Annotated in this window: 45 protein-coding genes and 1 riboswitch (2 of these 46 only partly in view); of the genes, 19 read left to right on the top strand and 26 right to left on the bottom strand. The window is 65.8% G+C overall.

All coding sequences use genetic code 11. The features are described from left to right. On the top strand, positions 1 to 646 hold the 3' end of the coding sequence (locus tag NOM55_RS10530; protein WP_255908534.1) for an ABC transporter transmembrane domain-containing protein. It extends 1118 nt beyond the left edge of the window; 646 of the gene's 1764 nt are visible here — the last part of the coding sequence; its start codon lies beyond the left edge, outside the window; it ends in the stop codon at positions 644 to 646. Positions 647 to 720: 74 nt separating this feature from the next. Then, positions 721 to 1728: a nucleoid-associated protein gene (locus NOM55_RS10535; protein ID WP_120811296.1), complete on the top strand. Its 1008-nt coding sequence runs from the start codon at positions 721 to 723 to the stop codon at positions 1726 to 1728. Between the two features lie 232 nt (positions 1729 to 1960). On the opposite strand, the gene NOM55_RS10540 is transcribed toward NOM55_RS10535, so the two are convergent. Then, a complete protein-coding gene (locus tag NOM55_RS10540; RefSeq protein WP_255908535.1) occupies positions 1961 to 2593 on the bottom strand; it encodes a transcriptional regulator in 633 nt (210 codons plus the stop codon). Positions 2594 to 2706: 113 nt separating this feature from the next. Beyond that, positions 2707 to 3675, bottom strand: coding sequence for an ornithine cyclodeaminase family protein (locus tag NOM55_RS10545; RefSeq protein ID WP_255908536.1), 969 nt, complete (start codon positions 3673 to 3675; stop codon positions 2707 to 2709). A gap of 423 nt (positions 3676 to 4098) precedes the next feature. On the opposite strand from NOM55_RS10545, the gene NOM55_RS10550 reads away from it, so the two are divergent. Together NOM55_RS10550 and NOM55_RS10555 are read left to right on the top strand one after the other, a co-directional pair. Next, positions 4099 to 4878 (top strand): ABC transporter substrate-binding protein, encoded by a 780-nt coding sequence (locus NOM55_RS10550; protein WP_255908537.1) that lies wholly within the window; start codon positions 4099 to 4101, stop codon positions 4876 to 4878. A 104-nt stretch (positions 4879 to 4982) separates the two neighbouring features. Next, the gene (locus tag NOM55_RS10555; RefSeq protein ID WP_255908538.1) at positions 4983 to 6224 is read left to right on the top strand and encodes an FAD-binding oxidoreductase; all 1242 of its coding nucleotides are present in this window, start codon (positions 4983 to 4985) and stop codon (positions 6222 to 6224) included. Positions 6225 to 6321: 97 nt separating this feature from the next. On the opposite strand, the gene NOM55_RS10560 is transcribed toward NOM55_RS10555, so the two are convergent. The 3 genes from NOM55_RS10560 to NOM55_RS10570 form a co-directional block, all read right to left on the bottom strand. Beyond that, complete coding sequence (locus NOM55_RS10560; RefSeq protein ID WP_255908539.1) at positions 6322 to 7722, bottom strand: L-serine ammonia-lyase; 1401 nt, start codon at positions 7720 to 7722, stop codon at positions 6322 to 6324. Between the two features lie 86 nt (positions 7723 to 7808). Next, positions 7809 to 9062 (bottom strand): serine hydroxymethyltransferase, encoded by a 1254-nt coding sequence (gene glyA, locus NOM55_RS10565; RefSeq protein ID WP_255908540.1) that lies wholly within the window; start codon positions 9060 to 9062, stop codon positions 7809 to 7811. Positions 9063 to 9311: 249 nt separating this feature from the next. Continuing rightward, a riboswitch (glycine riboswitch) is annotated at positions 9312 to 9401 on the bottom strand. Between the two features lie 181 nt (positions 9402 to 9582). Continuing rightward, a complete protein-coding gene (locus NOM55_RS10570; RefSeq protein WP_255908541.1) occupies positions 9583 to 10227 on the bottom strand; it encodes an NAD(P)-dependent oxidoreductase in 645 nt (214 codons plus the stop codon). Positions 10228 to 10336: 109 nt separating this feature from the next. Between NOM55_RS10570 and NOM55_RS10575 the strand changes: the two genes are divergently transcribed. From NOM55_RS10575 to mmuM, 3 genes are all read left to right on the top strand, one after another. Further along, on the top strand, positions 10337 to 11239 hold the full coding sequence (locus tag NOM55_RS10575) for a LysR family transcriptional regulator (RefSeq protein WP_255908542.1): 903 nt from the start codon (positions 10337 to 10339) through the stop codon (positions 11237 to 11239). Between the two features lie 205 nt (positions 11240 to 11444). Further along, on the top strand, positions 11445 to 13316 hold the full coding sequence (locus NOM55_RS10580; RefSeq protein ID WP_238377249.1) for a methyl-accepting chemotaxis protein: 1872 nt from the start codon (positions 11445 to 11447) through the stop codon (positions 13314 to 13316). A 63-nt stretch (positions 13317 to 13379) separates the two neighbouring features. Next, on the top strand, positions 13380 to 14318 hold the full coding sequence (gene mmuM / locus NOM55_RS10585; protein WP_255908543.1) for a homocysteine S-methyltransferase: 939 nt from the start codon (positions 13380 to 13382) through the stop codon (positions 14316 to 14318). 58 nt (positions 14319 to 14376) lie between these two features. Here the strand turns inward: mmuM and NOM55_RS10590 are convergent, their stop codons facing one another. Further along, the gene (locus tag NOM55_RS10590) at positions 14377 to 14979 is read right to left on the bottom strand and encodes a LysE family translocator (protein ID WP_255908544.1); all 603 of its coding nucleotides are present in this window, start codon (positions 14977 to 14979) and stop codon (positions 14377 to 14379) included. Positions 14980 to 15095: 116 nt separating this feature from the next. On the opposite strand from NOM55_RS10590, the gene NOM55_RS10595 reads away from it, so the two are divergent. Both NOM55_RS10595 and NOM55_RS10600 read left to right on the top strand, forming a co-directional pair. Beyond that, positions 15096 to 15971, top strand: a complete 876-nt coding sequence (locus NOM55_RS10595) for a LysR family transcriptional regulator (protein WP_255908545.1) — start codon at positions 15096 to 15098, stop codon at positions 15969 to 15971. A gap of 159 nt (positions 15972 to 16130) precedes the next feature. After that, positions 16131 to 16766 carry a YitT family protein gene (locus NOM55_RS10600; RefSeq protein ID WP_120811320.1) on the top strand — a complete coding sequence of 212 codons (636 nt, stop codon included), beginning with the start codon at positions 16131 to 16133 and terminating at the stop codon, positions 16764 to 16766. 289 nt (positions 16767 to 17055) lie between these two features. On the opposite strand, the gene NOM55_RS10605 is transcribed toward NOM55_RS10600, so the two are convergent. Then, positions 17056 to 18309 carry an MFS transporter gene (locus NOM55_RS10605; protein ID WP_255908546.1) on the bottom strand — a complete coding sequence of 418 codons (1254 nt, stop codon included), beginning with the start codon at positions 18307 to 18309 and terminating at the stop codon, positions 17056 to 17058. Between the two features lie 96 nt (positions 18310 to 18405). Between NOM55_RS10605 and NOM55_RS10610 the strand changes: the two genes are divergently transcribed. Both NOM55_RS10610 and NOM55_RS10615 read left to right on the top strand, forming a co-directional pair. Continuing rightward, positions 18406 to 19305: a LysR family transcriptional regulator gene (locus NOM55_RS10610; RefSeq protein ID WP_255908547.1), complete on the top strand. Its 900-nt coding sequence runs from the start codon at positions 18406 to 18408 to the stop codon at positions 19303 to 19305. A 249-nt stretch (positions 19306 to 19554) separates the two neighbouring features. Beyond that, positions 19555 to 21144 (top strand): response regulator, encoded by a 1590-nt coding sequence (locus tag NOM55_RS10615; RefSeq protein WP_053068055.1) that lies wholly within the window; start codon positions 19555 to 19557, stop codon positions 21142 to 21144. Between the two features lie 67 nt (positions 21145 to 21211). Here NOM55_RS10615 and dbpA read toward each other — a convergent pair whose 3' ends face one another. The 9 genes from dbpA to rsxA form a co-directional block, all read right to left on the bottom strand. Next, positions 21212 to 22594: an ATP-dependent RNA helicase DbpA gene (dbpA, locus tag NOM55_RS10620; RefSeq protein ID WP_255908548.1), complete on the bottom strand. Its 1383-nt coding sequence runs from the start codon at positions 22592 to 22594 to the stop codon at positions 21212 to 21214. Positions 22595 to 22832: 238 nt separating this feature from the next. After that, a complete protein-coding gene (locus NOM55_RS10625; protein ID WP_255908549.1) occupies positions 22833 to 24311 on the bottom strand; it encodes a DegQ family serine endoprotease in 1479 nt (492 codons plus the stop codon). A gap of 71 nt (positions 24312 to 24382) precedes the next feature. Further along, on the bottom strand, positions 24383 to 25015 hold the full coding sequence (nth, locus tag NOM55_RS10630; protein ID WP_255908550.1) for an endonuclease III: 633 nt from the start codon (positions 25013 to 25015) through the stop codon (positions 24383 to 24385). Then, complete coding sequence (locus NOM55_RS10635; protein ID WP_255908551.1) at positions 25012 to 25734, bottom strand: electron transport complex subunit E; 723 nt, start codon at positions 25732 to 25734, stop codon at positions 25012 to 25014. Before NOM55_RS10635 ends, nth begins: the two co-directional genes overlap by 4 nt. Next, positions 25731 to 26360: an RnfABCDGE type electron transport complex subunit G gene (locus tag NOM55_RS10640; RefSeq protein ID WP_255908552.1), complete on the bottom strand. Its 630-nt coding sequence runs from the start codon at positions 26358 to 26360 to the stop codon at positions 25731 to 25733. The genes NOM55_RS10635 and NOM55_RS10640 overlap by 4 nt, the downstream gene beginning before the upstream one ends. Further along, complete coding sequence (locus tag NOM55_RS10645) at positions 26360 to 27361, bottom strand: RnfABCDGE type electron transport complex subunit D (RefSeq protein WP_120811332.1); 1002 nt, start codon at positions 27359 to 27361, stop codon at positions 26360 to 26362. The genes NOM55_RS10640 and NOM55_RS10645 overlap by 1 nt, the downstream gene beginning before the upstream one ends. Further along, positions 27358 to 29400, bottom strand: a complete 2043-nt coding sequence (rsxC, locus tag NOM55_RS10650; RefSeq protein WP_255908553.1) for an electron transport complex subunit RsxC — start codon at positions 29398 to 29400, stop codon at positions 27358 to 27360. Before rsxC ends, NOM55_RS10645 begins: the two co-directional genes overlap by 4 nt. After that, complete coding sequence (gene rsxB / locus NOM55_RS10655) at positions 29397 to 29972, bottom strand: electron transport complex subunit RsxB (RefSeq protein ID WP_255908554.1); 576 nt, start codon at positions 29970 to 29972, stop codon at positions 29397 to 29399. The genes rsxC and rsxB overlap by 4 nt, the downstream gene beginning before the upstream one ends. After that, a complete protein-coding gene (rsxA, locus tag NOM55_RS10660) occupies positions 29969 to 30550 on the bottom strand; it encodes an electron transport complex subunit RsxA (protein WP_255908556.1) in 582 nt (193 codons plus the stop codon). Before rsxA ends, rsxB begins: the two co-directional genes overlap by 4 nt. 270 nt (positions 30551 to 30820) lie before the next feature. On the opposite strand from rsxA, the gene NOM55_RS10665 reads away from it, so the two are divergent. Next, positions 30821 to 32854, top strand: coding sequence for a Cache 3/Cache 2 fusion domain-containing protein (locus NOM55_RS10665; protein WP_255908557.1), 2034 nt, complete (start codon positions 30821 to 30823; stop codon positions 32852 to 32854). Between the two features lie 251 nt (positions 32855 to 33105). Then, the gene (gene clpB / locus NOM55_RS10670; protein WP_255908558.1) at positions 33106 to 35682 is read left to right on the top strand and encodes an ATP-dependent chaperone ClpB; all 2577 of its coding nucleotides are present in this window, start codon (positions 33106 to 33108) and stop codon (positions 35680 to 35682) included. A gap of 81 nt (positions 35683 to 35763) precedes the next feature. Here clpB and ushA read toward each other — a convergent pair whose 3' ends face one another. Together ushA and NOM55_RS10680 are read right to left on the bottom strand one after the other, a co-directional pair. Continuing rightward, positions 35764 to 37398, bottom strand: a complete 1635-nt coding sequence (gene ushA, locus NOM55_RS10675; protein ID WP_255908559.1) for a bifunctional UDP-sugar hydrolase/5'-nucleotidase UshA — start codon at positions 37396 to 37398, stop codon at positions 35764 to 35766. Between the two features lie 114 nt (positions 37399 to 37512). Further along, positions 37513 to 39198 carry a glutamine--tRNA ligase/YqeY domain fusion protein gene (locus NOM55_RS10680; RefSeq protein ID WP_255908560.1) on the bottom strand — a complete coding sequence of 562 codons (1686 nt, stop codon included), beginning with the start codon at positions 39196 to 39198 and terminating at the stop codon, positions 37513 to 37515. A gap of 183 nt (positions 39199 to 39381) precedes the next feature. Here NOM55_RS10680 and ppk2 point away from each other — a divergent pair, with 183 nt between their 5' ends. After that, on the top strand, positions 39382 to 40392 hold the full coding sequence (gene ppk2, locus NOM55_RS10685) for a polyphosphate kinase 2 (RefSeq protein ID WP_255908561.1): 1011 nt from the start codon (positions 39382 to 39384) through the stop codon (positions 40390 to 40392). 113 nt (positions 40393 to 40505) lie between these two features. On the opposite strand, the gene NOM55_RS10690 is transcribed toward ppk2, so the two are convergent. The 5 genes from NOM55_RS10690 to NOM55_RS10710 all read right to left on the bottom strand — a co-directional run bounded on the left by NOM55_RS10690 (position 40506) and on the right by NOM55_RS10710 (position 48378). Continuing rightward, positions 40506 to 41483 carry an NAD(P)/FAD-dependent oxidoreductase gene (locus tag NOM55_RS10690; RefSeq protein ID WP_255908562.1) on the bottom strand — a complete coding sequence of 326 codons (978 nt, stop codon included), beginning with the start codon at positions 41481 to 41483 and terminating at the stop codon, positions 40506 to 40508. 144 nt (positions 41484 to 41627) lie between these two features. Beyond that, the gene (locus NOM55_RS10695; protein WP_255908563.1) at positions 41628 to 42803 is read right to left on the bottom strand and encodes an HD-GYP domain-containing protein; all 1176 of its coding nucleotides are present in this window, start codon (positions 42801 to 42803) and stop codon (positions 41628 to 41630) included. Between the two features lie 120 nt (positions 42804 to 42923). Next, a complete protein-coding gene (gene hrpA / locus NOM55_RS10700) occupies positions 42924 to 46883 on the bottom strand; it encodes an ATP-dependent RNA helicase HrpA (RefSeq protein WP_255908564.1) in 3960 nt (1319 codons plus the stop codon). Positions 46884 to 47132: 249 nt separating this feature from the next. Continuing rightward, on the bottom strand, positions 47133 to 47501 hold the full coding sequence (locus NOM55_RS10705) for a glutaredoxin (protein ID WP_120811354.1): 369 nt from the start codon (positions 47499 to 47501) through the stop codon (positions 47133 to 47135). An 82-nt stretch (positions 47502 to 47583) separates the two neighbouring features. Continuing rightward, positions 47584 to 48378 (bottom strand): DeoR/GlpR family DNA-binding transcription regulator, encoded by a 795-nt coding sequence (locus NOM55_RS10710; protein ID WP_120811357.1) that lies wholly within the window; start codon positions 48376 to 48378, stop codon positions 47584 to 47586. A gap of 162 nt (positions 48379 to 48540) precedes the next feature. Here NOM55_RS10710 and NOM55_RS10715 point away from each other — a divergent pair, with 162 nt between their 5' ends. Further along, positions 48541 to 49335: a Cof-type HAD-IIB family hydrolase gene (locus tag NOM55_RS10715; protein ID WP_255908565.1), complete on the top strand. Its 795-nt coding sequence runs from the start codon at positions 48541 to 48543 to the stop codon at positions 49333 to 49335. A 225-nt stretch (positions 49336 to 49560) separates the two neighbouring features. Here NOM55_RS10715 and NOM55_RS10720 read toward each other — a convergent pair whose 3' ends face one another. The 3 genes from NOM55_RS10720 to NOM55_RS10730 form a co-directional block, all read right to left on the bottom strand. Further along, the gene (locus NOM55_RS10720; protein WP_255908566.1) at positions 49561 to 51039 is read right to left on the bottom strand and encodes a methyl-accepting chemotaxis protein; all 1479 of its coding nucleotides are present in this window, start codon (positions 51037 to 51039) and stop codon (positions 49561 to 49563) included. Positions 51040 to 51277: 238 nt separating this feature from the next. Then, positions 51278 to 53365, bottom strand: a complete 2088-nt coding sequence (gene pta / locus NOM55_RS10725; RefSeq protein WP_255908567.1) for a phosphate acetyltransferase — start codon at positions 53363 to 53365, stop codon at positions 51278 to 51280. Positions 53366 to 53375: 10 nt separating this feature from the next. Next, a complete protein-coding gene (locus NOM55_RS10730; protein WP_047966081.1) occupies positions 53376 to 54569 on the bottom strand; it encodes an acetate kinase in 1194 nt (397 codons plus the stop codon). A gap of 488 nt (positions 54570 to 55057) precedes the next feature. Between NOM55_RS10730 and NOM55_RS10735 the strand changes: the two genes are divergently transcribed. The 4 genes from NOM55_RS10735 to NOM55_RS10750 form a co-directional block, all read left to right on the top strand. Beyond that, positions 55058 to 56167, top strand: coding sequence for an aromatic ring-hydroxylating dioxygenase subunit alpha (locus tag NOM55_RS10735; RefSeq protein ID WP_255908569.1), 1110 nt, complete (start codon positions 55058 to 55060; stop codon positions 56165 to 56167). A gap of 68 nt (positions 56168 to 56235) precedes the next feature. Beyond that, the gene (locus NOM55_RS10740) at positions 56236 to 56760 is read left to right on the top strand and encodes a hypothetical protein (protein WP_255908570.1); all 525 of its coding nucleotides are present in this window, start codon (positions 56236 to 56238) and stop codon (positions 56758 to 56760) included. Next, on the top strand, positions 56757 to 57596 hold the full coding sequence (locus tag NOM55_RS10745; RefSeq protein ID WP_255908571.1) for a DMT family transporter: 840 nt from the start codon (positions 56757 to 56759) through the stop codon (positions 57594 to 57596). The genes NOM55_RS10740 and NOM55_RS10745 overlap by 4 nt, the downstream gene beginning before the upstream one ends. After that, positions 57597 to 57671 carry the beginning of a DMT family transporter gene (locus NOM55_RS10750; RefSeq protein ID WP_255908572.1) on the top strand. Its footprint extends 756 nt past the window's final position, so the window shows 75 of its 831 coding nt (coding positions 1-75); the start codon lies at positions 57597 to 57599; its stop codon lies off the right edge, out of view. It abuts the gene before it with no gap.

Below are 57671 nucleotides of genomic sequence, written 5' to 3' on the forward strand. Positions count from 1 at the left end.
GGCGCTGGTCGGGCCGTCCGGCGCGGGCAAGACCACGCTGTTCCAGCTGCTGCTGCGCTTTTATGATCCGCAAGTTGGCCGCATCACGCTCAACGGCACCGATATCGCGCAGCTGGACCCGCAGGCGCTGCGCCGCCACATCGGCATCGTGTTGCAGGACACGGTGATCTTCGGTGCCAGCGCGCTGGAGAACATCCGCTACGGCCGGCCCGACGCCACGGACGAGGAGGTGTTCGCCGCCGCCCGCGCCGCCGCCGCGCACGAATTCATCGAGCGCCTGCCGGAGGGCTATCACAGCTATCTAGGCGAGCGCGGCGTGCGCCTGTCCGGCGGCCAGCGCCAGCGCATCGCCATTGCGCGCGCCATCCTGAAAAACCCGCCCATCCTGCTGCTGGACGAGGCCACCAGCGCGCTGGATGCCGAATCGGAACAGCTGGTGCAGCAGGCGCTGGAGCGTGCCGCCGCCGGGCGCACCACCATCGTCATCGCCCACCGCCTGGCGACGGTGAAGCAGGCCGACCGCATCGTGGTGCTGGAGCAGGGCCGCATCGTGGCGGAGGGCACCCACGCCGAGCTGCTGCAGCGCTCGCCGCTGTACGCCAGGCTGGCCGCCTTGCAGTTCGGGCTGGCCGAGGTGGTGGCCTGAGCTGCGGCCAACCTTGTTGTGCGGGGCAAGGGCGGCGATAATCGCGCCTTGATTGAATGAGGACAGATCCGAGCATGCTGATTAGCGAATCCAGGGTAGAGCGTTTGGTGGTACACCGTGTCGGCAATCCGGCGCGTGGCGAGCCGTTGCAGCTGTCGCACAAGGCCATCGGCGTGGACGAGGCGGTGTCGGCGCTGATTCTGGACGGCTACCTGAAGGGCATCGTCTCCGACAAGAAGAAGTACCAGTTCTTCCACGAGACCGATCTCAACCTCAACGAGCTGTACCACTACACGCGGCAGTTTTTCCGCGGCGACGTCGATCTGCTGGAGGTGTCGCAGCGCATCGCCAAGCACCTGTTCGCGCGCTCGCAGCACCCGAACATCGCCGCCGGCGACCTGCTGGTGATCCTGTTCTCCGGCCTGGGCGAGGCGGACAGCCCGCAGCGCGCGCTGGGCGTGTTCAAGGCGGAAATCCAGGAGGATTTCCTCACCATCGTCGAGAGTGGCGAGGTGTTCGACATCAGCCACGCCAGCGGCATCAACCCGCGCCTGATCGACAAGGGCGCGCTGATCCTGGAAAACGGGCCGCTGCTGTACGCGGTCGACCGCCAGGGTCACGAGGCCAAGTTCTGGCTCGACGACTTCCTGCAGGCGATGCGGGTGCCGGATACCAGCAGCAGCAGCAAGCTGGTGGCCGAGGTGATGGAACAGATCTCGGAAGAGATCGAAGACCCGCTGGCGCAGGTGCGCTTCAAGGATGAGGTGATGACGCTGTGCAAGACGGTGCCGGAGGTGTCGCCGCGGCAGATGGGCAGCATGGCGGAGCGCTACGTCGAGCCGGAGCAGATCGGGCGCCTGTTCGACAGCGCCGCCGAGAACTACGGCTTTGCGCTGGAGAGCGACGTGCGGCTGCCGGCGCAGGGCATGGCGCGGCGCCTGGAAAAGAGCTGGAGCAAGGTCGGTGTCGGCAATGGCATCAGCCTGCTGCTGCCGTCCGATCTGAGCCTGCAGAACGTGCAGACGGTGAAGGGTGACAACGGCGAGCTGCAGATTACGCTGCGCCTGCTGCAGAAACAGTAAGAACCTGCTCAATGCCTGCTGCGACTTGATCGCAATAGGGGCGATACCGCGTTAAAAACGCCTGCGGAATGCTGGTTATATTCAGTTAAATGCCGCTTCCTCAGGCATTTTCGCCTTGTCTCGCTCTAGCTCGCGAGACCTTGAACAGGTTCTAAACCTCCGGCCGTGCGCGGCCGCAGACAGCAAAAGGTTGGCCGCAGCGATGCGGCCAACCTTTTTCATTGGCGGACGCCTATTTCAGCGTCTGCAGGTATTTGTACACCGTGGCGCGGCCGAGGCCGAGCACGTTGGCGATGTAGTGGGTGGCGCTCTTGCCGTTGAAGGCGCCCTCGGCGTACAGCGCTTCGACCAGCTCCTTGCGGTGCTGGCGCGACAGGGTATTGAGCGCCAGCTGCCGCTCCTGCAGCCAGCGGTGCATGAAGGTGTTGATGCGCTCCTGCCAGTCGTCACGGAACAGCTCCGCCGGTTGTTCCACCAAGCCAGCGCCCTTCAGCAGCATGCCCAGCATGCCGTGCATGTCCTCGAACACCGCGATATTGAAGTTGATGCACATCACCCCCAGCGCGGCGCCGGCATCGTCAAACAGCACCGAGCTGACGCAGCGCATCTTGCGGCCGTCCCAGTTCACCTTTTCATACGGCCCGACGTAGCGTTCAGCGATGGTGCGCTCGATTTCCTCCAGCGCCGATTCGTCGCCGATCTCGCGCCGCGACAGGTTGTTGGCGAGGTAGAGCACGCGCTGCTGCGCCAGGTCGTGGATCACCACCTCGGCGTAGGGAAAGAACAGCTTGGCGATGCTGTCGGCGAGGTGGCTGTAGCGCGACAGCAGCAATTGCTGCGGCGTAGGGCTGGGCGTGGACGTCATGGTCGGATCGGGCGCAACGGCAGGGACAGCGATAGTGCCTGATGCAGCGGGCAGGGCACAAGCCTTGCGCCCGCCGGCCGCCGTCAGACCGTCCGCGGTGTGCCGCTGCGGACTCATTGCGCGGCCTGCGCCTGTTGCAGCAGTGCGCAGGCGATGGCGATGTCCTGCAAGCCCATGCCGATGGAGCGGAAGAACACCGGGCGCTGGTAGTCCGGCAGCGCGCAGCGCTGGCTGACCAGATCGGCCAGATCACCGACGATGCGGTCGCGCTGCCAGCTGCCCTGCTGGCTGGCGAGCACCATCTCGCCGGCGCTGTCCGGCGTGCTGTGCTTGTGGTCGCAGTACACGTCCATCGCGGCGAGGCTGGCCGGTGCCACCTCGTGCGCGTTGACGGCATTGGTGCTGATCGAGGTGATCAGCGCCGCTTTGCTGAGCGTGGCCGGGTCCAGCACCGCCGCGGCGGAGGAGGTACACAGCATGATCACGTCGGCGTTGTCGCAGGCGGCATCCACGCTGCTGCTGATCTCGATGCGCGGGTCCAGCGCCTGCAGTTGTTGCTGCAGCTCCGGCTTGGCGGCGAGATCCGGCGCGTACACGCGGATGCGCTGCCAGTCGCGTAGCGGCAGCACGTGGCGCAGGTGCGCCTGGCCGAGCGCGCCGCAGCCGATCAGTGTCAGCTGGCGGCTGTCTTGCCGCGCCAGCAGCTCGATGGCCAGCGCGCTGGTGCCGGCGGTGCGTTCCACCGTCAGCAGGCCGGAATCGCAGAACAGCAGCGGCTGGCCGGTTTGCATCGACATCAGGCTGGTCCAGGCACTGATCACCGGCCGGCCGTCGGTGACGATGTAGGGCGACAGCTTGGCGCCGAACACGCCGGCATCGGCCAGTACGCCCTGATAGGTGATGACGTCGCCGGCGCCTTGCGGGAACAGGGTCAGCGTCTGTGCCGGCTGTACCGCGCGCTCGTGCGCCAGTGCCTGGAACAGCGCGCTCAGCGCGGCGCGCACCGGCAGCGCCGGCAGGTAGTCGCGCACCTGTTGCTGGTTGAGGAGCAGGGGCGCGGCGTGGTGGTCGATGTGGTTCATGCTGGGCTCTCGTATTGGTGTGCTCGGGCACTGCCGGATGGTAGACCGTGGCAGGCTTGTTTGTTGTATTAAATTCCATTGTGGAAAAAAAGTCTACAAATTGTGTGGCGGCCATTTTTCCAGGGGTTTGCTGGTGTTTTTGGCTGCTTGTTTGATGTCAAGTTGTTGTTATTTAAATGATAAATTGCAGCTCAATACATGGATTTGTCATGGGGTGGTCGGCTTTGACCGCCGTGTCTGGTGGGTGGCGGTCAGATTTTTTATAAATTAATTGTCCAAAGTAGAAAAAATGTCTATCTTGTGACCGAGCCAAAGCAAGACGTGAACGCAGCCCCGCCGGCTGCCAAACCACGCAGGCGCCATGGCCTGGCCAGGCGCAACGGGACGGGACGTTACCCGCTACAGGAACAAAGGAGACATTTCATGATCAGCAAACGCGTTCGCAATGCCGTTTTCCCTCTGCTGGCCTGCCTCGCCGGTACCGCCATGGCGCAGGGTGCGCCGCTGCGCATGGGGCTGGAGCCGTTCTACCCGCCGTTCGAGAGCAAGCAGGCCGACGGCCAGCTGGTCGGCTTCGACATCGATGTCGGCAAGGCGATCTGCGAGCGCATGGCCGCCAAGTGCAGCTGGGTGGAAACCTCGTTCGAGGGCCTGATCCCCGGCCTGAAGGCGAAGAAGTTCGACGTCATCAACTCGGCGATGAACATCACCGCCAAGCGCCGCGAGTCCATCGACTTCACCGCCCCGATCTACATCGTGCCGATCCAGATGGTGGCGCGTCGCGACAGCAAGCTGACGCCGACCGTGGCCAGCCTGAAGGGCAAGACCGTCGGCGTGCTGCAGGGCGCCACCCAGGAAGACTTCGTGCGCAAGCACTGGGAGAAACACGGCGTGAAGGTGGTTGCCTACCGCGACCAGGCGCAGATTTTCCTTGATCTGGCCGCCGGTCGTCTGGATGCCGGGGTGCAGGAAGCGCAGACTGCGATGGAAGGCTTCCTCAGCAAGCCGCAGGGCAAGGACTTTGACTTTGCCGGCGGCGTGATCAGCGACTTCGCCACCCTCGGCGAGGGCACCGGCATGGGCCTGCGCAAGGGCGACCCGCGCAAGGCCGAGCTGGACAAGGCGATTGCCAGCCTGAAGCAGGACGGCACCCTCAGCAAGCTGTCGCAGAAGTACTTCCACCGCGACATCGTCGCCAAGTAAGCGGCGTGCAAGGTTGGCCGCAGGCTGCGGCCAACCTTGCAGATTCCGTTGCCATGGCCGCTGCTCGCAGCGCCCATGGCAACTGCATCTGAAAGAAGCACAACATGGATTTCGACATCATCGTCCTCGGCGCCGGCATGATCGGCGTTTCTTCTGCCATCGCCCTGCAGCAGCGCGGCTTGCGCGTGGCGCTGCTCGACCGCCGCGCGCCCGGCGAGGAAACCAGCCACGGTAACGCCGGCCTGCTGGAACGCGCCGCCGTGGTGCCCTACGGCTTCCCGCGCAATATCGCCAGCGTGCTGCGCATCGGCCGCAACCGCAGTGCCGACGTGCGCTACCAGCCGTCCAGCCTGCTGCAGAGCGCGCCGTGGCTGTGGCGCTACTTCCGTGCGTCCGCCCCGCATCGCCTCGCCGCCGCCGCGCACGACATGCTGCCGCTGATCAGCCGCAGCCTGGACGAACACGCCACGCTGATCGCCGCGGCCAATATGCGCGGGCTGTGCAGTGACGACGGTCTGTTCGAGGCCTACCGCACCGAGGCCGGCTTTGCCGCCGAGGCCGCCAACGCGCGCCGCATTGCCGCCGAACACGGTCTGCAGTTGCAGATCCTCGACGCGGCACAGCTGCGCGCCGCCGAGCCGGGCCTCGGCGAGGGCTTCGCCGGCGCGGTGCACTGGCGCGACCCGCAGCGCATCAGCGATCCGGGTGCACTGACCCGCGGCTATGCCGCCTATTTCGAGAGCCTGGGCGGGGTACTCCTGCAGCAGGAGGCCACGGCGCTGGTCCCGGACGGCAGCGGCTGGCAGGTGGTCACCAGTGGCGGCACGCTGCGCGCGGCGCAGGTCGTCGTCGCCATGGGGCCGTGGTCCGATGACATTTTCCAGCCGCTGGGCTACCGCATTCCGCTGCAGACCAAGCGCGGCTACCACATGCACTACCGGCCTCTGGGGCCGGGGCTGAGCTACACCGTGGCCGACGTGGAAGGCGGCTTCGTGGTATCTCCGATGCAGCGCGGCCTGCGCATCGCCACCGGCGTGGAACTGGCGCGGCGCGACGCCGCCCCCAACTACGCGCAGCTGGAGCAGGCCGAGGCGCTGGCGCGCGGGCTGTTCCCGCTCGGTGAGCGGCTGGATGTCACGCCGTGGATGGGCAGCCGCCCGTGCCTGCCGGACATGCGCCCGGCGCTGGGCGCCGCACCGCGCCACAAGGGCCTGTGGTTCAACTTCGGCCACGCCCACCACGGCCTGACGCTGGGGCCGGTGTGCGGCCAACTGCTGGCGCAGGTGATCTGCGGAGAGACGCCGTTCACCGATCCGGCACCGTATGCGCCGGCGCGCTTCCTGTAGCCGGACGCGTGAATGCAAAAAGCCCGCCGAAAAGGCGGGCTTTGTCGTTGCGGCCAACCTTGTGCAAGGTTGGCCGCAGCTGTCGCGGATGGTGCGCTCAGCACTCGACGATGTTGACCGGCACCTCGATCACGTTGATCGCCAGCCCGCCGCGCGCGGTTTCCTTGTACTTGGTGCTCATGTCGCGGCCGGTGTCGCGCATGGTCTTGATCACGCGGTCCAGCGACACGAAGTGCTGGCCGTCGCCGCGCAGCGACATCCGCGCCGCGTTGATGGCCTTGATCGACGCCATCGCGTTGCGCTCGATGCACGGCACCTGTACCAGGCCGCCGACCGGGTCGCAGGTCAGCCCCAGATTGTGTTCCATGCCGATCTCGGCGGCGTTTTCCACCTGCTCCGGCGTGCCGCCCAGCACTTCGGCCAGGCCGCCGGCCGCCATCGAACAGGCGGAGCCGACTTCGCCCTGGCAGCCGACTTCGGCGCCGGAAATGGACGCATTGAGCTTGAACAGGATGCCGATGGCGCCAGCGGTGAGCAGGAAGCGCACGATGCCGTCGTCGCTGGCGCCGGGGATGAAGCGCGCGTAGTAGTGCAGTACCGCCGGGATGATGCCGGCGGCGCCGTTGGTCGGCGCGGTCACCACGCGGCCGCCGGCGGCGTTTTCCTCGTTCACTGCCAGCGCGTACAGGTTCACCCAGTCCAGTACCGTCAGCGGGTCGCGCAGCGCCGCTTCCGGCGACGACAGCAGCTTGCGGTGCATGTCGGCGGCGCGGCGCTTGACCTTCATGCCGCCGGGCAGGATGCCCTCGCGCTCGCAGCCGCGCTTCACGCAGGCCTGCATCACGTGCCAGATGTTGAGCAGGCCGCTGCGGATCTCGTCCTCGCTGCGCCACGCCAACTCGTTCTCCAGCATGATCTGGCTGATGCTCTTGCCGTGGCGCTGGCACAGCGCCAGCAGCTCGGCGCCGCTCTTGAACGGGTGCTTCAGCTCGGTGATGCCCGGTGGCACGAAGCCGGCGTCGATCGCCGCCTCGTCGACCACGAAGCCGCCGCCGACCGAGTAGTAGGCGCGCTTGGACAGGCTGCTGCCGTCGGCGGCAAACGCCTCGAAGATCATGCCATTAGGGTGATAGGGCAGCGCCTTGCGCTTGTGCAGGATCAGGTGCTCGGACTCGATGAAGTCGATCTCGTGCGTGCCCAGGAGTGCGATGCGCTTGTTGTTGCGGATGGCGGCCAGCATGCCGTCGACGGCATCGGTGTCGACCAGGTCCGGGTATTCGCCCTGCAGCCCGAGCAGTACCGCCACATCGCTGCCGTGGCCTTTGCCGGTGGCACCGAGAGAACCGAACATTTCGGATTTGACGCTGGCGGTCTGCGCCAGCAGGCCGTCCTTTTCCAGCCGGGCGACGAATTGCCGCGCCGCGCGCATCGGGCCGACGGTGTGGGAGCTGGACGGGCCGATGCCGATCTTGAACAAATCAAAAACACTGATTGCCATGTTGCTTCTCTTGAGGTGGTGCCTGCGGCGCAGGTTCTGTTTTAACTATAGTCGGGCGCCGTCGGAATGACGGCGCCCGCTGCTGCTTAGCGGTAAACCGGGAAGGCGGCGCACAGCTCCGCCACCTGGCGTTTCACGCGGGCGGCGACATCGGCGTTGTCGATGTCGTCGAGGATGTCACACACCCAGTGCGCCACCTGGCCGGCTTCCGCTTCCTTGAAGCCGCGGCTGGTGATCGCCGGGCTGCCGATGCGGATGCCGCTGGTGACGAACGGGCTTTGCGGGTCGTTCGGTACCGCGTTCTTGTTGACGGTGATGCAGGCGGCACCCAGCGCGGCGTCGGCGGCCTTGCCGGTGAGGCCCTTGTCGATCAGGCTCAGCAGGAACAGGTGGTCATCGGTCTTGCCGGACACCACCGTGTAGCCACGCTGCTGGAACACCTCCACCATGGCGCGGGCGTTGGCCAGCACCTGTTTCTGGTAGTCGACGAATTCCGGCTGCAGCGCCTCGAGGAAGGCTACCGCCTTGGCGGCGATCACGTGCATCAGCGGGCCGCCCTGGATGCCGGGGAACACCAGCGACTGCAGTTTCTTTTCCAGCTCGGGGTTGGCCTGCGCCAGGATCAGGCCGCCGCGCGGGCCGCGCAGCGTCTTGTGGGTGGTGGTGGTGACCACGTGCGCGTGTGGCACCGGGTTCGGGTACAGCCCGGCTGCCACCAGGCCGGCGACGTGCGCCATGTCGACAAAGAAATACGCGCCGACGCTGTCGGCGATCTGGCGCATGCGCTTCCAGTCCACCACCAGCGAGTAGGCGGAGAAGCCGGCGACCAGCATCTTCGGCTTATGTTCGCTGGCCAGACGCTGCACTTCGTCGTAGTCGATCTCACCAGTGTCCACGTTGATGCCGTACTGCACCGCGTTGTAAATCTTGCCGGAGAAGTTGACCTTGGCGCCGTGGGTGAGGTGGCCGCCGTGCGCCAGGCTCATGCCCAGCACGGTGTCGCCCGGCTGCAGCAGCGCCATGTACACCGCGGCGTTGGCCTGGCTGCCGGAGTGCGGTTGCACGTTGGCGTAGTCGGCGCCGAACAGTTGCTTGGCGCGGTCGATGGCCAGCTGTTCGGCGACATCGACGTGCTCGCAGCCGCCGTAGTAGCGCTTGCCGGGATAGCCCTCGGCGTACTTGTTGGTCAACTGGCTGCCTTGCGCCTGCATCACGCGCGGGCTGGTGTAGTTCTCGGAGGCGATCAGCTCGATGTGGTCTTCCTGGCGTTGTGCCTCGGCCTGCATCGCGGCCCACAGTGCGTCGTCGAAACCGGCAATCTCCATCTCTTTGGTAAACATCGTGCATTCCTTTTTCTTGGCGCGAACGGCAAAGGTTGGCCGCAACCGCGCTGGTAGTGGCGGCAGGGTCGGGCAGGGCGTTGACGCATGGATGTGCGGCGTAAAGGACAATGGCGCCCGCCCGGCGTCTGCCGGACGATGCCCCCTCTGTCCCTTTGCCTGAGAGATTGCGGCGCACGGTGTACCCACCGGGCCATGCTTCCTTCGGCGAGATCCGGCCTTGCGGCTGATCTACTCTCCAGAGTGCCAGACGTCGCTGCAGTTCTTTTGCCTGAGAGTTTCCGGGGCGATTCCCCTTCGGCGCTGTCAGCGAATGACAGTCTCTCCTGCAGCGGCTTGATTGGCTGGTCGCAATCTAGTGAAGCGGCGCGCGGCTGTCAACGCATCGACGACAGTATTCAATGTGCTGTTGCAGCAAAAAAACCTGCCGCAAACGCGCCGATCCAGTCGGATCAGGCGTTCGGCAGGGTTTGCACTGCAAAACCGTATGCTTATATAAGGTGTGCTATCGCGGCGGGAATCAGACGCTGGCGACGGTAAAGCGCTGGCGGTGGTGTTGCGGCTGCAGCGCTTCGTCCACTACCGCCACGGCGAGGTCGGCGTCGCTGATGCCGGCCGGTGCTTCGCCTGCCATCAGCAGCTCGTTACCGCCGAGACGGTACTGGCCGCTGCGCGCACCCGGCGACAGCAGCGCCGGCGGCGACACGAACACCCAGTCCAGCTGCGTTTCCTGTTGCAGCAGGTTCAGCGCCTGGCGCGCGCCCTCGGCACCTTCCTTGTATTCCGCCGGGAAGTGCGGGGTGTCAATCAGCTGCACGCCGGGGGCGACGAACAGGCTGCCGGCACCGCCGATCTCGATGAAGCGCGGTACACCGGCGGTCTTGACCCCGGCGACGATAGCCTGGTGGCCGGCGAGGAACAGCGCGCGGATGTCGGCCTTGTCCCAGCCGGGGTTGAAGGCGCTGATCACCACGTCGTGGCCGGCCACGGCACGGGCCACCTCGTCGGCGTCGTAGGCATCGGCGGCCACCACCTCAAGGTTGGCCGCAGCAGCGATGCGCTCGGGACGGCTGGCGATGGCGGTGACGGCGACATTGCGCGACAGCAGTTCTTTCAGGATGGCCGAGCCGACAAAGCCGCTGGCGCCGATCAGTGCGATTTTCATGAGTGCTCCTTGCTGCCCGCTGACGGGCGGTGATTGATGAGAGTAGTGTAATTGCCGATTCACATTCCGATAATCCGTCGTAAAATTGATTGATTGTTAAGTTGAAATAATGAATATGGACGAATTGCGCAGCATGGCGGTGTTTGCCCGGGTGATCGAGAAAGGCTCGATGAACGCGGCGGCGCAGAGCCTCGGCATCACGCCGTCGGCGGTCAGCCAGCATCTGCGGCGGCTGGAGCAACGCCATGGCGTCACCCTGCTACAGCGCACCACGCGCAAGCTGACGCTGACCGAGGCCGGGCAGCTGTTCTATCAGGGCTGCGCGGCGATGCTGGCGGCGGCGCGGCAGGCGGAGCAGCAGCTGTCGGCGCTGCGCGATGCGCCGGTGGGCGAGCTGCGCATCTCCGCCCCCAGCGGCCTGGCCGGCGGCGTGCTCAGCAGCGCGCTGGCACCGCTGTTGGCGGCCAACCCCGGCCTCAGCCTGCGGCTGTTCTTTCACGACGAGATGGTGGACCTGCTGGAGTTGCAGATTGATCTCGCGATCCGGGCCGGCAAGCTGAAGGATTCGTCACTGGTGGCGCGCCATCTGGCCGACTGGCACTTTGTCATTTGTGCGTCGCCGGTCTATGTTGCAAAGCATGGCCTGCCGCAAACACCGGCCGAGCTGTTGCAACACGACTGGGTCGGGGTGGCCGCGCACGAAGGCTTGAGCCGCTTGCAGTTGACGCGCGGTGCAGAAACGGTGACTTTATCGATGCCGCCGCGTATCAGCAGCAACAATATCCTGTCGGCGCGTGCCTTTGTGCTGGAAGGCTTGGGCCTGTCCTTGCAACCGGAGCCGGAAGTACGCAAGGAACTGGCCGCCGGTCTGCTGCAGCCGGTGCTGAGCGAGTGGAGCCTGCCGGAATTGCCGTTGTGGATGGTGACACCGCGGCGCGAGGGGCAACCTGCAAAAGTGCGACATGCAATGTCGGCATTGCAGGCGGCCTTGGGTGGCGAACGCCATCTTTGACATTGGCAAGGGCGGTTTGTTGCCGGATTGTTTCGATATTGTTATATAAAAATGCCAGCTAATGAGGATTGTGCGCAGAATACAAAATTCCGTTGTTAACGAAATGCCATGAAATGGCTTTGTGAATATAAACAAATAACCACAGGTGGGCTTAGTAGTACTATGCCGCACCATAACTTACAAAATTCAGTGGGGAATACACATCATGATGTCATTGCGTACTCGCCTGATGGCCTTCGTGCTGCTGGTACTGACGGTACTCGCGGTCATGTTCTGTGCCGTCGCGTACTGGAAAATGAGCGACGCCCTGTCCAGTGCCATCCGTAACGAAATCAATCAGGCCGCCAACAGCAAGGCGAGCTTTGTTGCCGAGTGGGTGTCCACCCGCCAGAAGATCGTCGCCTCGGCGCTGCCGCGCTTCGGTACCGGCGAATTGCAGCCGGTGCTGGACCAGGCGCGCGATGCCGGCGGTTTTGACGACATGTACATCGGTCAGCCGGACAAGACCATGACCCAGTTCACCGGTGCGCCGAAAGTACCGGAAGGCTACGACCCGACCGGGCGGCCATGGTATCTGGCGGCCAAGGATGCGACCGGCCCGATCGCGTCGCCGCCTTATATCGATGCCGCCACCAAGCGTCCGATCATCACCTTCGCCCAGGCACGCAAGGATGGCGGCCAGCTGGTGGCCGTGGCCGGTGGTGACGTGACGCTGCAGCGCGTGGTGGATGAAGTGGTTGCCGCCAAGCTGCCGGGTGACGGCTATGCCTTCCTGGTGACCGGCGACGGCACCGTGATTGCGCACCCGGAAAAAGAATCCGGCCTGAAAAAGATCGGCGAGGTGGTGGCCGGCTACGACATGAACGCGGTGAACAAGGATGGCCAGATCGTGGACGTGTCGATCAACGGTGACGCCACCCTGACCGCGCTGTATCCGGTGGGCAAGACCGGCTGGTTCCTCGGCGTGATGGTGCCGGTGGCCGCCGCAATGGCACCGGTGACACAGTTGCTGATGGTGATGGTAGGCCTGCTGGTGATCGGCCTGGTGGTGTCCGGCATCTTCGCCTACGTTGGCGTGGCGCGCATGCTGTCCGGCCTGTCGGTGCTGCGCAATGCGATGCGTGAAGTGGCCAGCGGCCACGGTGACCTGACCAAGACGCTGCCGGTCGGCAACCGTGACGAAGTCGGCCAGATTGCCGAAGCCTTCAACCAGTTCGTGGCCAAGCTGCGCGAGATGTTCCTCACCGTGCGCGACGAATCCGATTCGCTGGCGCGCGACGCTGCCGACCTGAACCGTGTGGCGGAGCAGATCGCCCAGGATTCGCGCGTGCAGTCGTCAGAGCTGTCGTCGACCGCCGCCACCATCGAACAGATCACCGTCAGCATCAACCACATTGCCGACCACGTTGGCGAAACCGAGGTGCTGGTGTCGCGTTCGCGTGACAACTCGCTGGATTCGCACCGCGCGATGGCGGAAGTGGCGCGCGAGGTGGAATCCATCGTCGGTGCGGTGTCGTCGCTGCAGGGCGTGATGTCCAACCTGTCCGGCCAGTCCGAGCAGATCAAGGGCATTGTCGGCGTGATCCGCGACATCGCCGACCAGACCAATATGCTGGCGCTGAATGCGGCGATCGAAGCGGCGCGTGCCGGCGAGCAGGGCCGCGGCTTTGCCGTGGTGGCCGACGAAGTGCGCAAGCTGGCCGAGCGTACCGCCAGCGCCACGGTGCAGATCGCCGAGCTGATCGATACCGTGATCCAGAAAACCGGCGAGGCGATCAACCATGCCGACGCCACCAACGCGAAAGTGGAAACCGGTGTCACCCTGTCGCGTGAAGCGGCCAGCAAGGTGGAGCTGATCAAGGGCAACGCCGAAGAGATCTCGACCCGCATGGGCGAAATCACTTCCTCCACCGCCGAGCAGGGCATCGCTACCAACGAAATGGCGCGTAGCGCCGAGCGTGTCAACTCGATGGCGCAGCAGACTGACAGCAGCCTGCAGGAAGCGCTGGCGACGATCCAGGTACTGGCCAGCCGCGGCGACCAGCTGAAGGCACTGGTATCGCAATTCCGTCTGTGATACATCTTGCATGCAGCAAGCCCCGGCCTGTGCCGGGGTTTTTCTTTTTGTGGAGTCTGTTCAATGTTTGCCAATCCTTTTGCCCGTTTTCAGGATGCCCCGCTGGTGCTGGATGGCGCGATGGCGTCCGAGCTGGAGCGTCGCGGTTGTGACCTGAATGACGCGTTGTGGTCGGCGCGGGTGCTGATCGAGCAGCCGGAGCTGATCCGCCAGGTGCATTTCGACTACTTCGCCGCCGGTGCCGATGTCGCCACCACCGCCAGCTACCAGGCGTCGTTCAGCGGCTTTGCCAAGCGCGGCCTGGACGAAGCCGCCGCCGCGGAACTGATGCAGCGCTCGGTGCAGCTGGCGCAGCAGGCGCGCGACGAGTTCTGGGCCGATGCGGCCAACCATGCCGGGCGCCAGAAGCCGCTGGTGGCGGCCTCGGTGGGTCCGTACGGCGCGATGCTGGCCGACGGTTCCGAATACCGTGGCGACTACGGCCGCAGCGAAACCGAGCTGATGGACTTCCATCGCCCGCGCATTGCCGCCTTGCTGGCCGCCGCGCCGGATCTGCTGGCGTGCGAGACCATTCCCTGCGCGGTGGAAGCGCGTGCCATCGCCCGCGTGCTGCAGCAGGACTTTCCGCAGGCAGCGGCATGGATCAGCTTCTCCTGCCGTGATGATGCCAACCTGAGCGACGGCACACCCTTGCTGGCGGCGGTGGCCGAGCTGGAAGCCTATCCGCAGATCGTGGCGGTGGGCGTCAATTGCACCGCGCCGCGCCATATCGTGCCGCTGCTGCAAACGTTGGCCGCACAGACCGGCAAGCGGCTGCTGACCTATCCCAACTCCGGCGAAGCCTACGACGCGGTGACCAAGACCTGGCACGGCAGCAGCGATCCTATGGCCTTTGCTGAGGCGGCACGACAGTGGCGGCTGGCCGGCGCCAGCTGCATCGGCGGCTGCTGCCGCACCTCGCCGGACGACATCCGCGCGCTGGCCGGCTGGCTGCGCGGCTAAGACTGTTCGGAGGCAAGCTCAGCCACGGCGACCTGCGGGTCGCCGTTTTTCATGGCATCTAATGCAGCAGCGGGCCGGCGGCGAGCAGGCTGCCCAGCGCCATCAGCAGCAGGCCGATGCCGCGGTTGAGCCACAGCTGCACGCCGAGCAGGCGCTGGCGCAAGCCGTCCTGCGCCAGCAGCACCGCTACCAGCGCGAACCACAGCACGTGCGCCAGCGACATGAACAGGCCGTAACCGAGCAGTACCGGCAGCGGCGTGCTGGCGGCGACGACCTGGGTGTAGGTGCTGATCACGAACAGCATGGTCTTGGGGTTGAGCGCATTGGTGAGGAAACCGTTGCGCAGCGCGCGGCCGTGGCTGTCCGGCGCCGCCGCCTCGTTGACGGCGCCGCTGCGGAAGGTACACCAGCCGACATACACCAGATAGCCGGCGCCCAGCACGCGCAGCAGCTGCAACAACAGCGGCGTCTGTTGCAACAGGCTGGCGCCGAGCAGGGTGTACATCACGTGCACCTGCACGCCGAGGCCGATGCCGAGCGCGGCGGCGAGGCCGGCGCGTTTGCCGTACAGCAGGCTGTTGCGGCTGATCATGGCGAAGTCGGCGCCGGGGCTGATCACGGCGAGCAGGGTAATGGTCATCACGGCAAACAGTTCAGTCATTGCGTATACTTTCGGTGAGTTTGGTGCTGGGTAAACGGATGACCGTCATTGTCACGCTTTGCCCTGGCAATGAATAACGATGGTTTTTGCCTGATTTACGTGAGAAAAACTAACCGATGAGCTTTGCCGCACTGCCGTCGCTGAACGCCTTGCGCGTGTTCGAGGCCGCTGCCCGTCACGGCAGCTTCGTGCGCGCGGCCGACGAGCTATGCGTGACGCACGGCGCGGTCAGCCGCCAGATCCGCCTGCTGGAAGAGCAGCTGGGCGTGGCGTTGTTCGAGCGCCGCAACCGTGCAGTCTTCCTCAGCGCCGCCGGCACCCGGCTGTTTGCTGCCTGCGGCGAGGCGCTGCACACCCTGCAGCAGGCGGTGACGCAACTGCAGCCGGACGCTACGCCGCCGCTGGCGGTGTCGTGCGAGCCGACGCTGGCGATGCGCTGGCTGATCCCGCGCCTGCCGCAGTTCCATGCGCTGCATCCCGATATCGAGGTCCATCTCAGCGCCGCCGGCGGCGCAGTGCGGCTGGAGAGTGGCCATGTCGAGCTGGCGATCCGGCGCGATGACTTCGCCCTGCCGGCACACTACTGCGTGCAAAGGTTGGCCGCAGAGCATGTCGGGCCGGTCTGTCGCGAACAGGCGGCCGCGGTGCGGCTGCATACCCGTTCGCGGCCGCAGGCGTGGCCGGAGTGGCAGCGCTTGCAGCCGGCGGCCGCGATGGCGCTGGCCGGCAGCCGCGAGTTCGAGCACTTCTACCTCAGCCTGCAGGCGGCGCTGGCCGGGCTGGGGGTGGCGATGGCGTCGCTGTTCATGGTGGCCGACGATCTGGCGGCGCAGACACTGCAGGCCCCGGCGGGCTTTGTCGCCGATGGCAGTCACTACGTGCTGCTGTCGCTGCAGCCGCTGGCGCAGGATGCGCGGCAGCAGGCGTTTGCCGCGTGGCTGGCGGACTGCATGCGGCAGACGCTGAGCTTGCATGCAAACAGGATAATCTGAGCGTGGTGGCTCGGCATTTATATTGCGCCGAATTAATGGTTATGCCGTTATGTGTGCAAAATTTTGCCATTCACGGGTTTTTTGATCTGGATTCATTGCCTTCGGCGCACGGCTGGCTACAATCCGCGGCTGACATATTGCACTGCGGAATAATTCGAGATGACGAGCGCCAGCCACACCCTGTTGGATCCCGAAACCAACGACGTTTCCCATACCCTGCTGGAAGACATTCTGGCCATCCTGGTCGGCACCCTGCTGGTGGCCTTCGGCGTGGCGATGTTCAAGCAGGCCGGCCTGCTCACCGGCAGCACCGCCGGCATCGCCTTCCTGATCCACTACCAGAGCGGCATTCCGTTCGGGGTGGTGTTTTCGCTGATCAATGTGCCGTTCTACTGGCTGGCGGTGAAGCGCATGGGCTGGGCGTTCACCATCAAGACCTTTGTCGCGGTCAGCCTGCTGTCGCTGTTCTCCGGGCTGCACGCGCAGTTTGCCCATTTCGGGCCGCTGGACCCGTTCTACAGCGGCGTGGTCGGCGGCCTGATGATGGGCATGGGCTTTATCGCGCTGTTCCGCCACAAGGCCAGCCTCGGCGGCATCAACATCCTGGCGCTGTACCTGCAGGACCGCCACGGCATCCGTGCCGGCAAGCTGCAGCTAGGCGTCGATCTGCTGATCCTGCTGGCGTCGCTATTCATGGTCAGCGTGCCGGCCTTGCTCGGCTCCATCCTCGGCGCGCTGGCGCTAAACATGGTGATCGGCTTCAACCACCGTCCCGACCGCTATATCGCGATGTAAGCCGCAGAAGCCATTCACGATCGGCTGCGCCTGTGTGATCCTGCGTTGCAATTGGCCAAAAAATGCTCATTGACACCACGTCAACTGCGCTTTTTTGGCCAATTTCGCCTTGTCTGACTTTGGCTCGCGAGATCGTGAGCCGCTTCTTAGAGCCTGTTCAGAGTCTCGCGAGCTAGAGCGAGACAAGGCGAAAACGACTGAGGAAGCGGAGTTTACATGGGGTAAATGAGCATTCCGAAGTCGTTTTCAACGCCGTATCGCCGAAGCGCAGCAGACATTGAACAGGTTCTTAGGTGCCGGGCAGCGGCGGCAGCCGGCGCAGGTGCAGCGCGATGGCCAGTGCCGCCAGCAGCAACAGGCTGAGGCAGGCGGCCACGCCCGGCCAGCGGTGCGATTCCCACAGCACGCCGGACAGCGTGCCCATCACGCTGGAGCCGGCGTAGTAGGCGGTCAGGTAGCATGCCGACGCTAGCGCCCGTGCCTGTAGCGCGCGGCGCCCGACCCAGCTGCTGGCCACCGAGTGCGCGCCGAAAAAGCCGAAGGTGAACAGTGCGACGCCGCCGACCACCAGCCACAGCTGCTGCGGCAGCGTCAGCAGCAAGCCGGCCGCCATCACCACGATCATCAGCCACAGCACATTGCGCCGCCCGAGGCGGTCGGCGAGGGTGCCGGCCCACGCCGACGACCAGATCCCCACCACGTACAGCAGGAACACCAGGCCGATCTGGCTCTGGCTGAGGCCGAACGGCGCCTGCAGCAGGCGGTAGCCGAGGTAGTTGTACAGGCTGACGAAGCAGCCCATCAGCAAAAAGGCGGACAGGAACAGCCACGGCAGGCCGGCATCGGCAAAATGACGACGACCGTTGTGCCACAGCTGCGCCAGACTGCCGCGAGCCGGCTGGAAGTGGCGCGATGGTGGCAGCTGCTTCCACACCAGTGCCGCCGCCAGCAGCCCGATGCCGCCCAGCACTGCCAGCGCCAGCCGCCAGCCGGCGACATCGGCCAGCAGCGCCGCCAGATAGCGGCCGCTCATGCCGCCCAGCGCATTGCCGGCGATATACAGCCCCAGCGCCTTGCCCAGCGAGCTGGCTTCCACTTCCTCGCTCAGGTACGCCATCGCCACCGCCGGCAGGCCGGCCAGCACCATGCCGAAGGCGGCGCGCGACCAGACCAGCGCGCCAAAGCCCTGCGTCAGCGTTGCGGCCAACGTCAGCAGCGCCCCGACCAGCAGGGCGGCCACCATCAGCGGCTTGCGCCCGAGGCGGTCGGCCAGCAGGCTGGCCGGGATCAGCATCAGCGCCATCGACAGCGTACCGGCAGAGAGCACGGTACTGGCGTGGGCGGCGCCGCTGCCGAATTCGGCCGAGAACAGCGGCAGCAGTGGCTGCACGCCATAGAGCATGGCGAAGGTGGCAAAGCCGGCGCAGAACAGCGCCCAGCCGGTACGGCGGTAGGCGGCGGAGCCGGTGACCAGCTTGCCGCCGGCGGGCGCGGTCGGCGGGACGGGGCAGGGAGACGGCAGGGGGGCGCAATAGCTGGTCATGGCAAGGTACCGGGCAGAAGACAGGCTGATGCTAGGCTTGGCCAATCTGGCAGTCCAATATATATTTCAGTAGTTATTCATATCTAAAAGCGATTAATGGAACTGCGCCATCTGCGTTATTTCGTCACCGTGGCCGAAGAGTTGCACTTCACCCGTGCCGCCGAACGCTTGCACATCGGCCAGCCGCCGCTCAGCCAGCAAATCCAGGCATTGGAGGCGGAGCTGGGGGTGCAGCTGTTCCAGCGCAGCAAGCGGCGGGTGCTGCTGACCACGGCCGGCGAACGGCTGCTGTTGCGGGCGCGGCGCCTGCTGGCCGATGCCGAGGCCGCCGCCGAGGAAGCGCGCCGTGCCGGTCGCGGCGAGGTCGGCGAGCTGCGCATCGCGTTCACCTCGTCGATGCCGCTGGCCGGCGTGCTGCCGGACAGCCTGCGCCACTATCGCGAACGCTATCCGGCGGTCAGCCTCAAGCTGGAAGAAATGTTCAGCGGCGACCAGTACCTGGCGTTGCAGCAGCAGCGGCTGGATGTCGGCTTCGTGCGCTACAACGGCGACGAGGTGGTGCCTGGCATCCACCGCCGCGAGCTGCGCCGCGACCGGCTGTGCGTGGTGATCCGCCGCGACCATCCGCTGGCGGCGCGCGCCCGGCTGGCGTTTGCCGAGCTGCGCGACGAGGGCTTCATCGTTTACCCGCCGGGGGTGTCCACCGGGCTGCCGGCGCTGATCCGGCAGCTGGCGCAGGCGGCCGGCTTTCAGCCGCGTATCGCGCAGACCTCCGGCGAGGCGATGACGCAGATCGCGCTGGTCGCCGCCGGGCTGGGCATTGCCATCCTGCCGTCGCCGCTGGCCTGCGTGCAGCTGGACGGGGTCTGCTACATCCCGCTCACCGACGCCGCCGCCTACCTGTCGATGGCGGTGGCGACCCGCGAGCAGGAATCGTCGCCGCTGGTGGCGGCGTTTCTGGACGTGCTGCCAACGTTGGCCGCAATCGCGTCGTAGCGGGTGCTGCGGGTGAAAAATGGCACCGTAGCGCTGCCGGGCGCAGTGATCTGCGCCACGTTGCCGCCCCGGCGCGGCGGCCGTGCCGCGTGCGGCTTGATCCACGGCAACACTGGCCGGCAGCGGGGTTCGCAACTATGGTAGTAACACCGGCTTTGCTGTATTTTTAGCCTCACCCCGCGTGTGGTTGCAGCACTGGAGCAGGCCGTTTCGGCGGCAGATAACGATAAGAAAAACAAAGGAGGGCGTGTGAACACGTTCGATGAAAGCACCACGGTGCTGATTATTGAGGATTCGCATACCGTGCGGCAGTCGCTGCGCGCGATGCTGGCCCAGGTTGGCATCGCCCGTTCCGAGGCGGCGGTCAATGCCGCCGACGGTTTGCAGCGGATACGGCGCAAGCAGTTCGACGTCGTGCTGTGCGACTACAACCTGGGCGACGGCATGAGCGGGCAGGAGCTGCTTGAGCTGCTGCGCCGCAGCAATGCCTATCCGCTGACCTCGGTGTGGATCATGATCACCGGCGAGCGCAAGTACGAGCGCGTGGTCGCCGCCGCCGAAGTGGCGCCGGACGACTACATCCTGAAGCCGTTTTCCAGCCAGACCCTGTTCGACCGCCTGCGCCTAGCGCTGCAGCGCAAGCTGTTCCTGCGCCCGGCCCACCTCAAGCTGCTGGCCGGCGAGGTGTCGCAGGCGCTGCTGATCCTGCGCCAGCTGGAGAGCATCGCCGAAAACAATGTGCAGGTGATGGACGTGCTGCGGCTGATGGCGGAGACCTATATGCTCAACGACCAGTTCAGCGAGGCGCGGCAGGTGTACGAGAAGATCCTGGCGATGAAGGCGATCCCGTGGGCGAAGATGGGCATGGTGCGCATCCTGAAGGAACAGGACGACATCGAGCAGAGCACGGTCATCCTCAACGAGATCATCGCCGACGCCCCCAACTACACCGATGCCTACGACGCGCTGGCACAGAACCTGACCCACGGCGGCCAGTTCCAGGAGGCGCTGTCGATCCTGGAAAAGGCGGTGGCGCTGTCGCCGCGCAACTTCCAGCGCCTGTGCGCCTGTGGCGAGACGGCGCTGAACGTCGGCGACCCGCTGAAGGCGGCCACCTACCTGGAAAAGGCGGTGCTGATCGGGCGCAACAACAGCGCCTTCGGCCCCGGGGTGATGGTCGACCTGCTGCAGGCCTACAGCGAGGGCGAGCAGCTGGAGAAGATGGACCGCCTGTCGCAGGAGCTGGGCGGCCTGCTCAAGGGCGAGGCCGACCAGTTCCTGCTGCTGGTTTGTCGCGCGCTGTCGACGCTGGGGCGCAAGCGCTATACCGATGCCATGGCGTTGCTGCGTCAGGCGGCGGCCTTTCTGCTGCTGCCGCAAACCGGTTGGCGCGACGCCACCCGCTTCATCGAGGCGGTGGCCCGCCTGCCGCAGGACATCGACGGCTACTGTGCCGGGGAATGGCTGCAGCAGCTGGCCTTGCGCTTCGTGAAGAACCACCAGGACGTCACGCTGATGACCGCGCTGTCGCGTGACAACCAGGTGATGATCGCGGCGATCGAGGCGGCGCACACCACGCTGCAGGCGGCCAACGATCAGGCGGTGGCGATGGCGAAGAACGGTCAGAAACAGCAGGCGGCACTGATGCTGTACGGCGTGGCGACGCAGACCCGCAACGACCGTCTCGGCATGAACGCCTGTTCGCTGCTGCTGCAGGACAGTGCGCCGGAGAGCCTGGACAAGGTGCTGCAGCTGATGAAATGGCTGCCGCAGGACCACGAACGGGTGCAGGGCTTCAACGCCATCCTGTCCAAGCGCGAGATACTGTCCGAAGGCTGAGCCGGCGGCAGGTCACGAAAAAGCCCGGATCGGTGATCCGGGCTTTTGCATGCGGCGGGGTGGTGGTTTAGCTGACGAAGCGCATCTTGTAGCTCTTGGCCTTGATCTTGCCAACCGACAGCCGTTCCATCGCCTGCTGCGCGATGCCGCGTTCCAGCGCGACGAAGGTGCAGAACTCGAACACCATGATCTTGCCGACCTGGCTGCCGGCAATGCCGCCTTCGCCGGTCAGCGCGCCGAGGATGTCGCCCGGGCGCAGCTTGTCACGCTTGCCGCCGCCGATTTCCAGCGTCAGCATCGGTGGCAGCAGCGGGCCGCCGGGTGCCGGCTTCAGCTCGCTGACTTCACCCCAGATCAGCGGCGCCTTCTGGTATTCCTCTACCGCCGAGGCGCGGCGCGCGTCGCTGGGGCTGACCAGGGTCAGCGCCAGGCCGTGCTTGTCGCCACGGCCGGTGCGGCCGATGCGGTGGATGTGGATTTCCGGATCGTGCGCCACGTCGACGTTGATCACCAGATCCAGGTCCTTGATGTCCAGGCCGCGGGCGGCGACGTCGGTGGCGACCAGCACAGTGGTGCTCTTGTTGGCAAAGCGCGCCAGGATCTGGTCGCGGTCGCGCTGTTCCAGTTCGCCGTACAGCGCCAGCGCGGAGAAGCCGGCCTGCTCCAGTTCGGCTACCAGCTCCTTGCAGCGCAGCTTGGTGTTGCAGAACGCCAGCGCCGAGCTGGGGCGCACGCTTTGCAGCGCGCGCGCGACCACGTCCAGACGCTGCTCGGGGTCGATCTCGTAAAACCACTGTTCGATCTTGCTGTCGTCGTGCAGCGATTCCACCTTCACCTGCTGCGGGTTCTTCATGAACTGCTCGGCCAGCTTGCGGATATTGTCCGGGTAGGTGGCGGAGAACATCAGCGTCTGGCGCTGGCGCGGGCAGGCGCGCACGATGCCGACGATTTCCTCGATGAAGCCCATGTCCACCATGCGGTCGGCTTCGTCCAGCACCAGCGTTTTCACGCCGCTGAGGTTCAGCGATTCGCGGAACAGGTGATCCTGCAACCGGCCGGGGGTGCCGACCACGATGTGGGCACCGTGCTCCAGCGACGCGCGTTGCGGCGCCATCGGCGTGCCGCCGCACAGGGTGATGACCTTGATGTTGTCGATGGCGCGCGCCAGGCGGCGGATTTCCTGCGCCACCTGGTCGGCCAGTTCGCGCGTTGGGCACAGTACCAGTGCCTGCACGCCGAACCAGCGTGGATTCAGGCTGTTGATCAGGCCCAGTGCGAACGCCGCCGTCTTGCCGCTGCCGGTCTTGGCTTGCGCGATCACGTCACGGCCATCGAGGATGGCGGGCAGGCTCTCGGCCTGGATCGGCGTCATGCTGTGGTAGCCGAGGCTATCCAGATTGGAGAGCAGGTTTTGCGGCAGGGAGAGCGAGGAGAATTTGGCTTTGTTCACAATGACTTGGCGTTGATTAATCAGCAAGGGGCGGAGTGTAGCAGCAAGGGCGGCTGCGGCCAACCTTTCAGCGGTGGCGGGTGGTAAATCAGTGGTTTGGCGCGGACGGTGATGACCGGCTTGTTGTGTGGAGTTGTCTGGCTGGCCGGCGGATAAATAGGGGGGGCGCCGGTGCCAGATGCGAACAACCCCGCCGTAGCGGGGTTGTGCACGATGACGGCAAGGTTGGCCGCACGCGTCAGTTCAGGCGCAGCGGCACGTACAGCGTGCTGTCCTGGCGGCGTACCAGCAGCGCGATATTGCCCTTGGCGTTTTGCAGCGCGCGTTCGAAGCTGCGGATGTTGCTGATCTCCATCTGGTTCAGGCCGATGATCACGTCACCGTTCTGCAGCCCGGCCTGCGCCGACACGCCCTGTGCCTGCTGGATCACCAGCCCGCCGCGCACGCCCAGTGCTTCCTTGTCTTCCGCGCTCAGCTCGGACAGGGTCAGCCCCAGCTGGTCGAAGCGGTAGCTCTGCGGCAGTGCCGGGCTGTTGTTGCCCTGTGGCGTGGCCAGCTGTTCGCCCGGCAGCTCGATCAGGGTGGCGTCGATATTGCGCTCGCTGCCCTTGCGCCACACGCCCAGCTTGATGGTGGCGCCCGGCGGCTGGTCGCCGACCATGCGCGGCAGGTCGCGCGAGTTCTCCACCACCTGGCCGTTGAGGCGCAGGATGATGTCGCCCACCAGCAGGCCGGCCTTGCTGGCCGGGCCTTGCGGCTCGACACGCACTACCAGCGCCCCGCGCGGGCGGTCAAGACCGAAGGACTGTGCCAGCTCTTTCGATACTTCCTGGATGTGCACGCCCAGCTGGCCGCGGCTGACCTTGCCGCTGGTCTTCAGCTGGTCGGCCACCTTCATCGCCAGGTCGATCGGGATCGCGAACGAGATGCCCATGAAACCGCCGGAGCGGCTGTAGATCTGCGAGTTGATGCCGACCACTTCGCCCTTCAGGTTGAACAGCGGGCCGCCGGAGTTGCCGGGGTTGATTGCCACATCGGTCTGGATGAAGGGTACATAGCTCTCGTCCGGCAGGCTGCGGCCCTTGGCCGACACGATGCCGGCGGTGACGGTGTTCTCGAAGCCGAACGGCGCGCCAATGGCGGCCACCCATTCGCCGACTTTCAGCGCGTCCGGAGTGCCGATCTTGACGGTCGGCAGGTTGGCCGCGTCGATCTTCAGCACCGCCACGTCGGTGCGCTTGTCGAGGCCGATCAGGCGCGCACGCATTTCACGCTTGTCGGTGAGCATCACCTTGATCTGGCTGCTGCCGCTGACCACGTGGGCATTGGTGAGGATGTAGCCGTCCTGGCTGAACACGAAGCCGGAGCCGAAGGACACGCTGTCCTGCGCCGGCGCCGGATCCTGCTGCGCGTTCGGCGGCATGAAGCGGCGGAAGAATTCGTACAGCGGATCGTCTTCCGGCACCGGAATCGGCAGCTCGCTCTGGCGCGGGGTGCTGTCGGCGCGGCTGGCCTGGATGTTGACCACGGACGGGCCTTCGCGCTCCACCAGCAGGGTGAAGTCGGGCAGCAGCATGGCGACCTGGCCGTTTGCCTGCGCCGGAATGGCGACGGTGGAAACCGGCTTTTCGTCTTTGAACAGGCCTTCGATCTTGCCGCAGCCACCCAGGGTAGCGGCGATGGCGGCCACGATGAGCAGCCTTGTGTACGGATTCACCTCGGTATTCCTTTTAATGGTGTACTTTGCAGATGAGGTTTTGTCGCAAAACTTCAACTGGCAGGGAACTATCATAGCGGTTTTGCCGGATATTCGCAGAGGTCCGCGATGATGCAGCGCCAGCACTCCGGCTTGCGTGCCTTGCAAACGTAGCGGCCGTGCAGGATCAGCCAGTGGTGGGCGTCGAGCCGGTATTCGGCCGGGATCAGCCGCACCAGCTTGTCCTCCACCTCGCGCACGTCCTTGCCGGGGGCGAGGCGGGTGCGGTTGGCGACGCGGAAAATGTGGGTGTCGACGGCGATGGTTGGCTGGCCGAAGGCGGTGTTGAGCACCACGTTGGCGGTCTTGCGGCCAACCCCGGGCAGCGCCTCCAGCGCCTCGCGCTGCTGCGGCACCTCGCCGCCGTGCTGTTCCAGCAGGATACGGCAGGTGGCGATGGTGTTCTTCGCCTTGGTGCGGTACAGGCCGATGGTCTTGATGTACTCCTCCAGCCCTTCCACACCCATCGCCAGCATCTTGTCCGGTGTCGGCGCCACCGGGAACAGCAGCCGGGTGGCCTTGTTGACACCGACGTCGGTGGCCTGTGCCGACAGCAGCACGGCAATCAGCAGCTGGAACGGCGTCGCGTACTCCAGCTCGGTGGTGGGGTGCGGGTTCTGCGCCTGCAGGCGGGCAAAGATCTCGGCGCGGATGGCTTTGTTCATTCGGTACTCGCTACGCTTGAAGTCGGGGATGCCGTATGGCTGGCACGCCGGGTGGCGCTGCGGCGGGCGCGTTCGTCCAGCCAGTTCTTGGCGGCGATCAGCAGCGCGAGGCCGATGAAGCCGCCCGGCGGCAGCATCGCCAGCAGGAACTGGTAGTTGGCCTCGGCCGGCACCAGGTGCAGCACCAGCGCGTGGCCGGCGTCACCCAGCAGCAGGTGTGCGCCGTCAAACAGCGTGCCCTTGCCCAGTGCCTCGCGCAGCCCGCCGAGCAGCAGCAGCACCAGCGTCAGCCCCAGCCCCATCATCAGGCCGTCCAGCGCCGCCGCGCGCACGCTGTTGCGCGAGGCAAACGCCTCGGCCCGCGCCAGCACGATGCAGTTGGTGGTGATCAGCGGAATGAAAATGCCGAGCACCAGATACAGGCCGTGCAGCCAGGCGTTCATCGCCAGATCGACGCAGGTCACCAGCGTGGCGATGATGATGATGAACACCGGATTGCGGATGTCGTTGGGGATCCACTGCCGCGCGGCTGCCACCGCGCTGCCGGAGAGGGTGGTCACCAGCGTGGTGGCCAGCCCCAGCGCCAGCGCGTTGACGGCGGTGTTGCTGATCGCCAGCACCGGGCACAGCCCCAGCAGTTGCACGAGGCCAGGGTTCTGTTTCCACAGTGCGTTGTGGCAGATGTCGCGCCAGCGGCTGGCGCTTGCGGGTGTGGTCATGGCGTGTCCCGGGGCAGCAAGGTGGCGCGGTAGTGGTGGAAGGCGGCCACGGTGCGGCCAACCGCGGCGGTGACGGCACGGGCGGAAACGGTGGCGCCGCTGACGTAGTCGAAGTCGCCGCCGTCCTTGCGCACGCGCCACGCCGGCCGGTTGGCCGCACCCTTGCCGCCGAACTGGCGCGCCCATTCGCTGCGCGCGAGGTCGATGTAATCGCCAAGGCCGGGGGTTTCCTGGTGCTTGACCACCCGTACCGCGTGCACGCTGCCATCCGGCAGCAGGCCGATCAGCAGGCGGATGCGGCCGCTGTAGCCGTCCGGCGCCACGTTTTCAAACACCATGCCGCTGACGCGGCCCTGGCGGCGCGCGGTATAGAACGCCAGCGCTTCAGGGCTGCCGAACGCCTGCTGGATGGCCGGTGGCAGCGGCTGGCGACTGGCGGGCAGCACGTTGTCGAAACTGGCCGCGGGCAGTGTCTGCGCCAGCAGCGCACTCTGCGCCGCCATCTCGTTGGCGGCGACGATGCGGTGGGTGGCCAGCCAGGTGCCGCCCAGCAGCAGCGTGGCGGTGGCGGCGAAACCGGCCAGGATCAGCGCGCTGCGTTGTGCCTGTTGCCACGGGCGGCGCATCAGGAACGCCCCTTGCGATGGCCGAACACGGCGGGGCGCGTGTACTGGTCCAGCAGCGGCACCGTCATGTTCATCAGCAGCACGGCAAAGGCGATGCCATCCGGGAAGTTGCCGAACACGCGGATGACGTAGGTCAACAGACCGACGCCAAAGCCGAAGATCAGCCGTCCCTTGGGTGTGCTGGCGCCGGACACCGGATCGGTGACGATGAAGGCCGCCGCCAGCAGGGTGCCGCCTTGCAGCAGGTGCAGCAGCGGCGATGCGTACTGTGCCGGCTGCCACAGCCATAGCGGCAGCGCCAGCGTCAGCAGCCCGGCCAGCATCGCCACTGGCGTCTGCCACGGGATCAGCTTCTGCCGCCACAGCCACAGGCCGCCTACCAGCCAGCCCAGCGCGATCAGCCCCTGCGCCGACGATTGCGGCAACAGCCCGGCCAGCGCCTGGCCCTGGCGCAGCCCGGTCTTGAGCACGTCCAGCGGCGTGGCGCTGCTGATCGCGTCCGGCACGCTGCCGGGCGCCAGCGTGTGCAGGAAGATCCACTGCCACTGCGCGGTGGCGTCCAGCGGCAGCTGCGGGCTGCCCCATTGCGCCATCTGCGCCGGGAACGACACCACCATCAGCGCGAAGCCGGCCATCGCCGGATTGAACGGATTGTTGCCGAGGCCGCCGTACAGCTGCTTGGCGACGATGATGGCGAACAGGGTGGCGACCACGATCATCCACCAGCCACCCAGCGGCGGCAGCGACAGCGCCAGCAGCCAGGCGGTGACGATGGCGGACAGGTCTTTCAGCGCCGGCCACACCGGCACGCCGCGCAGGCGCAGCATGGCGGCCTCGGCGCCCAGTGCGGTGAGGCTGGCCAGCAGCAGTTGCAGCAGTATGCCGATGCCGTTGCAGTAGACGGACAGGGCGATGCCGGGCAGCAGCGCGGCGAGGACTTTCAGCATCACCGTGGAGACGGTGGCCGGTTTGGCGATATGGGTCGAGTGGATGGCGGTCATGAGTCGGGTTGCTGGTTGGCCCGGGCTTGATCGGCGGCAGCCTTGCGCGCGGCGGCACGGGCCATCGCGGCGGCGATGGCCGCCTGCTTGGCGTCGTCGAGCCCGCTGCTCTGCGGTGTCGGGGAAGGTGGCTGGCCGCTGGCGGCCTTGGCCTCGTCGGCGGCACTCTTGCGCGCGGCGGCACGGGCCATTGCGGCGGCAATCGCTGCCTGCTTGGCGTCGTCGAGCCCGCTGCTCTGCGGTGGTGGGGAAGGTGGCTGGCCTCCGGCGGCCTTGGCGTCGTCGTCGGCGGCCTTGCGTGCGGCGGCACGGGCCATCGCGGCGGCGATTGCCGCCTGCTTGGCGTCGTCGAGCCCGCTGCTCTGCGGTGGCGAGGCAGGTGGCTGACCGCTGGCGGCCTTGGCTTCGTCGGCGGCGTTCTTGCGTGCGGCGGCACGGGCCATTGCCGCGGCAATCGCCGCCTGCTTGGCGTCATTCAGGCCGCTGCTATGCTGTTCCGGCAGTGGCGCCGCTTCGCGCTGCGCGGCGGCCCGTGCCATGGCGGCGGCGATGGCCGCCTGTTTCGGGTCGGCGGCGGGTGCAAGGTTGGCTGCAGCATTGTGGCTGGCCGCCTGGCGTGCAGCGGCCTGGGCCGCCTTGTCGGCGAGGCGTTGCGCCTTTTCCGTCTTGTCGCGCTGCAGACGGAACTGGCGGAATTCGTGGCGCTGCCGCGCGAGGTTGGCGGCGTTCTTGTCGCGCTCGGCGGCCCAGATCTCGCTCTTGGCGAAACGGTAGTAGTCGACCAGCGGGATCTGGCTGGGGCAGACGTAGCTGCAGGCGCCGCACTCGATGCAGTCGAATAGCTGCCACTGTTGTGCCTTGTCGAAGTTCTTCGCCTTGGCGAACCAGAACAGGTCCATCGGCTGCAGCGATACCGGGCAGGCGTCGGCACAGTCGCCGCAGCGGATACAGGCCTGCGCCGGCGGCCGCGGCGGGAACAGCACCGGCGACTTGACGAGCAGGCAGTTGCCGGCCTTGGTCAGCCCGGCGGCAAGATCGGGCAGGGTGAAGCCCATCAGCGGGCCGCCCATCACCACCTCCTTGCTGTCGCGGTGTGGCTGCGCCAGCGCCAGCAGGCTGGCGAGCGGGGTGCCGATCAGTGCCTCGACGTTGGCCGCAGCGTCCACCGCACCGGTGAGGGTGACGATGCGGCTGATCAGCGGCTCGCCGTGCAGCACCGCGCGGCCGATGGCGTAGACGGTGGCGACGTTGAAGCACTGCACGCCGTGTTCGGTGGCGCGCACACCGTGCGGAATGGCCTTGCCGGTCAGCACGTGGATCAGCTGCTTGGCGCCACCGCTGGGGTATTTGGTTGGCACGGCCACCACGCGGTAGCCGTGCACGGCGGCGGCGGCCTGCATCGCGGCGATGGCTTGCGGCTTGTTGTCCTCGATGCCGATCAGCACCTGGCGCGCCTGCAGCGCGTGGCGGGTGACGGCGATGCCGTCGCAGATGGCGTCGGCGCGCTCGCGCATCAGGCGGTCGTCGCAGCTGATATAGGGTTCGCACTCGGCACCGTTGATGACCAGTGTCTCCAGTGGGCTGACGCCGAGCTTCAGGTGGCTGGGGAACACCGCGCCGCCGAGGCCGACGATGCCCATCTGTGCCAGGAAGTCGCGGATATCGGCGCCGCTGCGCTGCGCCCAGTCGTGCAGCGGCTGGCGCTCGATCCAGCGCTCCTCGCCGTCGCTGTCGAGGGTGATGCACAGTTCCGGCAGGCCGGACGGGTGGGCGAACGGTTGCGGCGCGATGGCGCTGACCACGCCGGAGGTCGGCGCGTGCACCGCGGCCGACAGGCGGCCGTCGGCGGTGGCGATCAGCTGGCCCTTGGCGACACGGTCGCCGACCGCGACGCAGGGGCGCGCGGCATTGCCCATGCTCTGGCGCAGCGCGACGTGCAGCTGCGGCGGCAGCGGCGCCTGGTGGATCGGTGTGGCGCTGGACTGCGCCTTGTTTTCCGGCGGGTGGATGCCGCCGGGAAAATCGAACAGCGGCATCATCGCGTGACCCCGCTGCTGACGTTCTTGATCGGGATGGTGGGGTAGCGCCACTTCCAGTTGGTGAGCTCGCTGCCCGGCGGGATCATGCGGATGCAGTCGACCGGGCACGGCGCCAGGCACAGCTCGCAGCCGGTGCACTCGCTGGCGATCACGGTGTGCATCTGCTTGGCGGCGCCGAGGATGGCGTCCACCGGGCAGGCCTGGATGCACAGGGTACAGCCGATGCAGGTGGCCTCGTCGATCAGCGCCACCGCTTTCGCTTTTGGCTGCGGCGCGCCCTCGCCGAACGGCTTGAACTCGACGCCGAGCAGCTCGGCCAGCTTGCGGATGCCGTCCTCGCCGCCGGGCGGGCACTTGTTGATGTCGTCGCTGCCGGCGGCCAGCGCCTCGGCGTAGGGGCGGCAGCCGGGGTGGCTGCACTGGCCGCACTGCGTCTGCGGCAGGATGGCGTCGATCTTGTCTACCAGCGGGTCGGCCTTGATGCGGAAGCGTACCGAGGCATAGCCGAGAATGGCGCCCAGCAGCAGCGCCAGCAGCAGCATCAGCGCTACCGCGATCAGCAGTTCGCTCATTGCACCAGCCCTCCGAAACCCATGAACGCGAGGCTCATCAGCCCGGCGGTGACCAGCGCGATCGCGGTGCCGCGAAACGGCAGCGGCACGTCGGCGCCTTCCAGTCGTTCGCGCATGGCACCGAACAGGATCAGGATCAGCGAGAAGCCGAGTGCGGAGCCGAGGCCGAACACCAGCGCCTCGGCAAAGCTGTGCTGTGCCTGCACATTGAGCAGCGGTACGCCCAGTACCGCACAGTTGGTGGTGATCAGCGGCAGGTAGATGCCCAGCGACTGGTACAGCACCGGGCTGGTCTTGTGGATCACCATTTCGGTGAACTGCACGATGGCGGCGATCACCACGATGAAGGACAGGGTGCGCAGGTACGCAAGATCGAGCGCGACCAGCAGCAGATTGATCAGGTGGCTGCTGCCGGAGGCCAGCGTCAGCACGAAGGCGGTGGCGGCACCCATGCCGATGGCGGCTTCCAGCTTTCTGGATACCCCCATGAACGGGCACAGCCCGAGCATGCGCACCAGTACCACGTTGTTGACGAGTACGGTGCTGACCAGCAGCAAAAAGTAGTGTTGCAAATCCATTCCGGGGCCCGGTAAGCGTTATCCGCGGATTATCCGTGTTCACCGGTGCCGCTTCAACCTTGATCTGGATAAAGCGGCAGCCGGTTTTTGCCACGGTGGAGCAAATCTTGCTTGTCCACGCCAACGCGACTGTGTCACTGTATGCCTGTATACAGTTGCCAAAGTGGCCGTCCGCAACACGGGCGGCCGTTTTCCGCCAGCGCGGCGCTACCCCGCCGCCGCCGGCGTGACGGTGAGATGCCGGAATAAAAAAACGATAAGGAAGCAAGGATGAAGCGTGCGATCAGCATCGGCACCCGTCTGGTCTGGGCCCAGGTGGCCCTGATGTCACTGTTGGTGGTCGCCCTGATGGTGCCGGCCTATCTGTTTTCGCAAAAACTGCTGTTCGAGCGCACCCAGGCGGTGCAGCAGCAGCTGATCCACCAGTCGGCCAATATGGCGGCCGGCTTCGACGACGCGCTGAAAATCTCCGCCCAGCAGTTCGAGCGCATGTTCATCGCCAGCTTCAGCGGCGCCTTTGCCGTGGCGGCCGAGGAGAAGGTCGATACCGGCGGCCAGCTGCTGCCGTCGCTGAAGGTGGGCGGGGTGCTGCTCAACAACAATCACGACCTCGCCGGCGAGTTCGCGGTGCGCAGCGGCAACCCGGCCTCGGTGCTGGTCAAGGACGGCGACGACTTCTACCGGGTGTCGACTTCGCTGCTGACCGCCGACGGCCGCCGCGCGGTCGGCAGCAAACTGGAGCGCAGCAGCCCGGTGTATGAGCGGCTGAGCCGCGGCATGCCGTTCCAGGGCAAGGTGGTGATGTTCGACAAGGAATACGTGGTCAGCTACAGCCCGCTGAAAAACGAGAACGACCAGGTGATCGGCGCCACCTCGGTGGCGCTCAGCGCCAGCGAGGGCGTCGGCGGCCTGCTGGCACGGCTGTCCAAGGTCAAGCTGGGTCAATCCGGCCATATCGTCATCATCGGCGCCGACAAGAACAGCAGCGAATTCGGTCGCTTCGTGCTGCACCCGAAACTGACCGGTCGCACCATCGACAAGGACGTCGATGCCGGCGGTCAACCTTACCTGGCCGCGATGCTGAGCCAGGCCAGCGGCAGCCGCACCGTGCGCAAGCTGGACGACAACGGCAAGCCGGCCGAGCACATGCTGACCTGGCAGCGCTTTGACGCCTGGGGCTGGGTGATTGTCAGCGACGAGCTGACCGCCGAGCTGCAACGCGACAACAACATCCTGCTGCAGGGCCTGATCGGCGGCTGTCTGTTGCTGGTGGTGCTGCTGTCGCTGTCGCTGTGGCTGCTCACCGGCCGGCTGGTGGCCCGGCCGGTGCGGCTGCTGGTCAAGGCTGTCGGCGAGGTGCGCGACAGCAGCGACCTGACCCGCCGCCTCGATATCCCGCGCCGCGACGAAATCGGCGAGGTGGCCGGCGCGCTCAACAACCTGCTGGAGAGCTTCCGCCAGTCGCTGAACCGCACCCGCGCCCACGCCGAGGAGCTGGAAGCCGCCGCGCACGAGCTGGCCGGCAAGGCGGAAACCGCCGCCGTGGCCGCTGGTGAACAGCGCGACAGCGCCGGCGTGATGGACAGTCATGCCCGCCAGCTCAATGATGGCGTGCATCGCATCGAACACGTCGCCGGCGAGGCCAGCCGCGCCGCGCGCGCGTCCAGCGACGCCGCCAGCCAGGGTAGCCAGAGCCTGGTGGCGGCGGTGGACGAGGTCAACCGCATTGCCAACACCCTCGGCGCCGCTGAAGGCAGCCTGCACAGCCTGGAAGGCAGCGCCAGCCAGATCACCAACATCATCAAGGTGATCCGCGACATCGCCGACCAGACCAATCTGCTGGCGTTGAATGCCGCGATCGAGGCTGCACGCGCCGGCGAATTCGGCCGCGGCTTTGCCGTGGTCGCCGACGAGGTGCGCAAGCTGGCAGAGCGCACCAGCCAGTCGACGCAGGAAATCGGCGGCATGATCGGCGCCATGCAGCAGGCGACGCTGGCGGCGGTGGATGCGATGCGGCAGTCGGTGACGCTGGCCGCCAACGGCGCGGCGATCACCGGCGAGGCTCGCCACGCCATCGACAGCATTCTCGACGCCTCGCGCGAAACGATGGCGGTGGTGTCGCGCATCCATCAGCAGCTTGGCGAGCAGCGGCAGAGCGTGGAGGAAATCGCGGCGCAGGTGGCGACGGTGGCGTCGCAGGCGCAGGTCGGCAGCGAGGCGGCGCAGCGTTCGTCCGAGACGGCGCAGCACATGACCGGCCTGGCTGATGCGCTGCGCGACGAGGTCAGCGTGTTCCGTACCTGATGCCGGATCGCTTGCGGCCAACGTTGGCCGCAACGCGCCAGGCCCGTGTTCTGCCGAGAGGCGGACACGGGCTTCTTGCTTTTTGCCGGCTGCCGCCGTCATTTGGGCTATGGTGGTACAAGCTGGTCAGCATTGCGGTGGCGCGATCGCTGCGCCGCTTGACTACGGACAAAAACGCTGCGGGTGCCGCTTGAAAAGCCATGCGTGATGCCCAAGTTTGTCATCATCAAACTGCAAGCAAGGAGCCTGTGATGCGTTTCGACAAACTCACCACCAAATTCCAGCAAGCGCTGGGCGATTCCCAGAGCCTGGCACTGGCCGGCGACAATGCCTATATCGAGCCGCAGCACCTGCTGCTGGCGATGCTGGACGACGCCGACAGCGGCATCGTCAGCCTGCTGGCCCGTGCCGGCGTCAATGTCAGCGCGCTGAAAGGCAGCCTGCGCGACGCGGTGGCGCGCCTGCCGAAGGTCAGCGGCACCGGTGGCGAGGTCACTGTGTCGCGCGACCTGACCAACCTGCTGAACCTCGCCGACAAGGCGGCGATGAAGCGCGGCGACCAGTTCATCGCCAGCGAGCTGTTCCTGCTGGTGCTGGCCGAGGACAAGGGCGAGACCGGCCGCCTGTTGAAGCAGCACGGCGGTAACAGCGCGGCGATTCACGCCGCGGTGGAGGCGGTGCGCGGCGGCGACGCGGTCAACAGTGCCGATGCCGAAGAGCAGCGCGAGGCGCTGAAAAAGTACACGCTGGACCTGACCGAGCGCGCGCGGCAGGGCAAGCTGGACCCGGTGATCGGCCGTGACGACGAGATCCGCCGCGCCATCCAGGTGCTGCAGCGCCGCACCAAGAACAACCCGGTGCTGATCGGCGAACCGGGCGTGGGCAAGACGGCCATCGTCGAGGGCCTGGCACAGCGCATCGTCAACGGCGAGGTGCCGGAAAGCCTGAAACACAAGAAACTGCTGGTGCTGGACATGGCCGGGCTGATCGCCGGCGCCAAGTTCCGCGGCGAGTTCGAGGAGCGGCTGAAGGCGGTGCTCAGCGACATCGCCAAGGACGAGGGCAGCATCATCCTGTTCATCGACGAGATCCACACCATGGTCGGCGCCGGCAAGGCCGAGGGCGCGATGGACGCCGGCAATATGCTGAAGCCGGCGCTGGCGCGCGGCGAGCTGCACTGCCTCGGCGCCACCACGCTGGACGAGTACCGGAAATATATCGAGAAGGATGCCGCGCTGGAGCGCCGCTTCCAGAAAGTGCTGGTTGACGAGCCGACGGTGGAAGACACCATCGCCATCCTGCGCGGGCTGCAGGAAAAGTACGAGATTCACCACGGCGTGGACATCACCGACCCGGCCATCGTCGCCGCCGCCGAGCTGTCGCACCGCTACATTACTGACCGTTTCCTGCCGGACAAGGCCATCGACCTGATCGACGAGGCCGCGTCCAAGATCAAGATGGAGCTGGACTCCAAACCGGAGGAAATGGACAAGCTCGATCGCCGCCTGATCCAGCTGAAGATCGAGCGCGAGGCGGTGAAGCGCGAAACCGACGAAGCGTCGAAGAAACGCCTGCAGCTGATCGAGGAAGAAATCGGTGGCCTGTCGCGCGAGTACGCCGACCTGGAAGAAATCTGGAAGGCCGAGAAAGCCAGCCAGCAGGGTAGCCAGTCGATCAAGGAAGAGATCGAGCGCCTGAAGGTGGAAATGGACGAACTCAAGCGCAAGGGCGACTGGCAGAAGCTGGCCGAGCTGCAGTACGGCAAACTGCCGCAACTGGAAGGTCGGCTGAAGGATGCCGAAGCCGCCAGCAGCGGCGACAGCAAGCCCAACCGTCTGCTGCGCACCCAGGTCGGTGCCGAGGAAATCGCCGAGGTAATCTCGCGCATGACCGGCATTCCGGTATCCAAGATGCTGACCGGCGAGCGCGAGAAGCTGCTGCACATGGAAGAGGTGCTGCACCAGCGCGTGGTGGGCCAGGACGAGGCGGTGACCGTGGTCGCCGACGCCATCCGCCGCTCGCGCTCCGGCCTCGCCGACCCGAACCGTCCGTATGGCTCCTTCCTGTTCCTCGGCCCGACCGGCGTCGGCAAGACCGAGCTGTGCAAGGCGCTGGCCGGCTTCCTGTTCGACAGCGAGGAGCACCTGATCCGCGTCGACATGTCGGAGTACATGGAGAAGCACTCGGTTGCCCGCCTGATCGGCGCGCCACCGGGCTATGTCGGCTACGAGGAGGGCGGCATGCTCACCGAGCAGGTGCGCCGCAAGCCGTACAGCGTGATCCTGCTCGACGAGGTGGAAAAGGCGCACCCGGACGTGTTCAACGTGCTGCTGCAGGTACTGGACGACGGCCGTCTGACCGACGGTCAGGGTCGTACCGTGGATTTCAAGAACACGGTGATCGTGATGACCTCCAATATGGGCAGCCAGCACATCCAGGCCATGGCCAGCGACGACTACCAGGTAGTAAAACTGGCGGTGCTGGCGGAAGTGAAGTCACATTTCCGTCCGGAATTCGTCAACCGTATCGATGAACTGGTGGTGTTCCATGCCTTGGCGGAAGCGCAGATCAAGTCCATCGCCCGCATCCAGCTGAAGCGGCTGGAACAGCGCCTGGCCAAGCTGGAGCTGAACCTGCAGGTGAGCGAGGAGGCGCTGAGCCTGATCGCGGACGCCGGTTTCGACCCGGTATACGGCGCGCGGCCGCTGAAACGGGCGATCCAGAGCGAGATCGAGAACCCGCTGGCCAAGGCGATCCTGGCCGGGCACTACCTGCCGAAGGCGACGGTGATGGTGGATGTGCGCGGCGGGCAGCTGGTGTTCGACTAAGCCGGCGAGCGCTTGACGCGGTATTGAGCAAGGTTGGCCGCAAGCCTGTTTGGCTTGCGGCCAACCTTTTTTCGTTGCTGCTTAACGGCGGATCACGCTATTGCCCGGCTCGAAATTGCTGCTGCGGATCGGGCTTTGCGCGCTGATGTAGGCCTTCAGCATGTCGGCATCGACAAAGCCGGTGTCGACAAAGCCGGGTTTGCCGGCGAGGCGCGGGTAGCCGTCGCCGCCGGCGGCCATGAAGCTGTTGATCGCCATGCGGTAGCGCCTGGTCGGGTCGATGGGCTGGCCGCCGATGCTGGCCTGTTTCACTTCACCGTTCTCGATCAGCAGTTGCACGCCGGCGAACTGGGCGAAGGCACCGGCGCCGGCGCTCATTTTCGCGGCGGCGGCGAGGTAGTCCAGCGCTTCCTTGCCGCTGAAGTCGATGAAGGTGAGGGTGCTGCCGAACGGGAACACCTTCAGCACGTCCTTGTAGCTGATCCGGCCGGCCGGCAGCGAGTCACGAATGCCTCCGGAGTTGACCACCGCAAAGTCGGCGCGGGCCTTGTCCATCATCGCCAGCGCGGTAAACACGCCGAGACTGGTCGGCTCCTTGCGTACCTGGCTGCGGTCACCGTTGAGCTTGCCGTCGCTGCTGCCCACTTCCACGCTCAGCGCCGCCTGGCCCTTGTCCTGATACGGCTTGAGGAAGCTCAGCAGCGCAGGGTTCTCGGCGATTTCGGCGGTGTACGGCACTTTCTGGCTGCTGCCGTCGGCGCGCTTGACCGTCTGTTTCAGGTTCACCGGCAGCAGCTGGTATTGCAGCAGCGTCAGCTCGCCGTTGCGGTACTGGAAATCGGCGCGGCCAACGTACTTGCCCCATTCGTGCGCCTGCACGATCCAGGCACCGTTCTGGCGATCCGGCGCGCAGGGCTGACCGGGGACGTAGGCATCGTTGCGCACGTTCTCGGCCTGCATGCACACCGGGTTCTGGCTGTGGCCGCCGACGATGAGGTCGAAGCCTTTCACCGAGCGCGCCATCTCCACATCACCCGCGGCATTCACGCCGTGGACGCCGTTGGTGTAATGGCCCATGTGGGTGGCGGCGATCACGATATTGGCGCGCGCCTTCAGCTCCGGCATCAGCGCGGCGGCTTCAGCGGCCGGCTGGCGGAATTCCACGCCCTTGACGTTGTCGGGGCTGACCAGCTTCCAGGTGTCGTCGGTGGTCAGGCCCATCACCGCCACCTTGACGCCGCCGAGATTGAAGATCTGGTAAGGCTGGAACAGGCGCTGTCCGTCCTTGTAGACGTTGGCCGCCAGCATCGGGAAGTTTATCCAGCGCTGCTGCTTCTGCAGTACCGCCAGCGGCTTGTCGAACTCGTGGTTGCCGACCGCCATCGCGTCGTAGCCCAGCCGGTTCATGCCCTTGAAGTCCGGCTCGGCGTCCTGCAGGTCGGATTCCGGTACCCCGGTGTTGACGTCGCCGCCGTCCAGCAACAGGCTATAGCCGCCCTGGGTCTTGACCTCGGCGCGGATGCCGTCGATCAGCGTCTTGCGTGCGGCCATGCCGTACTCGCCGTCGCTGTTTTTCCAGAAACGGCCGTGGTGATCGTTGGTGTGCAGGATGGTGATGCGGTAGGTCTTGTCCGGCGGGTAGCCGCCCAGGCTGCTGCAACCGCTGATGCCCAGTGCCAGCAGCGACAGGCCGATGGTGGTGATGCGTGCCTTCATCTCGTTAACCCCTCAGTAAACGCGTGATGACGAAAAAATGGCAGGACATCGAGTCCTGCCATGCTTTGCATCATTAACTTAGCGCATCTGCGGGGATCATGCTATCCCGAATGCTTATTTCGCCCAGCTGTCTTTCAGGCCGACGGTGCGGTTGAACACGATCTTGCTGCCCGGCTGGTGCTGGTGGCGGTCGGTGACGAAGTAGCCGATGCGCTCGAACTGGTAGCGCGTTTCCGGCGCCGCGTCGCGGACCACCGGCTCGATGTAGCCGGTGATGGTCTGCAGCGAGTCCGGATTCAGGAACTGCATGAAGTCGACGTATTCGCCGTCTTCGCCGCGCACCGCGTCCGGACGCGGCTCGTTGAACAGGCGGTCGTAGAGGCGCACTTCCGCGGTCACGGCATGATTGGCCGCCAGCCAGTGGATCACGCCCTTCACCTTGCGGCCAACCGGGTTCTGCCCCAGCGTGTCGTGGTCGATGGAGCATTTCAGCTCGATCACCTTGCCGTCCGCGTCCTTGATCACTTCGTCACACTTGATCACGTAGCTGTAACGCAGGCGCACTTCGCCGCCGACGGTGAGGCGCTGCCATTTCGGTGGCGGCACTTCGGCGAAGTCGTCACGCTCGATGTAGATCTCGCGCGCGATCGGCACTTCGCGCTCGCCGAATTCCGGGTGGTGCGGATGGTAGGGCGCGCTGCGGCTGGCGGTGACGCCGTCCTGATAGTTGGTGAGGGTGACCTTGATCGGGTCCAGCACCGCCATCACGCGCGGCGATTCGTTTTCCAGCATCTCGCGTACCGCGCCTTCGAGAATGGCCAGGTCGATGATGTTTTCACCGCGCGACACGCCGATGCGCTGCGAGAACAGGCGGATGCCGGCCGGGCTGTAGCCGCGGCGGCGCATGCCTTCGATGGTCGGCATGCGCGGGTCGTCCCAGCCGCTGACCTTGTTGTCGGTGACCAGCGCGTTCAGCTTGCGCTTGGAGGTCAGCGCGTACAGCAGCTCCAGGCGCGAGAATTCGTACTGGCGCGGGTGGCAGCCGATGCTGATGTTGTCCAGCACCCAGTCGTACAGCGGGCGGTGGTCTTCGAACTCCAGCGTGCACAGCGAGTGGGTGATGCCCTCGATCGCGTCCGAGATGCAGTGGGTGTAGTCGTACATCGGGTAGATGCACCACGCGTCGCCGGTGCGGTGGTGATGCGCGCGGCGGATACGGTAGATCACCGGGTCGCGCAGGTTGACGTTGCCGGAAGTCATGTCGATCTTCAGGCGTAGCGTCTTGCTGCTGTCGGCGAATTCACCGTTCTTCATGCGCGTGAACAGGTCGAGGTTTTCCGCCACGCTGCGCTCGCGGAACGGGCTGTTCTTGCCCGGCTCGGTCAGGCTGCCGCGGTATTCGCGCATCTGTTCGGCATTGAGATCGCAGACAAAGGCGTGGCCGGACTGGATCAGCTCGATGGCGTAGTCGTACAGCTGCTGGAAGTAGTCGGAGGCGTAGCGCACGTTGCCGTCCCACTGGAAGCCGAGCCAGGCCACGCTGTCCTTGATGGCCTGCACGTACTCGTCGGATTCCTTCTCCGGGTTGGTGTCGTCCATGCGCAGGTTGCACTTGCCCTGGTAGTCCTCGGCCAGGCCGAAGTTCAGGCAGATCGACTTGGCGTGGCCGATGTGCAGGTAGCCGTTGGGTTCCGGCGGGAAGCGGGTAACGATGCTGCTGTGTTTGCCGGAGGCAAGGTCTTCATCGATGATGGCGCGGATGAAGTTGCTGATGACGGGCGCGTTGTTTTCTACGGACATGGTGATGAATTCGGTCGGCAATAATCTGATCTTGCGATTGTACCTGATTCGCCTGTTGCCGCGCAGTGCTGCTGCAGTGCGGCGCTATTTGATCCGCATCAACTGTGCGCCAGCCAGCTCATGACGCTGACAATGGCGGGGGCGTAGCATGTTTTGTATTACCCCACCGTAAAGAGTCGCACCATGAATGACGAAAACAGCAAGGAACAGCCGTTGAACCAGGAAGCCGACAGCGTGGCCGCCGAGCCGCAAAAGCCGGCACCGGCACGGCGCCGCAGCGCGGTGGCCAAGGCGCGCGAGGCGGCGGCACGCGAAATCGAGGCCATCAGCCATGCGCCGGTGGCGCTGCAGGTGGCGCACGCGCCGCACGGCACCATCGAGGACAGCACCAGCGCGCCGTTGCCGGCGGATTTTCCGTATCGCAGCCGCATCAAACGCGACGATTACGAGCGGCAGAAGGCCGCGCTGCAGGTCGAGCTGCTGAAGGTGCAGAACTGGGTCAAGGAAACAGGGCAGAAGATCGTGGTGCTGTTCGAAGGCCGCGACGCCGCCGGCAAGGGTGGCACCATCAAGCGCTTCATGGAGCACCTCAACCCGCGCGGCGCGCGGGTGGTGGCGCTGGAAAAACCGACCGAGCAGGAGCGCGGCCAGTGGTATTTCCAGCGTTACATCCAGCACCTGCCCACCGCCGGCGAGATGGTGCTGTTCGACCGCAGCTGGTACAACCGTGCCGGCGTGGAGCGGGTGATGGGCTTCTGCACGCCGCAGGAGTACCTGGAATTCATGCGCCAGACACCGCAGCTGGAACGCATGCTGGTTAACAGCGGCATCCACCTGTTCAAGTTCTGGTTCTCGGTCAGCCGCGAGGAGCAGCTGCGCCGCTTCATCTCGCGCCGCGACGATCCGCTGAAACACTGGAAGCTGTCGCCGATCGACATCCAGTCGCTGGACAAGTGGGACGACTATACCGAGGCGAAGAAGGCGATGTTCTTCCACACCGATACCGGCGACGCGCCGTGGGCGGTGATCAAGTCCGACGACAAGAAGCGTGCCCGTCTCAACTGCCTGCGCCATTTCCTGTGGCAGCTGCCATACCCGGACAAGAACCTGACCATCATCCGCCCGGATGACAAGATCGTCGGTGCGGCCGGCAGCGTGTTCGAGGCGTCGGAGAAGGAACTGGACCACTTCTGATCCGCCACGGCGGTGGCGGCGCATGAGGGCAGGGCGCCGTTGCCGGCATGAGGATGACCAAGGTTGGCCGCAACGGCGTGTGCTGTTGCGGCCAAGCTTTTGTCGTTTGTACCTTAGTGCGCTGCCAGCAGCGCGTCGGCCAGCCGCGTGCCGCTCAGATAGGCATCCTCGACGCGCTTGCCCAGGCACCAGTCACCGGCGACGCCGACACTGTCCTCCAGCAGGAAGCCGTCCGGCAGCGGATTGGCTGCCTGCGCGTACAGCCAGCGGTGTGCGCTCAGCTGGCGTGGTGACACGCTGCCGCCGCAGTGCCCGGCCAGCGCCGCGCACAGTGCCTGCGCCACCTGTGCCGGGTCGTCATCAATGTGCTGTGCCGACCAGGCGGGGCTGGCATGCAGCACCCAGCTCTCCATCGCCGGCCGCCCCGGCTTGCTGTTGTTGTGCGCCACCCACGACAGCGGACCCTCGCCGATGAAGGCGGCGTCGAAAGCCAGCGGCAGCGGGCTGTCGCTGAGCAGCATCGCCGCCCAGCACGGCTGCATCTCGACGGCGGCGGCCCGTGTTTGCAGCGCCGGCAGCGCGGCCAGCAACGGCGCCGCCTGCGCTGGCGGTATCGCCAGCACCACCTGCTGCGCCTGCCACTGGCTGCCATCGTCAAAAGCCAGCTGCCAGCCGCTGCCATTACGTTGCAGTGCGAGCAGGCGCAGCTGGTGCTGCACCGACAGCCCGTCAGCCAGCGCGCGACACAGCGCGCTCATGCCCGGGGTGCCGACGAAGCGTGCCTCCTGCACCAGCTCACGCGGCTGGCCGTCGTCCGCCAGTGCCACCACGCGGCCGGACCAGGGTGCGCACCAGCCGGCCTGCTGCCAGTCGGCCAGCGCGGCGATAAACTCCGGGGTGTGGGCGGTGAAGTACTGCGCGCCATGATCGAAGCTGAAGCCGTCGCCGCGGCGGGTGGCCATGCGCCCGCCCATGCCCTTGCTCTTGTCGAAAATCACCACCTCGCGTCCGGCCGCCGCCAGTTGCCGCGCACAGCTGATGCCGGCCATGCCGGCGCCAATTACCGCGATGTCACACCGTTTTGCTGTCATCCGTCGTCGGCCTTTCTCGCCGCAATGTCGTCATTCACGGCGGGCATTGTCGGCTCGTATCGTGTTTTTGTATAGTACAAATATTGGATGGACAAAAAAATGCGGCCAACGTTGGCCGCAGATGGTCTGGCTACTGTCAGGGTTTCAGCTGTTCCACAGCTTCAGCAGGAAGGCGGGGCGCACGCCGGCTTCCTGCGGCGACACCGGCTGGCTGATGGTGTAGTCGGCAAGACCGGTGTTGCGCGGCATCGGCTCGCCGTACACCTCGCCGTTGGCCGCGCGCACGCTGGCAACGCGCGGCTGGGTGTTGTTGCCGTCGGCGGCGCGGTGGGTGACGATGGCGATTTCCTGGTTGGCGAGGCGCACGAAGCTGCCCGGCGGGTAGATGCCCAGTTCCTTGATCAGCAGCGCGACAAAGCGCGAATCGAACTCGCTGAATTCGCCCTTGTACAGCCGTGCCAGCGCGATCGACGGCAGCCGCCCGGCGCGGTGCGCCTGGCTGATCAGCAGCGAGGTCAGCACGTCGGTGAGGCGGATCAGGTGCGCGCCGGGGTCGATCTCTTCCTTCTTCAGGCCGTAGGGATAGCCGGCGCCGTTCCATTCCTCGTGGTGCTGCTGCACCAGCAGGTGCCAGCGCTCGTTTTCCACGCCCAGATCGCGCAGCAGCGCGGAGGACAGCAGCGGGTGGCCGTACATCTGCTGTTGCTGCTCGTTGCTGAGCTTGGCCTGCTGCTTGGTCAGCTCGCTGTGTAGCCCGGTGGCGGAGATGTTCATGGTCAGCGCCGCGCACAGCAGCACCTGCATCTCGTCGGCCGGCAGCTTCAGGCGCCGCCCCAGCACCGCGAGGATGGCGGCGGTGTGCAGGCTGTGGGTGCTGCCGTAGTCCTGGAACGGCACCAGCAGGCAGGAGGCGATCAGCCCGTCCGGCTGTTGCTCTGAGAGCGTGGCCAGTCGCTGCGCCACCTGCGTCACTTGCGCTTCGAACTCGCTGACGTGGAAGTAGTGGTTGAGCAGGCCGCGCATCTTGTGCGCCAGGCTGTCCATTTCCACCAGCGGGTTGCGGCCGCGGCTTTCGCGTTCCTTGCGCAGCTGCTCCTGCTGCTTTTCGCGGCGTTCGCGCAGCTCGCGCTCGGCGGCGGCCATCTTGGCGTCCTTGCTGATTTCGCCGTTGGCCAGCAGCCGCTGTTTCTGTTCCTCGGTCAGCACGTAGTGGCCGCGCTTGACCAGCAGCACGCCGCTCTTGTGGTACACGTCCATCTGCAATTCCTTGCCGACGATGACGTGGCTGGCACTCAATTTGGTAGTTGTTATCTCACTCATAAGCTGCGAGCCCGGCCCTTGTGATGACGCATCAGTGTGTGGGTGCGAATGGTCTTGTTATGGTGGTGTCCGGCGCGGCCGCGGCGCTGATGCCTGCGTGCGGCGGCCGCGGGATCGCGATCAGCGCAGGTTTTTCGGCAGCTCGTCCCACAGTTTCAGCAGCCGCTTCACCGATACCGGATACGGCGTCTTCAGCTCCTGGGCGAACAGGCCGACGCGCAGCTCCTCAATATGCCAGCGAAACAGTTGCAACGCCAAGCTGGCGCCGCCGCGCTCGTTTTCTTCCGCCATGCGCGCTTCCCATTTCTGCCACAGGTCACGGATTTCGGCGCCGCGCTGGCCGTCGCGCTGCGCGTTGGCCGGCTGTTTGTCCATGCGCAGGCTCATCGCCTTCATGTAGCGCGGCAGTTGCGGCAGCTGGCTCCACGGCGTGGCGGTGAGGAAGCCCTTGTACACCAGTCGCGCCAGCTGTTGCGTCAGCTCGTGGCCGAGGCGGTGCTTCTGCAGCTTGGGCAGCAGCGCCTGGTATTCGGCGGCGATCTGGTTCAGGTAGCTGGTCACCGCCTGCGTCACCGCCGGCAGCCGGGTGCGGGCGCGCGCCTTCTGCTCGTTGAATGCCTTCTCGGTGCGCGGCGCGTCGTCGTCGCCGATGAAGGCGCGGTCGCAGATGGCGGTGATGGCGTCCTGCAGCAGCTCGTCGACATTGCACACATTGCGCAGCTGCAAGCCAAGCTGGGTCATGCCCGGCAGGCCCTTGTTCAGTTGCTTCATGTGCTCCTTCAGCTGGTACTGCAGCAGGCGCACCACGCCGCGGCGGTGCTCAAGGTTGGCCGCGGTCTCGGTGTCGAACAGGCGGATCGCCACCCGCTCGCCCTTGGTGTCGGTCTCGATGGTCAGCGCCGGGAAGCCGGTCAGCTGCTGGCGGCCGCGCGCGAACTGGATCGCCTGCGGCAGCTCGCCAAAGTCCCACGTCTCGACATTGTCGCGCTCGAATTCGGCGCTGGTGTCGCGGAAGGTCAGCTGCGCCGCCTGGCCGAACTGCTTCTGCAGCGCGAGCAGATCGCGGCCCATGCCGATTTCCTGCTTGCCGTCGTCGACGATGCGGAAGTTGAACAGCAGGTGCGCCGGCAACTCCATGGTGGCGAACTCCAGCGGATCCACCTTCAGCCCGCCGGTGTGGCGCAGGATGAAGTGCGCCAGCTGCGGCGCGATCGGCTGCTGGGTGTCCGGGTTGCCGAGCAAGAACTGGGTCACGAAATCCGGCACTGGCACGCAGCAGCGGCGGATCTGCTTCGGCAGGCCCTTGATCATCGCCTGCAGCTTTTCGCGGATCATGCCCGGCACCAGCCATTCGAACTCCGCCGGCTGCAGCGTGTTGAGCACCGCCAGCGGCAGGTCGATGGTGACGCCATCCAGCGGGTGGTTCGGTTCGAAACGGTAGCGCAGGCGGCAGCGGCTCTCGGCCAGCTCGCGCCATTCCGGGAACTGGTTTTCCGACACGTGCTCGGCGGCGTGGCGCATCAGCTCGTCGCGGGTCAGGAACAGGATTTTCGGGTTCTGCTGTTCCGCTTCCTTGCGCCACGCTTCAAAGCTGGCGGCGTCGACTACGTCTGATCCAAGACGCTCGGCGTAGAACGCAAACAGCGCGTCCTCGTCCACCAGAACGTCCTGGCGCCGCGCCTTGTGCTCCAGCTGTTCCACCTCGCGGATCAGCTGCTGGTTGCGCTGGAAGAACGGCGCGTTGCTCACGTACTCCATCGCCACCAGCGCACCGCGGATGAACAGCTCGCGCGCTTCCTCCGGCGCGATGCGGCCGTAGCTGACCGGACGGCGCGCGATCAGCGTCAGGCCGAACAGCGTCACCCGCTCGCTGGCCACCACCTCGCCGCGCGATTTTTCCCAGTGCGGCTCGAAGTGGTGCAGCTTGACCAGGTGCGGCGCGACCGCCTCCACCCACTCCGGCTCGATGCGCGCCACGCAGCGGCCGTACAGCTTGGTGGTTTCCACCAGCTCGGCGGTGACGATCCACTTCGGACGTACCTTCTTCAGGCCGGTGCCGGGGAATACCAGAAAGCTGCCGCCGCGCGCACCGGTGTAGTCGTCGCTCTCCTGCGATTTCATGCCGATATTGCCGATCAGGCCGGTGAGCAAGGCCTTGTGCAGCTTCTCGTAGGCCACCAGATCGGCCTGCGCACGTTTCTTCGGCGTGGTCTCAAGGTTGGCCGCAACCGCCGCCGGCGCGTGCGCCTTGTCCTTCTCGATCAGGTTCAGCTCGCTGGCGATGTCGGCCAGCTGCGCGTGCAGCTCGCGCCACTCGCGCATGCGCAGGTGCGACAGGAAGTGCTCGTGACACAGGTTGACCAGCTGGCGGTTGCTGGTCTTGTTGGCCAGCGCGTTGCTGAAGAAATCCCACAGGTGCAGGTAGGACAGGAAGTCGGACTTCTCGTCGTTGAAGCGCGCCTGCGCGCGGTCGGCGGCCTCGCGCGCCTCGAACGGCCGCTCGCGCGGGTCCTGGATCGACAGCCCGGCGGCGATGATCAGCACCTCGCGCACGCAGTGGTGCTCGCGCCCGGCCAGCAGCATGCGGCCAACCTTGGGGTCGACCGGAATGCGCGCCAGCTCGGTGCCGACCGGCGTCAGCTGCAGTTGCTCGTCCACCGCGCCCAGCTCCTGCAGTACCTGGTAGCCGTCGGCGATCAGGCGGCTGGACGGCGGCTCGATGAACGGGAATTCGTCGACCTTGCCCAGCCGCAGCGCGGCCATGCGCAGGATCACCGCCGCCAGGCTGCAGCGCACGATTTCCGGATCGGTAAACGCCGGACGGGCGTTGAAATCGTCCTCGGCGTACAGCCGCACGCAGACGCCGGCCTCGATCCGGCCGCAACGGCCGGCACGCTGGCGCGCGGCGGCCTGCGAGATTTTCTCTACTTGTAATTGCTCGACCTTGGCGCGCGGGCTGTAGCGCTTGATGCGGGCAAGGCCGGTGTCGATCACGTACTTGATGCCCGGCACGGTGAGCGAGGTCTCGGCCACGTTGGTGGCCAGCACGATGCGGCGGCCGCCGGACGGCTTGAAAATCTTCTGCTGGTCTTCGTTGGACAGTCGCGCGAACAGCGGCAGGATCTCGTAGTGGCGGATGCCGCTGCGGCGCAGCTTGTCGGCGGTGTCGCGGATCTCGCGCTCACCGGGCAGGAACACCAGGATGTCGCCGGCGCCGTGACGCGAGATTTCGTCGACGGCGTCGACGATGGCGTCTTCCATCTCCACCTCGCGCTCGTCCTCGTCGCGCTGCTTCAGCGGCCGATAGCGTACTTCCACCGGAAAGGTGCGGCCGGACACTTCCAGCACCGGCGCGCCGTCGAAGTGGCGGGCGAAGCGGTCGGCGTCGATGGTGGCCGAGGTGATGATGATCTTGAGATCGGGCCGGCGCGGCAGCAGCTGCTTCAGGTAGCCGAGCAGGAAGTCGATGTTGAGGCTGCGTTCGTGCGCCTCGTCGATGATGATGGTGTCGTAGGCTTCCAGGTAACGGTCGGTCTGCGTCTCCGCCAGCAGGATGCCGTCGGTCATCAGCTTGATCACGTTGCGCTCCGACTGCTTGTCGTTGAAGCGCACCTTGAAGCCGACGTGGGTGCCCAGCTCCGATCCCAGCTCCTGCGCGATGCGCGTCGCCACCGAGCGTGCGGCCAACCTGCGCGGCTGGGTGTGGCCGATCAGGCCGTACACGCCACGGCCCAGCTCCAGGCAGATTTTCGGCAGCTGCGTGGTCTTGCCGGAGCCGGTCTCGCCGCAGATGATCACCACCTGGTTGGCCGCAATCGCCGCCTTGATGTCGTCCAGCTTCTGGTTGACCGGCAGCGCGTCGTCAAAGGTTGGCCGCGGCCGGTGTTCGGCGCGCACGGCGGCGCGGCCGGCGGAGCGGGCGATCTGCGCGGCGATGTCCTGCAGCAGCTTGTCTGACGGCTGGTTCTTGCGCAGGCGCTGCTCGACATCCTGCAGCTTGCGTTTCAGCGGCTGGCGGTCGCGCAGCAGGCAGGTGGACAGGGCGGCTTTCAGGGCGGCGGGTGTGGCGGTGGTGGTCATGCGTGGCTTCTAAAGAGCGGGCTGCGGAAGGGCGAGAGTATAGCAGAGTGGCATGGGGGCGAGACGGGCGGGCGGTGTCGGCCCGCCCGGGCGTCAGAACCTGTTCAATGTCTGCTGCGACTGATCTCGACGTGGGGCGATATGGCGTTGAAAACATCTTCGGAATACTTGTTATATCCAGCTCAACGCCGCTTCCTCAAGCCGTTTTTGCCTTGTCTCGCGTGAGCTCGCGAGACTTTGAACAGACTCTCAGGCGGCGAAGTGCTGTTCCAGATAGCCGCGAATGGCTTTCGATTCGTACAGCCACTGCACCTTGCCGTCCTGCTCGATGCGCAGGCATGGCACCTGGATCTTGCCGCCGCCTTGCAGCAGCTCGTCGCGGTGCGCGGCATTGTTTTTCGCATCGCGCAGCGCCACCGGTACGTTGAGGCGGTGCAGCACGCGGCGGGTCTTGACGCAGAATGGGCAGGCGCGGAACTGGTACAGCGTCAGTCCGGCGGCGGCGGCATCAACGCGTTGCTGGCTGGCGGCATCGCGGCGCAGCTTGCGCGGGCGGGTGAGGTAATCGGCGGCAACTATGGTGTTGCCTAGTACGAGGCGCAGGGCTTTGATCAGCATGGCGGAATCCAGTCGGAAAATTGGCCGCCAGTGTAGCGGCTGCACCGGCCGGCGGCCAGCGTTTGCCGCGCTGCAGCAGACGCTAGTCGGCGATCAGCAGCGGTACGCCGCTGTGCTGCAGGCTGGCCAGCTTGTGCGGCTCGGCGTCGGCCTCGATCACCAGCCGGCCGATGTCGCGCATGGCGGCCACCGCGAACGGCGACGCGGTGCCGAGCTTCTCGTTGGTGACGGCGAGCACGATCTGGTTGCACTGGCTGACCAGCACGCGCTTGAACGCCGCTTCCTCGGCGATGGTGGTGCCGACGCCCAGTTCGATGTCCACCGAACAGGTGCCGAGAAAGCACACGTCGGGGCGCATGTCCTGCACCGCCAGCGTCGGGATGCTGCCCAGTGTGCCGCCGACGCGGTGGTCCATGCGCCCGCCGATCACCAGCACCTCGAACTGGCTGCGGCCGAACAGCACCGCGGCGATCGGGATCGAGTTGGTGGCCACCGTCAGCGGCATGTCCGGCAGCGCACGCGCGATTTCCAGATTGGTGGTGCCGGCATCGAGGAACACGAACTGTCCCGGCTGCAGCAGGCGTACCGCCGCTGCGGCCAACCTTGCCTTGCGCGCCACGTTCTCGTGGCTGCGCTCGATAAAGCTGCCGGTATTGGGCGTCATCGCGATGGCGCCGCCATAGACGCGCTGGCAGATCCCGGTGGCGGCCAGTTCGCGCAGGTCGCGGCGGATGGAGTCCTCGGACACGCCCAGCGTTTGCGCCAGCTCGGCGGCCAGCACGCGGCCTTCCTGTTGCAGGCGCTGGCGGATGTACTGGTGGCGGTCGCTGGGCAGGGCGATCGCCGGTGGCCGTTCTTTGCGTGCTTCGGTGGTCATGAGGGCAGCCTCGGTGAAAACAGGCAACATCGTGCAGTAGTGTGCAGGCGTGGTCAAATCCGGCGCTGTCTGCTGCGCGATTGTTGCCGGTTTGTGCGGGATTGTTTGCGTGTTTGTTCGTGAAGGTGCACAATCGTGCCTGTTGTTACTCAGGAGACTGCCATGTTCCGCGCCATTGCCACCGATCTTGACGGCACCTTGCTGGATGCCGAATCCCGCATCACCCCGCGCAGCGTTGCCGCCTTGCAGCGCGCCCACGCCGCCGGCTGCCGGCTGATCATCGCCACCGGCCGCCACTACCGCGACGTGCAGTTCCTGCTGAGCGGTATCGAGCTGCCGATCAGCGTGATCAGCGCCAACGGCGCGCGGGTGCACGCGGTGGACGGCACGCCGCTGGCGGCGGCCAACCTGGCGCCGGCGCTGGTGCAAAAGCTGGTGCAGCCGGCGCTGGTGCGCGACGTGGAGCTGGCGCTGTATCTGGATGACCGCAAGCTGGCCTGCCGCTACACCGGCTCGCTCAACGGCTATCTCGACCGCGCCGAGGTGCACGCCAGCCTGGCGGACTACCATGGCCGCGACGTGGCCAAGATCATCTATTGCGGCGATCCGGCGCAGCTGCGGCTGGTGGAGCAGGACATCCGTTACCGCTTCGACGGCCAGCTGGCGCTGACCTATTCGCAGGACTGCTATCTGGAAGTGATGGCGCCGGGGGTGAGCAAGGGCCAGGCGCTGCAGCAGCTGCTGGCCGGCATGGGCATCGCGGCGCAGGATTGCGCGGCGTTTGGCGACGCGATGAACGACGTCGAGATGCTGCAGCTGGTCGGCCACCCGCACCTGATGGCCAATGCCAGCCAGCATCTGCAGCAGCAGGTGCCGGACGGGCTGCGCATCGGCCACCACGCCGAGTCGGCAGTGGCGGTGCTGCTGGAGAGCCGCTTCGCCGCCTGCGGCGTCTGAGAACCTGTTCATGATCTGCTGCGACTGATGTCAACGTGGCGTACCGCGTTGGAAACGGTTTCGGCATGCTTGTTTATATCTGGATAAACGCCGCTTCCTCAGCCGTTTTCGCCTTGTCTCACGTTAGCTCGCGAGATCGTGAGCACGCCTGAGCGCGGCCGCAGACCTTTAAATGAAAAAGCCGCCCGGCAGCAGCCGGGCGGCTTTGGTTTTGGTGCGCGGTGCTCAGGCGGTGATGCCGCGGAACTGGCGCACGCTGTCGCCCAGCTCCGCCATCAACTGGTCCAGCCGCACCGTGGCGTGGGCGATGGTGTCGGTTTCGCCGGACAGGCTGCGGGTGGCGTCGCCGACGGCGCTGATGTCGCCGGCAAACTGGGCAAAGCCGTCATTCTGGCTCTGCTCCGCCTGCGATACCTCGCGCAGCAGGCCGACCAGCGCGTGGGTGTCGCCGATGATGCCGGACAGCCGCTGCTGCGCGTCGACGGTGTTTTCGCGGCCGCTGCGCATTTGCGCGTTGCCTTCGCGGATCGCCTCGATCGCCTGGTTGGTGCCGTTCACGATCAGCTGGATCTTCTGCTCGATGTCCAGCGTCGCGCCCTGGGTGCGCTCGGCCAGCTTGCGCACCTCGTCGGCGACCACGGCGAAGCCGCGGCCCAGCTCGCCGGCGCGGGCGGCCTCGATCGCCGCGTTCAGAGCCAGCAGGTTGGTCTGGTCGGCAATGTCACGGATCAGCTGCACGATGCCGTTAACCTCGGTGCTGCGCTGGCCGAGGTCTTCCATGCGTTCCGCAGCGCGGGCGATGACGCTGCCGGCCTGGTTCAGCTGCTGCACCGCGGCGTCCATCGCGGCACCGCCGGCGCTGGCCGCCTGGCCGGCGGTATCGGCCATGCTGGTGGCGCTGAGCGATTGCTCGGTGTTCTGGCTGGTGGTCACCGCCATCTGCTGCGCGATGGCGACCATGGTGTCGGCGCGGTGGCGCTGCTCGGACATGGTGCGCGCCATCAGCTGGGTGCTGCTGGCGATGTCGCGGCTCTCGCTCTCAGCGGCGTCGAGCAGGCGGGTGACCTGCGCCATCATCTGCTTCATCGCCGCGGTGGCGCGTTCCGCCTCCTCGCGTGCCGATTCCAGCTTTTCGAAGGAGCGCGATTTGGCGCGTTCGTAGGATAGCCCCAGCGCCAGGATCACCAGCGTCAGGCCGATCAGCGATTTGGCCTGCAGCGCCGGCAGCTCGCTGTGCGGGATCGGCGACGCCGGGATGTCGCCGGCGGCGCTGAGTGCGAACATCAGGCCGATCATGGCAAAGCTGAGCAGCGTCCACACGATGCCGGAGCGGCGGCCGCTGACGAAGATGGCGGCAAACGGGATGATGGCAAACCACATGATGCTGGTGGAGAGGATGCCGCCGTTGACGTACACCATCCAGCTGACCATGCCGAACATGGACAGCACGATGCACTCGGCGACAAGGCGCAGCGCGCCGCTGAGCTTGAGCAGCAGCGGCCCCAGCAGCAGCGCCAGGCCGCCGATGAGGATGCCGCTGCCCATCGCCGGGTGATGCAGTTTGAAGTAGGAGAGGGCAAACAGCGGGGCGATGGCGCCGGCCAGCAGGCCGACACTGGTGACGGTACGTGCCCGGATCAGGGTGTCCGGGGATTGCCGGACGCTGTCCGGAATGAACCACTCGGTGATGCTGTTCAAAGACATCTGTGTTTCCTCGCGTTGTGTCGTGCGCTGTGGCCTGATGGCGCGGGCACGTTTTATCGTTATGTTTTTATAAAAGCGGGATCGATACTAAAACAGTTGTTTGAAACCATCAAGAAAGCATGGCGGGCGTGCTTTCTTTTGTTGCGTCATGGGTTTACAAGGTTGGCCGCAATGAAAAAACCCGATCATGCAGGCATGATCGGGCGGGGTAGGCGGGGGGGGCGGGGGCGACCGGAGTTTAGCGGCTGAATTGGTCGGCCTGGATCGCGGTCAGCGCGATGGTGTAAACGATGTCGTCCACCAGTGCGCCGCGCGACAGGTCGTTCACCGGCTTGCGCAGGCCCTGCAGCATCGGCCCGACCGACACCACGCCGGCGGAGCGCTGCACCGCCTTGTAGGTGGTGTTGCCGGTGTTGAGGTCGGGGAACACGAATACGGTGGCGCGGCCGGCCACCGGGCTGTCCGGCGCCTTCTGGCGGCCGACCGACTCTACCGACGCCGCGTCGTACTGCATCGGGCCGTCGATCAGCAGGTCCGGGCGTTTCTCGCGCGCGATGCGGGTGGCCTCGCGCACTTTTTCCACGTCGTCGCCGCTGCCGGAGGAGCCGGTGGAGTAGGAGATCATCGCTACCCGTGGCGGAATGCCGAAGGCGGCGGCGGAGTCCGCGCTCTGGATGGCGATATCTGCCAGCTCTTCCGCGCTTGGGTCCGGGTTGACCGCGCAGTCACCGTACACATAGACCTGGTCCGGCATCAGCATGAAGAACACGCTGGAAACCAGCTTGGCTTCCGGCGCGGTCTTGATCAGCTGCAGCGCCGGGCGGATGGTGTTGGCGGTGGTGTGGATGGCGCCGGACACCAGGCCGTCGACCTCGTTCAGCGCCAGCATCATGGTGCCCATCACCACGTTGTCTTCCAGCTGCTGCTCCGCCATCGGCGCGTTGAGGCCCTTGCTCTTGCGCAGCTCCACCATCGGCGGCACGTAGCGGGCGCGGACCTCGTTGGGGTCGACGATCTCGATGCCGGCGGGCAGGGTGATGCCCTGCGCCTCGGCCACCTGCAGGATCTCCTGGCGTTCGCCCAGCAGCACGCAGCGGGCGATGCCCTTCTCGTGGCAGATGGCGGCGGCGCGCACCGTGCGCGGCTCGTTGCCTTCCGGCAGCACGATGCGCTTGGCGGCGCGGCGCGCCTTTTCCATCAGCTGGTAGCGGAACGCCGGCGGCGACAGCCGTTTCTCGTGGTGCTCGCCGATGCGCTGGCGCAGCTGGCTGGTGCTGATGCGCTCGGCGACGAAATCGACCACCCGCTCCATGCGCTCCATGTCGTCGGCCGGCACCTGCCGGCTCATGGTCGAGATCAGGGTCGCGGTTTCCAGGGTGTTGGTGTCGATCGATAGCACCGGCAGGCCACTGGTGAACGCCTTGTGGCACAGCTGTGCCACGCGCGGGTCCGGTGCGGCGTCGCAGGTCAGCAGCAGGCCGGCCAGCGGCACGCCGTTCATGGTCGCCATCGCGGTGGCGAGCACGATGTCCTCGCGGTCGCCGGGGGTGATGATCAGCGCGCCGGGCTTGAGCAGCTCGACGATGTGCGGCACCGAGCGTGCCATCACCGAGATGCTGCGCACGCGGCGGCGCGTCAGCTGGCCGGCGTGCAGCAGCTTGGCTTTCAGGTAGTTGGCCACGTCCAGCGTGCGCGGTGCCTGTAGCTCCGGCTCGAACGGGATGCCGCCGAGGCAGGCAATGCGCCGGCTCTGGATCAGGCGGCTGGACTCGGTGATCTCTGCGGCCAACGTGGCCGGGTTCTGCCCCGGACGCAGGCGGTTGAGGATGTAGCCGGCCACCTGTCGCGGCTGGCCGCCGAAGGCCTGGATGGTGATCTCCAGCTGCTCCGCCAGCGTGTGGCTGGGCAGCTGGTCGGCGGCGCCGACCAGGATCACTTCCGCCTGCAGCGTGCGCGCGATCTTGCTGTTGATGTAGGTGGTGAACACCCGTTGCTGGTCCTGCACCAGGCCTTCCACGATGACCACGTCGACGCCGGCGGAGGCGCGCTGGAACAGGTGCACCACCTCTTCCATCAGCTGGTCGAGCTGGCCCTGGCTCAGCAGGTGCTCGGCGTGGTCCATCGGCAGCGGCTCCGGCGCGTTGAGGCGGCACAGCTCGCGGGCGAAGTGGGTGGAGCGTTCCGGCTCGCTGGTGTCGCTGCCCTGGGCGATCGGCTTGACGAAGCCGACCTTGAGGCCGTCCTGTTCCAGCGCGCGGATCAGGCCCAGCGAGACCGAGGTCAGGCCGGCGTCAACGCCGATCGGGGCGATCAGAAAAGTATGCATGGCTGTTCCCTCAGGCCGCCGGCTCGCACAGAGCGGCGGTGTCCAGCGCGATCATCAGCTCTTCATTGGTGTTGATGACCAGCGCTGGCGTGCTGCCGGCGCGGGTGATACGGCCGGCCTTGCCGCGGAAGGCAGCATCGTTGGCCGCAGGGTCGAGCGCGAGGCCGAGGAAGCCCAGCAGCTTGATCACCTTGGCGCGCAGCAGTGGCGAGTTTTCGCCGATGCCGCCGGTGAACAGCAGCGCATCCAGCCGGCCCAGCGCCACCGTCATCGCGGCGATCTGCTTGGCCAGACGGTAGGCGAACACTTCCAGCGCGATCTGCGCGCCGGTGTGGCCGGCGGCGGCGGCGTCTTCCAGTTCACGGCAGTCGCTGGACAGCTCGGACAGGCCGAGCAGGCCGGACTGCTTGTTGAGGATGTCGGACACGCCCTGGATGTCGGTGTTCAGCTCGGTGGCGAGGTAACCAAAAATGCCGGGGTCGATGTCGCCGCAGCGGGTGCCCATCACCAGGCCTTCCAGCGGCGTCAGTCCCATGCTGGTGTCGACGCTCTTGCCGTTCAGTACCGCGGCCACCGAGGCGCCGTTGCCGAGGTGGGCGCAGACGAAGGCGGATTCCGCCAGCGGCTTGCCCAGCATGGCCGCCGCTTCAGCGGTGACGTAGCGGTGGCTGGTGCCGTGGAAGCCGTAGCGGCGCACGCCGTGCTCGCGGTACAGCGCCATCGGCACCGCGTACAGGTAGGCCTGCTCGGGCATGCTCTGGTGGAAGGCGGTGTCGAACACCGCCACCTGCGGCAGGTGCGGGAAGCAGGCCTGTGCGGTGCGAATGCCCTGCAGGTGCGCCGGGTTGTGTAGCGGCGCGAGGCGAGCGCAGTCCTCGATGGCAGCAATCACGCTGTCGTCGATCAGAGTGGACTGCTTGAAGGTCTCGCCGCCGTGTACCACACGGTGGCCGATGGCGATCACGCTGCCGGTCAGCTCGCGCTCGTCAAAATAGGACAGGATCGCTTTCATGGCGCCGGCGTGATCGCCTTGCGCCAGAGTCAGTTCAACTTTCTTGCCGTCCTGCTTGAAACTGATGCAGGCGTCGGCGAGGCCGAGCTTTTCGGCAATGCCGGTCACGGTGGTGCGCTGGCTGGCGGCATCGATCAGCGCAAATTTCAGCGACGAGCTGCCGCAGTTGATGACAAGTGTGTGGTTGGTCATGTCGGGTCCGTTAGCATGAAGACGTCTGATGGAGGTCTGTGCCGGTGTTGCGTTCTTTTTATTGGGGGCGCTGCTGCGCCAGCGCTGGCAGCGTTTGGCCGCCGGCAGGGGCACTGATGATAACCGGTGATTATCCGCTATTTTGGTGCAATGCACCATCGGGGATTCCCTTGCTGTCGATGTTGCCCGATGCGGGCTGATTATGTGACAGCTGTTTGACAAGACAATGAATAGAAAAGGGTTTTGCCGCGTAATTTGATCAGATACCGGCTATGGCGGTTTCTTTTGCAAAAAGCCTGATCCAGCGCAATTGTGCGGCTAAAAAGTGCTTGCCCCGGGGGGGGATTTAGCCGACAATCCCGCCCCTGACCGCTTGGGCGGATCACGGAAGTCCGTGTTCTGGCAAGTGTTTTTTATAGCACTCCGTAAACTCGTTAAGAGCGAGATTCGGCTGGTCTTATATCTTCTTCCACGGAGGTGTGGGAATAATGTCTGATCTGGCTTCGTCCCAGTTGCTGAAAGCTTCTGCTGCGCAGTTGCCTGTCTTTACCTACTTTGATCCGGCGTACTACGCGCTGGAACAACAAGTCCTGTTCGCCAATGCCCCGCAGTATTACGGCCACGAGCTGATGGTGCCCAATGCCGGCGACTATCACACGCTGGACTGGCTCGGCCACGGCAAGATGCTGAAAAATGTCGATGGCGACATCAAGCTGATCTCCAACGTCTGCCGCCACCGCCAGGCGCTGATCTACAAGGGGCGCGGCACCGGCAACCACATGGTGTGCAACCTGCACGGCTGGACCTACGACAACGGCGGCCAGCTGATCGGCGCGCCGCACTTCCCGGAAACGCCGTGCCTGAATCTGAACCAGACCGAGCTGACCCGCTGGCAGGGTCTGCTGTTTGATGCCAAGCGCAACGTTGGCCGCGACCTGGAAAAGCTTGGCGTCGCTAGGCACATGACTTTCGAGAACTATGGTTATCACAAGTCGCTGACCACCGAGTACGACTTCAACTGGAAGACCTTCATCGAAGTCTATTCCGAGGACTATCACGTCGATCCGTTCCATCCGGGGCTGGGCAATTTCGTCGATTGCGCCGACCTGAAGTGGGAGTGGGGCGATCACTACCACGTGCAGACCGTGGGCGTGAAGAACGCACTGGCCAGGTCCGGCAGCAAGGTGTACGGCAAGTGGCACGAAGAAGTCATCAAGCGCTACGCCGACCAGCAGCCGGAATTCGGTGCCATCTGGCTGACCTACTACCCGAACATCATGGTGGAGTGGTATCCGCACGTGCTGGTGATCAGCGTGGTGATTCCGCGCGCCCCGGAAAAGTGCACGGTGATCACCGAGTTCTACTACCCGGAAGACATCCTGTGGTTCGAGCCGGAGTTCATCGAGGCGGAACAGGCGGCCTATATGGAAACCGCGGTCGAGGACGACGAGATCTGCCTGCGCATGCACGAGGGCCGCAAGGCGCTGTGGCTGCGCGGCGAGAGCGAGGTCGGGCCGTACCAGTCGCCGACCGAAGACGGGATGCAGCACTTCCACGAGTTCTATCGTCGGCAGATGGGTGAACATCTGGCTGGCTAAGACCGTGTTTTGTGCGGCACAATAAAAGGGCGCGGATTTCCGCGCCTTTTTTTGTCTGCCGGGCCATCATGCCATTTGTATTAAGCGTACTGTTCTCTGTGTTGTTCTCCGGGTTGGCCACTGCGGCGACCTATCGCAATCCCTACCTGGGTGTCACCATCAATGTGCCGGCGGCGTGGCAGGTGCGGCCGCATAGCGACGAGATGCTGCGCATCGTGCCGCCGCGGCAGGAAGACCGCGAGCGCGGCGGCGTGCAAGTGCAGGTCAGCCGCCAGCTGTTGCGCGGCAAGGAGCCGCTGAGCCGTCTGGCGGCGCGTTATCGCCGCGCCGACGACACGCGCGAGGCGGCGCAGGTGGTGCGCCTCGACCAGCAGCGTGGCCGGCTGGTGTTGTCCTATCGCGAAGGCCTGTACGTACAGAGCGGGCTGTGGATCGTCAGCCAGCAGCTGGTGGTGTGGCAGCAGCAGGGCGATGGCCGCTACATCAAGGCGCACTGCAGTGCCAACGCGGCGGAATATGCGCGCTACCGACGCGTGTTCGCCGATATCTGTCTCGGCCTCGCGGTGGCGCGCAAAGCGGAGGCGGGCGCATGAGTCGTCTCGGTTCCGGCTGGATGGTGGCAGCGGCGCTGTGCTTCGCGTTGATGAGCCTGTTTGCGGCGCAGGGGTCGAGCACGCTGCCGGCGTTCGAGGTGCTGTTCTATCGCACCTTCATCGGCCTGCTGGTGCTGCTGCCGCTGATGTTGCGGCGCGGCGAATCCTTGCGCAGCCCGCACTGGGGTGCCCATGCGCGGCGCAGCCTGATCGGCTACCTGTCGATGGCGATGCTGTTCTACGCGCTGAGCCGGCTGCCGCTGGCGGCGGCGGTCACCCTCAATTACACCTCTTCCTTGTCCTTTGCCCTCTGTTGCGTGCTGCTACGCCGCGAGCGGCTGCCGCCGGCGGTGTGGTTTGCGCTGTCGCTGGGTTTTGTCGGCATCGCTTGCATGTTGCGGCCAACCTTTGACGCCGGGCAGTGGTTTGCCGGGCTGATGGGGCTGGGTTCCGGCCTCGGCGCCGGGCTGGCGCTGTTCCATGTGCGCGAGCTGGGCGAGTTGGGCGAGCGGCCGTCGGTTACCGTGTTCTGGCTGTTCTTTTTGTCGTCGCTGTTCGGCCTGCTGGTGGTACTGTTCAATGGCGGCTTTCATGTGCTGAACGGGGTGCAGCTGGCGCAAATGCTCGCCGTCGGGTTGATGGGGCTGGCCGGACAGCTGGCGATGACGCGTGCCTACAAGGAAGGGCGCAAGTTCGTGGTGTCCAGCCTCGCCTATCTGACGGTGGCGTTCTCGGCGCTGATGGGCTTGTTCCTGCATCAGCAGCAACTGCCCTTGCTGTCCTGGCTGGGCATGACGCTGATCATCGGCAGCGGCATCCTGGCTGCGCGTCGCTAGATGGCCGGCGCCTTGTGGATGGTGCTGGCCGCGGTCAGCTTTGGCCTGATGGGGGTGTTCGTCAAGCTCGGTGCG

It is taken from the genome of Vogesella sp. AC12 (assembly GCF_024437575.1).
Classification (GTDB): Bacteria; Pseudomonadota; Gammaproteobacteria; order Burkholderiales; family Chromobacteriaceae; genus Vogesella; species Vogesella indigofera.

Bases quoted from the DNA above. Each gene is read 5' to 3' on its own strand.
- NOM55_RS10535 (WP_120811296.1), top strand. From the start codon at position 721: ATGCTGATTAGCGAATCCAGGGTAGAGCGTTTGGTGGTACACCGTGTC.
- NOM55_RS10540 (WP_255908535.1), bottom strand. From the start codon at position 2,593: ATGACGTCCACGCCCAGCCCTACGCCGCAGCAATTGCTGCTGTCGCGC.
- NOM55_RS10545 (WP_255908536.1), bottom strand. From the start codon at position 3,675: ATGAACCACATCGACCACCACGCCGCGCCCCTGCTCCTCAACCAGCAA.
- NOM55_RS10550 (WP_255908537.1), top strand. From the start codon at position 4,099: ATGATCAGCAAACGCGTTCGCAATGCCGTTTTCCCTCTGCTGGCCTGC.
- NOM55_RS10555 (WP_255908538.1), top strand. From the start codon at position 4,983: ATGGATTTCGACATCATCGTCCTCGGCGCCGGCATGATCGGCGTTTCT.
- NOM55_RS10560 (WP_255908539.1), bottom strand. From the start codon at position 7,722: ATGGCAATCAGTGTTTTTGATTTGTTCAAGATCGGCATCGGCCCGTCC.
- glyA (WP_255908540.1), bottom strand. From the start codon at position 9,062: ATGTTTACCAAAGAGATGGAGATTGCCGGTTTCGACGACGCACTGTGG.
- NOM55_RS10570 (WP_255908541.1), bottom strand. From the start codon at position 10,227: ATGAAAATCGCACTGATCGGCGCCAGCGGCTTTGTCGGCTCGGCCATC.
- NOM55_RS10575 (WP_255908542.1), top strand. From the start codon at position 10,337: ATGAATATGGACGAATTGCGCAGCATGGCGGTGTTTGCCCGGGTGATC.
- NOM55_RS10580 (WP_238377249.1), top strand. From the start codon at position 11,445: ATGATGTCATTGCGTACTCGCCTGATGGCCTTCGTGCTGCTGGTACTG.
- mmuM (WP_255908543.1), top strand. From the start codon at position 13,380: ATGTTTGCCAATCCTTTTGCCCGTTTTCAGGATGCCCCGCTGGTGCTG.
- NOM55_RS10590 (WP_255908544.1), bottom strand. From the start codon at position 14,979: ATGACTGAACTGTTTGCCGTGATGACCATTACCCTGCTCGCCGTGATC.
- NOM55_RS10595 (WP_255908545.1), top strand. From the start codon at position 15,096: ATGAGCTTTGCCGCACTGCCGTCGCTGAACGCCTTGCGCGTGTTCGAG.
- NOM55_RS10600 (WP_120811320.1), top strand. From the start codon at position 16,131: ATGACGAGCGCCAGCCACACCCTGTTGGATCCCGAAACCAACGACGTT.
- NOM55_RS10605 (WP_255908546.1), bottom strand. From the start codon at position 18,309: ATGACCAGCTATTGCGCCCCCCTGCCGTCTCCCTGCCCCGTCCCGCCG.
- NOM55_RS10610 (WP_255908547.1), top strand. From the start codon at position 18,406: ATGGAACTGCGCCATCTGCGTTATTTCGTCACCGTGGCCGAAGAGTTG.
- nth (WP_255908550.1), bottom strand. From the start codon at position 25,015: ATGAACAAAGCCATCCGCGCCGAGATCTTTGCCCGCCTGCAGGCGCAG.
- NOM55_RS10635 (WP_255908551.1), bottom strand. From the start codon at position 25,734: ATGACCACACCCGCAAGCGCCAGCCGCTGGCGCGACATCTGCCACAAC.
- NOM55_RS10640 (WP_255908552.1), bottom strand. From the start codon at position 26,360: ATGCGCCGCCCGTGGCAACAGGCACAACGCAGCGCGCTGATCCTGGCC.
- NOM55_RS10645 (WP_120811332.1), bottom strand. From the start codon at position 27,361: ATGACCGCCATCCACTCGACCCATATCGCCAAACCGGCCACCGTCTCC.
- rsxC (WP_255908553.1), bottom strand. From the start codon at position 29,400: ATGATGCCGCTGTTCGATTTTCCCGGCGGCATCCACCCGCCGGAAAAC.
- rsxB (WP_255908554.1), bottom strand. From the start codon at position 29,972: ATGAGCGAACTGCTGATCGCGGTAGCGCTGATGCTGCTGCTGGCGCTG.
- rsxA (WP_255908556.1), bottom strand. From the start codon at position 30,550: ATGGATTTGCAACACTACTTTTTGCTGCTGGTCAGCACCGTACTCGTC.
- NOM55_RS10665 (WP_255908557.1), top strand. From the start codon at position 30,821: ATGAAGCGTGCGATCAGCATCGGCACCCGTCTGGTCTGGGCCCAGGTG.
- clpB (WP_255908558.1), top strand. From the start codon at position 33,106: ATGCGTTTCGACAAACTCACCACCAAATTCCAGCAAGCGCTGGGCGAT.
- ushA (WP_255908559.1), bottom strand. From the start codon at position 37,398: ATGAAGGCACGCATCACCACCATCGGCCTGTCGCTGCTGGCACTGGGC.
- NOM55_RS10680 (WP_255908560.1), bottom strand. From the start codon at position 39,198: ATGTCCGTAGAAAACAACGCGCCCGTCATCAGCAACTTCATCCGCGCC.
- ppk2 (WP_255908561.1), top strand. From the start codon at position 39,382: ATGAATGACGAAAACAGCAAGGAACAGCCGTTGAACCAGGAAGCCGAC.
- NOM55_RS10690 (WP_255908562.1), bottom strand. From the start codon at position 41,483: ATGACAGCAAAACGGTGTGACATCGCGGTAATTGGCGCCGGCATGGCC.
- NOM55_RS10695 (WP_255908563.1), bottom strand. From the start codon at position 42,803: ATGAGTGAGATAACAACTACCAAATTGAGTGCCAGCCACGTCATCGTC.
- hrpA (WP_255908564.1), bottom strand. From the start codon at position 46,883: ATGACCACCACCGCCACACCCGCCGCCCTGAAAGCCGCCCTGTCCACC.
- NOM55_RS10705 (WP_120811354.1), bottom strand. From the start codon at position 47,501: ATGCTGATCAAAGCCCTGCGCCTCGTACTAGGCAACACCATAGTTGCC.
- NOM55_RS10710 (WP_120811357.1), bottom strand. From the start codon at position 48,378: ATGACCACCGAAGCACGCAAAGAACGGCCACCGGCGATCGCCCTGCCC.
- NOM55_RS10715 (WP_255908565.1), top strand. From the start codon at position 48,541: ATGTTCCGCGCCATTGCCACCGATCTTGACGGCACCTTGCTGGATGCC.
- NOM55_RS10720 (WP_255908566.1), bottom strand. From the start codon at position 51,039: ATGTCTTTGAACAGCATCACCGAGTGGTTCATTCCGGACAGCGTCCGG.
- pta (WP_255908567.1), bottom strand. From the start codon at position 53,365: ATGCATACTTTTCTGATCGCCCCGATCGGCGTTGACGCCGGCCTGACC.
- NOM55_RS10730 (WP_047966081.1), bottom strand. From the start codon at position 54,569: ATGACCAACCACACACTTGTCATCAACTGCGGCAGCTCGTCGCTGAAA.
- NOM55_RS10735 (WP_255908569.1), top strand. From the start codon at position 55,058: ATGTCTGATCTGGCTTCGTCCCAGTTGCTGAAAGCTTCTGCTGCGCAG.
- NOM55_RS10740 (WP_255908570.1), top strand. From the start codon at position 56,236: ATGCCATTTGTATTAAGCGTACTGTTCTCTGTGTTGTTCTCCGGGTTG.
- NOM55_RS10745 (WP_255908571.1), top strand. From the start codon at position 56,757: ATGAGTCGTCTCGGTTCCGGCTGGATGGTGGCAGCGGCGCTGTGCTTC.